This is a genomic window from Pseudotabrizicola sediminis (genome assembly GCF_004745575.1).
Taxonomy (GTDB): Bacteria; Pseudomonadota; Alphaproteobacteria; order Rhodobacterales; family Rhodobacteraceae; genus Pseudotabrizicola; species Pseudotabrizicola sediminis.
Genome location: NZ_RPEM01000006.1, coordinates 25,001 through 80,715 on the forward strand (window position 1 = coordinate 25,001; position 55,715 = coordinate 80,715).

A 55,715-nucleotide genomic window follows, 5' to 3' on the forward strand; every position below is an offset into this window, starting at 1 on the left:
CCCCTCCCTTAACGTCGGAGGTGGAGGCACCGGCCCCGTCACCGCCGCGCCAACAGAACCAACGCCCCCACCGCCAATACCAATGCGCTCCCGACCAACGCCAGCGGCCCGCCCACCCCCATGATCCATGTCCCCAGCAGCGGTGCCACGGCCGTTGACACCATCGCCGGCATCGAAATCGCCGCGGCTGATGCCGCATAATCGGCAGGCCCATTCACCTCGGAAATCAGCAGCGGCTTCAGGATGGTCAGAATCCCCATCGCGGCCCCCTGCACCGCCGCGAAGGCAAGGACCAAGGCCACCCCACCGCCCGAAAACAACAAAAACACCGGCCCCGCAACCATGGCCAGCACCGTGAACAGCGACGCCACCCGCGTCCGCAACCGCGCCCCCGCCGCCATCAGCGCGACCCGGCCCAACACCTGCGCGGGCCCGATGAGCGCCGCCGCCGTCACCGCGCGCCCGTCCGCCACGCCCATCTCGGCCAGCAAGGGCCGCATCAGACTGACCAGCATCCAGTGATCAAGGTTGAGCAGCGCAAACAACGCCATCAGCCCAAGCACACCGGGTCGACCAAGGATAACCCGCCACGACGCCCCGGCCACAGGCTTTGGTGCGCCCCGCGCCCGCCCGCCGCCAAGGCTGTGCGCCCCCCAAACCTGCAAGGGCAGCATCACGCAAGACACAACGGCCACCGCCGACCACACCGCAATCCGCCAGCCAAACGCCTCTGCCAAAGCCGCGCCCGCCGGAAAGGCCAGCGTCGACGCCAGCCCCGCCACCAGCGTCACCCGCGTGATCGGCCCGCGCGCGCGCTCGCCAAACCGCCGGATCAGCAGCGCAAAACACACCTCGTACAATGTGGCTGATGCCGCAGCCCCCAGCCCCACAAAGGCCGTCAGGTAAACCAGCGGATGCCAGGCCACCGCCAGCAGCGCCAAAGCCGCCGCCCCCAGCGCCGTGCCAAACCCCATCAGCCGCAACGCATGCCCCCGGTCCACCCAGCGTCCGACCTGCGGTGACACCAGCGCCGTTACACCGATCGCCAGAAACGGCCCCAGAGCCAGCACGCCGTTGCCCCAGGGCAGCTCGCGCTGCCACACCAGCACCAGCGCCGCAAAGATGTAAAAGAAACACGCATAGCCCAGAGTCTGCCCAAAGGCCAAAGCCCAGACCGCCGCTTGTTCCTTCCGCGCCGGTGTCACAGTCGGTAGATCGCCTTGAACTTCGCCTCAAGGTAATCCAGCAGCGGCCCTTCGCTGGGTTCAAACCCGCAGGCCAGCGCAACAACCTCACGCGGCTTGTACAAACCGCCATGACGCTGCAGATTTTCGCGCAGCCACGCGGTTGCCGGTCGCGCATCGCCGCGCGCCAGATGGTCATCCACATCCGGCACAGCCTTGCGCAGGGCGACATTCAGGCACCCCGCATAGACATTGCCCAGAGTATAGGTCGGGAAATAGCCGAACAGGCCAACGGACCAGTGCACATCCTGCAGCATGCCCTGACTTGGCCGGTCCACCGTCACCCCAAAATCAGCGGCAAAGCGGTCATTCCACGCCGCCTCAAGATCCCCCACCGCCAGATCGCCCCGGATCAGCGCACGTTCCAGATCGAAGCGCAGCATCACATGCAGATTATAGTGCACTTCATCCGCTTCGGTTCGGATGAACCCTGACTGCACCCGGTTGACCGCGCCGTAGAACGCATCCGCATCCGGAATGCCAAACCCGTCGAACCGCCCCTTCATCTGGTCAAACATCCAGCCCGTAAACGCCCGGCCCCTGCCCAGTTGATTTTCATAAATCCGGCTCTGGCTTTCATGCACGCCCATGCTCACCCCCGCCCCCAGCGGGGTCAGCCGGTAATCAGGATCAATCCCCAGCTCATAGCAGGCGTGGCCCACCTCATGGATGGTCGAGTAAAAACAGTTGAACGGATCACTCTCCACCACCCGCGTGGTGATCCGCGCGTCATCGCCGGAGCCGGAACTGAACGGATGCACCGCCAGATCCAGCCGCCCCCGCTCCCAGTCATACGCAAAGGCAGATGCCAGATCGCGCGCCATGCGCATCTGTGCCTCCTGCCCGAAATGCCCCTCCAGCTTTGCGGGCTGATGGCTCGCCCCCAACACCGCGGACCGCAACGCCACCAGCCGGGGCCGCATCGCATCAAACATCCGGCCCAGCGTCTCCGCCGTCGCCCCCGGCTCGTAATCGTCAATCAGCGCGTCATAGAGATCACCACCCTGCGCCAGACATTGCGCCTCTTCGCGCCGCAGCCTGATCACCTCGGCCAGCGTCGGCAGGAACGCCGCCACATCATCGCGGGCCCGCGCCTCCGCCCAGATCCCCTGCGCCCGGCTCGTTACCCGCGCCAGCGCCTGTGCCAAAGCTCCCGGCACCTTGGTTGCCCGCTGGTAAGACCGCGTAATGTGGCGCAGGTTCGCCGCCGCCACCGCATCCACCGCCTCGGCCTGCGCCAGCCAGTCCGCGATGCGCGGATCGGTGCGCCGCGTGTGCAGCACCCCTTCCATCGCCGACATTTCCTCTGACCGCTGCTCGGCGGCGCCGCGCGGCATCATCGTCTCCTGATCCCAGCCCAATCGCCCCGCCACCTGCCCCAAAGCCTCGGTTTCGCGTTGGAACGCCATCAGATCGGCGTAAGCCGTATTGTTCACAGTCATGCTGTGCCCCTCCGGATCGACCCGGCCAGCGGGTATTGTGACAGATATCGCGCGCGGATGATCAGCACCCACAGGAACACCGCGCCCAACTGATGGGTGATCGCCACATGAAGCTGCGCCGCCGTGAGCACCGCCCAGATGCCCAGCCCAACCTGCGCCAGCATCATCGCCAGCACCATATGGAACGCGAACCGCGTAACATGATGCGCCGACCTGCGCCCGCGCAGCCAGACCACCACGCCAAAGGCAAAGAGCAAATACCCCGCCATCCGGTGCATGAACTGCACCAGCCCGGGGTTCTCAAAGAACGCATGCCAGACCGGCAAGGCCCCTCCCTGCCCGTCCGCCACATAAAACGCATCCGCAGGAAAGAACGCGCCGTTCATATCCGGCCAGGTCGGAAACGCCCGCCCTGCATCAATCCCCGCAACCAGCGCCCCCAGCACGATCTGCAGAAACGCGAAATGCATCAGCCCGGTGGACAGGCCAAACAGCTTGCCCTCCCGCGCACGGCGCGCCTGCAACAACGCCGCCTCCGTCCGCCCCAGCAAAAACACATACCAGGCGATGAACCCCAGGATCACAAAGGCCAGCCCCAGATGCGTCGCCAGCCGGTAAGACGCCACCGACGTCATCGCCCCGGTCAGCCCCGACGCCACCATCCACCAGCCAATCGCCCCCTGCAGCCCGCCCAAAGCGCCCAGCAGCAGCAGCCGCCCGGTCCAGCCCGGCGGAATGCGGCTGGTCGCCCAGAAGAACAGGAACCCGACTGCCCAGACGAGGCCTACCGCCCGCCCCAGCTGCCGGTGCCCCCATTCCCACCAGTAGATCACCTTGAACGCCGACATCTCCATGCCCGCATTCATCAGCTGATATTGCGGGCTGGCGCGGTACTTCTCGAATTCCGACAGCCAGTCGGCCGCATTCATTGGTGGCAAAGCCCCGGTCACGGGGCGCCATTCGGTGATCGAGAGCCCTGAGTCGGTCAGCCGCGTCAGCCCCCCCACCACGATCATCGCCATGACCATCAGGAACAATACGATCAGCCAGATCCGCACCGCCCCCCGCGCGCCCTTGGGGCCCGCATCAATCAGGCTCCCCTGCGGCGCAAGCGCCGCCTTGGTGCCCCCGACCTCCTCGAAAATGCTGCGCTTGCCCGCCATACCCGCCTCATACCTTGCTGGCCCGGACACTAGGCCGCGCCCCCAAAGGCTTCAAGGGGGGTGCGGCGATGACGCGGGCCTTCACATGACGCCGCGACAGTGGGTCAACCCGCCCGCAAGTGGGCAGAACGACCCGCTCTTCCCCTACTCTCTCCACCCTTCTCTTCCCTTGGCCCGGAACAGCTGCAAAGCGGCCCGGGCCGCGCCCGGCCTCCCCCCGGGACGGCGCGTTGCAACCGTTCCGCCCAGAACTCCGGTCGAGGTAAGTTGAATCATAAAGCGCCCAGAACGAGCGTCGGCGCGCCATCCCGAGGTCGGGCGCGGCCCTGTGTTACGCAAATAAAGGAACGCAAAGAGCCCATCAGCGACACTCAGGCATCCCGCAGCATGGGGGATTGTTCGTAGGGGCAGCAAGGTTCCCGACCCATCTCCCTGCCTGCGCCGAACGTCCATGGTATGCCTCGGCGAAAACAACCTATCTTAGCACAGGCCGCAACGACGACGAGGACCCCATTTTTCGTCTACTCCTCCCGGGGCGAAGTCTGAAAAGCCCTGCCGTTATGGATAGACCTTTGAGTGGTACAATTGCTCTGATCTGTAGAAATGCGGCGTCAGACGATTCCTTCGCAGCTTGCCAGCAACTCGCGGCCATAATCGCTTGCCAGTGCCCGCCCGCGCAGGGTGGCGACCCCGGCGGTTTCCACCACCCGCCCGGCACGCAGGACCGCAAGTCGGTCGCACAGGAACGACACCACAGGCAGATCGTGTGTCACGAGCAGGAAGGTCAGCCTTTGCTCTGCGCGCAACCGCTTGAGCAAGTTGAGGATCTCAGCTTGAACCGATACGTCTAGCGCGCTGGTGGGTTCGTCGAGCAACAGCACCTTTGGTGACAGCATCAGCGCGCGGGCAATCGCCACCCTCTGCCGCTGACCGCCCGACAACTGGTGCGGCAGCCGGAACCGGAACCGGCGAGCCAGCCCCACAGCATCCAGCATGGCCAGCACACGGGCATCCCGTTCAGACAGGCCGTGGATGACAAGCGGTTCGGACAGCGCGTCATCCACCGTTCGGCGGGGGTGCAGGCTGCCATAGGGGTCTTGGAACACCATCTGGATCTGCGCGGCCTGAGCGCGGCTGCTAGAGCGGGTGACACGTTGTCCGCCGACCGCCATTTGCCCCGACCAGTCATCCACCTGTCCGGCCAGCGCCTTGAGGATGGTCGATTTGCCCGACCCGCTTTCGCCCACCAATGCAAAGCTTTCGCCTTGTGCCACGGCAAAGCTGACATTGTGAAGCACGGTTGTCGGGCCATAGCGCACCGTAAGATCATCCACCTGAATCATGCGCGCCCCTCCTGACCAAATCGGGCCAGAGCGGCACGGTCCAGCACCGGCAGTTCGGCGCGGTCTTCGTCCAGCCGGGGCAGGCTCGCGATCAGCCCACGCGTGTAGGGATGCGTCGCGGCATGCAGTGCACCGGGGCCAATTTCCTCCACCACCTCGCCATTGAACATCACCAGAATGCGGTCGCACCTTCCGCTCCAAAATCAGGCTACCTGTTCCAAATCACGCATCGATTTGGGGTAATCCCCCCATTTTTGACGGGGTGCATTTGTAGAATNCAAAATCGAGGCGCTAATCTCTTAGCGTTTCCCGAACCGCCGTATCTTCAGATTTTCCGACCTTCCACTCCGCTTCCGTTCTGCGTTTCCGCTTCGCTTCGTCTTCGCTTCCGTCCGTCACCGTCGCTGTTTCGCTTCGGTGAGGCAGTATTTACGGCGGGGTGCCGGAACCCGCAAGAGGAAAAAACGCAGGCAGTCGCATTTTTTTCACAAAAGCCGAAAATCGCGTAAAATCCGGGGGTTGGTGAAACTATCGCCACAAGAAGCGGCGGGTTGTGGCAACTTTCTTGCGCCTCAGTCGGAACATTTCCACGCCTGCGAGGGTTATCCACAGACTCAGGTGCGAACCTTGTGCGGCACTCGAAGCCGCAGCAGCAAAAGTGCCCCTACGGCACCCGCATACAGCAACGGTTCCAGCGGCCAGCCCTTCACAAGAATCACGAAATGAATCGCCCCGGCCGCTGCGGCCACATAAGCCAGCTGGTGCAAACGTCGCCAACGGGCCGCCCCCAACCGCCTGATCGCGGCATGTGTCGATGTCACGGCAAGCGGCAGCATCGCCAGCAGCCCGACCATCCCCAGAATGATATAGGGGCGCTTGTACAGGTCACGCAGGATCTCATCCCAGCGCAGGCCCATGTCCAGCACCACCCAGGCCAGGAAATGCATCGCTATATAGAAGAAGGCCATCACCCCCAGGGCCCGGCGGAACCGCAGCAGGTTCAGCCCGATCTTGCGCAAGGGCGTGATGCACAGCGACGCCAGCAGAAACTGCAGCCCCCACAACCCCAGCCGCAGCTCGATCGCCTTGACCGGATCGGCCCCCAGCCGGTTGGTCGCCGCCGCCCAGACCAGCCAGACAAACGGGATCATCGCCCCCACCCAGACCACCCCGGTCGGGATGCGCCGGGCAAGGCTGTTGATGCGGTCCAGTGCAAGCACCATCAGGGGCGCGGCCTCAGTAGTCTTTGCTCAGGTCCATCCCGGCATAGAGGCTGGCCACCTGTTCGCCATAGCCGTTGAACATCAGCGTATCCTCGCGCCCGGCAAAGATACCCGCCCCCACGCGGCGTTCGCTGGCCTGCGACCAGCGGGGATGGCTGACCTCGGGGTTCACATTGCTGTAAAAGCCGTACTCGCGGGCGTTCTGCATGTTCCATGTCGTCTGCGGCTGGGTGTCGGTCAGGCGGATGCTGACAATCGACTTGATCGACTTGAACCCATATTTCCACGGCACAACCAACCGGATCGGGGCGCCGTTCTGGTTCGGCATCGGATCGCCATACAGACCCGTCGCCAGAATCGTCAGCGGATGCATCGCCTCATCCAGCCGCAGCCCCTCACGGTAAGGCCAGTCCAGCGCGGCGGTCTTTTGCCCCGGCATCTCTTCCGGCCGCACCAAGGTCTCGAACGCCACATACTTTGCACCCGGCTGCACGCCCGCCTTGTTCAAAAGATGCGCCAGCTCGAACCCGACCCAAGGGATCACCATCGACCAGGCCTCGACGCAGCGGAAGCGGTAGATCCGTTCTTCCAGCGGGGCCCCTTGCAGGATATCGGCCAGATCATAGCTGCCGGGCCGGTCCACCATGCCGCCGATCTCAATCCCCCAGGGGTCGGTCGTCAGCAGGCGGGCGTTGCGGGCGGGGTCGCCCTTGTCCAGCCCGAACTCATAGAAGTTGTTGTAGGTGGTGATCTCGGACAGCGTGTTGGGTGCGGCATCGGTGGAAAACGCGCTCTTTGCCACGCCGGTCTGTGCCACCGCCGGTGCCGCCAGCAGCGCCCCCGCCCCCGCCATCAGCTGCCTGCGGTTCATCCATTGCGGCTTTGGCGTCACATCCGACCATTTCAACCCAAGCGTCATTCCCATCTCCCCCTGCTTTGCGCCATACAAGATGGCAGGCCTGCGCCGAAAATCAAATCCCTCCGGCGCGGGCAGTTTGCGGGCAAATCGGCCCCGCAATGGCTCACGTTACATCACCCGCCGTCACAGGTTGTTGACTGGAAAATCCCAGCACCCGCGGCTTAGCGCGCGCCGTGCCTGCGGCAAGCCCGGCTCACCGAAATGTCGCCCTGATCTGATCGCATGGCTGGACCATATACAGTAGGCCAATCCAGGCGATGATCAAACGGGAGTGACCTATGATCCGCAGAACCTTTCTTGCCATGACAACTGCTCTGGCCTTTGCCGCACCAGCCTTTGCTGGCGGCCACAGCAAAGACATTGTCGACACCGCCGTCGCGGCCGGCAGCTTCAACACCCTCGCCGCCGCGCTGACCGCCGCCGGTCTGGTAGACACGCTGAAGGGCGAAGGCCCGTTCACCGTCTTCGCACCAACGGATGAGGCGTTCGCCGCCCTGCCCGCAGGCACCGTCGACACCCTGCTCCTGCCGGAAAACAAGGATCAGCTGATCGCGATCCTGACCTATCACGTGGTCCCGGGTGCCGTCATGTCGACCGACCTGACCGAAGGCATGACCGCCGCCACCGTCAACGGCGCCGATGTCACCATCACGCTCGACGGCGGTGCCAAGGTCAACGGCGCCACCATCACCACCGCCGACATCGCAGCTTCGAACGGTGTGATCCACGTGATCGACACCGTCATCATGCCACCGATGTAATCGGCCCTCTGTAACCAATACTCCGGGGGGCGTGCATGCCGCGCGCCCCCCGAACCTTTAACAACCCTTTCCGCTGCGGTAGGGCGGGGTTAACCCCGCCATCCACCCCATCACGTCAGTGCACCACAACCTCCACCGGCCGCACCCGGCGGCTGGCAGAAACCCGATCACCGATGGTCAGCCCCTCCAGCCCGGCGCCGACCACCACGGTGGACCCGTCCAGCACATCGCCCGATAGGATCATCTCGGCCAGCGGGTCTTGCAGGTGCCGCTGGATCACCCGCTTCAAGGGGCGCGCCCCGAACACCGGGTCATAGCCTTCCTCCGCCAGCCAAGCCCGCGCGGCATCATCCAGCTCCAGCGTAATCTTGCGCCCTGCCAGCCGCCGCTCCAGCCGCTTCATCTGGATCAGCACGATCCCCGCCATATCGGCGCGGTTCAGCCGGTCAAAGATCACCTGCTCATCCAGCCGGTTCAGGAATTCCGGCCGGAAGTGCTGGCGCACCGCTTCCATCACTTCCGCCCGTGCCAGCCCCTGATCTGCCCCGTCCGGCAGCTCTGACAAAGCCCGCGCGCCAAGGTTGCTGGTCAGAATGATCAGCGTCTGCTTGAAATCCACCGTCCGGCCCTGACCATCAGTCAGCACCCCGTCATCCAGCACCTGCAACAGCACGTTGAACACGTCCGGATGCGCCTTTTCCACCTCGTCGAACAGCACCACCTGATAGGGGCGGCGCCGCACCGCTTCGGTCAGCACCCCGCCTTCATCATAGCCGACATAGCCGGGCGGCGCGCCGATCAGCCGACTGACCGCGTGTTTCTCCATGAACTCCGACATGTCGATACGGACCATGGCGGCATCATCGTCAAACAGATACTCCGCCACCGCCTTGGTCAGCTCGGTCTTGCCCACACCCGTGGGGCCAAGGAACAGGAACGACCCCAGCGGCCGGTTCTCATCGTTCAGCCCCGCCCGCGCCCGGCGCACCGCGTTGGCCACGGCGGTCAGCGCGGTTTGCTGGCCGATCACCCGCTTGCCCAGCTCTTCCTCCATCCGCAGCAGCTTTTCGCGCTCGCCTTCCAGCATCTTGGTGGTCGGAATGCCAGTCCAGCGCTCCACCACCTCGGCAATCTGCTCGGGCCGCACGGCTTCGGACACCAGCGCATCGCCTTCACGCGCCTCGGCCTCGGCCAGCGATTTCTCCAAGCCCGGAATGGTGCCGTATTGCAGCTCGCCCGCCTTGGCAAAATCACCCTCACGCTTGGCGTGTTCCAGCTCGGCGCGGGCCTTGTCGAGATGCTCTTTCAGATCGCGCGCCGCTTCCAGCGAATCCCGCTCTGCCTGCCATTTGGCAGTCATCGAGTCGGATTGCTCTTTGAGGTCGGCCAGTTCCTTTTCAAGCTTTTCTAGACGGTCGCGGCTGGCAGCATCGTCTTCTTTCTTCAACGCCTCGGATTCGATCTGCAATTGCAAGATCTGGCGGTCCAGCTGGTCCAGTTCCTCGGGCTTGCTGTCCACCTCCATCCGCAACCGGCTGGCGGCTTCGTCCATCAGGTCGATCGCCTTGTCGGGCAGGAAACGGTCGGTGATATAGCGGTGCGACAGGGTTGCCGCCGCCACCAGCGCGCTATCGGAAATCCGCACGCCGTGGTGCAGCTCGTACTTTTCCTTGATTCCGCGCAGGATGCTGATGGTGTCTTCCACCGTCGGCTCGCTTACCATCACAGGTTGGAACCGGCGGGCAAGGGCCGCGTCCTTTTCCACATATTTGCGGTATTCATCCAGCGTGGTGGCCCCCACGCAATGCAATTCGCCCCGCGCCAACGCCGGTTTGATCAGGTTGGCCGCATCCATCGCACCATCGGATTTTCCGGCACCGACCAGTGTGTGCATCTCGTCAATGAACAGGATGATCTCACCCTCGGCCGCCGTCACCTCGTTCAAAACCGCCTTCAGCCGTTCCTCGAACTCGCCACGATACTTCGCGCCGGCAATCAGCGCGCCCATGTCCAGCGCCATCAGCTTCTTGTTGCGCAAGGATTCCGGCACATCACCGTCGATGATGCGCAGTGCCAACCCTTCCGCAATCGCGGTTTTCCCCACGCCAGGCTCGCCGATCAGCACCGGGTTGTTCTTGGTGCGGCGCGACAGCACCTGCATCGTGCGGCGGATCTCTTCATCGCGCCCGATGATCGGGTCGATCTTGCCTTCCGCCGCCGCCTCGGTCAGGTCACGCGCGAATTTCTTCAGCGCGTCATAGCCCTGCTCGGCACTCGCCGTATCGGCGGTGCGGCCCTTGCGGATGTCATTGATCGCGGCGTTCAGCTTTTGCGGCGTCACCGCCCCGGCATCGAGGCAGGTCTTGGCAGCCCCCGGCACCATGGCAAACGCCATCAGAATGCGTTCAACCGGCACAAAGCTGTCACCAGCCTTTTTCGCCAGCTTTTCTGCCTCATCCAGCACCTTCACCAACGAAGAATCGGTAAAGGGCTGCGCATCGCCCGACACGCGCGGCAGCTTTTTCAGCGCGCCGTCCACGGCATCAATCACCCGCGAAGGTTCCCCACCCGCACGGCGGATCAGGTTGGCCGCCATGCCCTGATCGTCATCCATGATGGCTTTCAGCAGATGCTCCGCCGTCAGGCGCTGATGGCTTTCGCGCATGGCAATCGTCTGCGCGGCTTGCAGAAAACCACGCGACCGCTCCGTGAACTTTTCCAGGTTCATCGGTCATTCTCCTATGTTGGCACCGCTCGTCCGCGCCCAACAGTGGCACGCGGAACTCCGGCCTCAGACAAGACATGGGATGCCCCGACGCTTGATGCAAGATTGCCACAAGGGTGCGATGCAAATTCATCATCCGCCGCCGAATCGCCCCGCTGTCACCATCGTCAATGCCATTGCCCGGCCCCACCCTGCCCGGCAGAGCAATTCCGCCGACACAACCCGGTCTGATCGGCGGGAACCGGTCGTCGCCCGTCGGGAACAGCCGCAACGGGTTGCGGCCACCGGCAGGGGTGCGGACAACGGGGCAAAGAACAGGCGGGTGCCAGAGCAGCCACACCGCCCCTGCCGTGAAAGGCCCGCCATGAATGATCTGTTGCAACCGCTGATCCACAAGGCCGCCGTGCGTGACATCGCGGTCAATGTCGCCCGCACCGGCCTGTCCATCGGCAGCGAGGCCGAACTGCATCCGCTGCCCGATGGCCGTATCGGGGTGTTTGCCCGGCTGGACCGGCGGTTTCTGGGGCTCATCCCGCGCAAGGTTACCGTGCTGGTCGGTGTGCTTGGCCCGCAGGCCAGCGCCCTGATCGCCCCGGCGGTGGAACGCGGCGAGCTGTTGCGGGTGCGGATCGTGGGCCTGACGCCCGAACACCTGACCTCGCCCGGCATGGGGCCAGAGGTCCATGTGTCGGTCTGGGGCGATCCGCGCCATATCGCGGTCTGGTCAAATGACGGCTCGGTCTCGACCCCGCCAGCGCTGAAATCCGAAGGTCCGGTCACCTAACCCGGCAGCGCATAGCGCACATAGGCAAAGGCACTGCCATCGGGTGCCCAGTTCGGCACATTCATCGTGCCCTGCCCGCCGTTGATCCCGATCAGTCGCTGACGCTTGCCGCCATCAGGGTCCATCCGGCAGATCGCCACCGGCAGGTCGGCGGGGTGGCCCGTGGTTCCGGGCGGATAGGCCAGATAAATCACATGGCGGCCACAGGGCGACGGGTGCGGAAACCAGTTCACGCAATCATCGGCAAACAGCCTGCGCTGACCCGTCCCGTCCACCGCCATCACCCAGATCTGCGCGTGGCCATCCCGGTCGCAATTGTAATAGATCAGCGCCCCATCGGGGCTGTAATCCGGCCCGTCGCAATGGCCTTCACCTTGCGTCAGCCGCGTCTCAGCGCCGCCCAGCGCGGGCATGGTATAGACATCAATCACCGAAGCGTCACGCGCCGCCACATAGGTCAGCGTCGCCCCATCCGGCGACCAGCCATGCCACCAGCTTGGTGCGCCCGGCGACACCCGGCGCGGCACACCGCCCCCTGCCGCCACCAGATAAATCTCTGACCCGATGCCGCGATGATGGCTGGAAAACACCCATGTCCGGCCATCGGGCGAAATGCCATGGTCATTGTTCAGCCGCCCCACGCCATCCAGATCGATCCCCTGCAAGGCAGGCGCATCCAGCGGCACCCGGAACAACCCGCCCTCCCCGTTCACCAGCAGATAGCCGCCACAGGGCGACCAGTTCGGCGCCTCGATATGCCGGTCGGTCTGCAGCACGACGCGCGCCGCGCCCCGCGCCATATCCCAGATTTCCAGCGATGACCTCATTCCCGCGCCTTGGGGGTCAGCAACCTTGCCGGTCGCATCGCCTCAGCCGCTTTCAGCAGGCCAAAGGTCTGGTTGACGTAATTCACCACCCCACCGATCTTTTCCAGATAGGCGGCCAGCTCCGGCGTGCGCTCTGCCTCCACCATCTGCACGGCGCGGGATGGGTCTTCACCTTCAAACTGGCAATAAAACAACGGCTCGCCGCGTTTCAGGATGACGTCCTTTTCCGGCTCGTGCCATTCAAACGCCCACATCAGCGGGCGCGGCCAGACGTTCAGCGGAAATCGCCCGCCAAAGATCGTACCGGGCAGCGGGTCCTTGCGGTAATGCGCAAACGGGCCAAGCTGGGTGATGTAACACATCTCATCCGCGATGAAGCAATAGGGCAGCATCAGCTGCACCGTGGGCCGGTCCGGATACCGCCATTCCGCCTCGTTCACCAGCGTCAGCAGATCGGCCAGCTTGTTGCCCCGCACCGGGCTGGCGGTGCCAAGCCGGTTGATCAGAACCGCCTTGCCCTTGTCATCCCGCCTGAACCCAAGATGCAGATCGAACGGGCATTTCACCATGAAATACCGGCTTTCCATCTGAATCACCGCCGGGCAGCGGCTGGCACTTTTGGCATGGGCCTTGTTGGTCTGGCGAAACAGAATGCGTTCGGGCGGGTCATACATCACCGCGCCCTTGTCAGATGTCAGAAACCAGCCCACCGTCAGCGGACCGGATTTCGGCCCCTCTTCCGGCCGGTCGAATGTGATCGTGACGTCCATGCCTGCCCTGTCCTTCGTATCCCGCCGCCAAGGCTCTGCGTTTCGGCGCTTTGCGTCAAGCCGCGCTCTACCTCAGGCCCGGATCGGCCAGCGCCGCGCACAGATCGCGCAACCGGGCACCATCTGTCCGCCTGCCGATGCGCGCCGCAAACCCGAAATCCACCACCGGCCCCGAGGCCAGCACCGGGGCCGAGCATGAGGCATGCACCTCGCGCAGCGGCAGGCCCTTGAACGGAGCCAGCGTTTCGGCAGACACCCCGCCCCCCGGCATGATGATGATCCGGCGCCGGGCCTGCGCCATAAGGCTGGCCAGACGGTCGCTGCCTTCCGCCGCACGTTTCTCGCCGCCACTGGTCAGAACCCGGTGAAAGCCCAGCGCAATGGCCTGCTCCAGTGCATCCGAAAAATCCGGCACCAGATCAAAGCAGCGGTTCAGGGTCAGACCCATTTTGGCGGCCCGTGCGATCAGCAGGCCCAGCACATCGGTATCCAGCCGCCCATCGGGCCGGCTGGCCCCCAGCACAACGCCCTGCAACCCCGCGCTGTACGCGGCCTCGATATCCGTCTCCATCAGCGCAATCTCATCCGGGGACCAGACAAAATCTCCGGGCCGGGGCCGGATCATGGCATAGATCGGCACCCCTGCCCCCGCAGCCCGCTGCATCATCCCGACCGAAGGCGTCAACCCGCCCAGATCCAGCGCCGAACACAGCTCGATCCGCCCGGCCCCGCCGCGCACCGCTTCGGCCAGCCCTTCGGTGGTATCGACACAGACTTCCACCAGAACACTCATCCAAACACCTCCAGTCCCGCTTCGGCAGCCCCGATCAGCCCCGGATCAGGCCGACAGTGCGCCTGCACGATCAGCGCTGTCTCTGTCTGCCGCAAAATCACCGCGCGCACACGCCGGTCCAAGGCTGTCAGCAGGGCAGGCACATTCGCCAGACCTCCACCAACCGGCACCACCGACGCCCCCACCACATTGACCACCAGTGCCATGGGCGGGGTGATAAGGTCCAGCCAAAGCGCGATGGTCTGTGCCGCCGTCGCCGACCCCGTCTCCCAATCCGACAGGATCGTGGTCGATGGCTCTGCCACGCCATGCAATACAGCGTGCAGCTTTTCCAGACCCCGCGCCCCGCAGACCGCATCCACACAGCCCCGCAAGCCACAGCCACAGGGCAAATCCCACGGCGCCGCCACCACCGGGCCATGCCCCCATTCCCCGGCATAGCCGCCTGCGCCCTGCACCAGCTGCCCGCCCATCACCAGACCGCCGCCAACCCCCGTGCCCAGAATCACGCCAAACACGTTGCGATGCGCCCGCCCCGCGCCCTGCCGCGCCTCGGCCAGCGCAAAGCAATCGGCATCATTCAGCACCAGCACCGGCAGGCGCAGCGCAGTGGAGATTTCATCCGCCAGCAGCCGGCCATCGGCGCAAGGAATGTTCGCCACCTTGATCCGCCCGGTTTCAGGCGCCACCACCCCGGCTATCGAAACCGCCACACCGCGCAGCACATGCCCCTTGGCAAAACCGGCCAGCGCCGTGAGGAACCCGGCAAAATCCGCCCCCGGCGTCGGACAATCGCCCAGATAGGTCAGGCGGCCCGCCTCGGCCAGTGCCGCCTTGATCCGCGACCCACCGATGTCAAAGCACAGGATCATCGCGCCCCCTCTTGCACCCGGCTATGGCTTGACAGCAGTTGCCCGTCACCGCAAGACGCTTGGAACCCAAGATAAGGAGCCTGCCATGTCCGATGATCGCCTGATCGTGGCCCTTGACGTGCCCAATGTGGTGCAGGGGCTGGACCTTGCCGCCCGCATCGGCGACGCCGCCAGCTTTTACAAGATCGGCCTTGGCATGCTTACGGGGGGCGGCTTTGCGCTGGCCAATGAGCTGAAGCAGGAACACGGCAAGCGCATCTTTCTCGACATGAAGCTGTTCGACATCGGCGCCACGGTCGAAGCGGCGGTGCGCGGCATCGCGCAATACGACCTCGATTTCCTGACTGTGCACGGCGACCCGCAGGTGGTGCGCGCCGCACAGGAAGGCAAAGGCGGCAGCGGGCTGAAGATTTTGGCGGTCACCATCCTCACCTCGCTCGACCGCGCCGATCTGGATGACAACTGCATCAAGCCCGGTGACATCCACGCCATCACGCTGGAACGCGCCGCCCGCGCGCTTGCCGCCGGGGCCGATGGCGTCATCGCCAGCCCGCAAGAGGCCGCCGCGATCCGCGCCCTGCCCGAAGCGGCGGGCAAGCTGATCGTCACCCCCGGTGTCAGGCCCGCAGGCAGCGCCAGCGGCGACCAGAAGCGCATCGCCACCCCGGCGCAGGCCATTGCCGACGGGGTCGATCACATCGTCGTCGGCCGCCCGGTCTGGCAGGCCAAAGACCCGGCAGAGGCGGCGCGGCGCGTGCTGGCCGAACTGCCGGCGCGGTAACGGGCGCGGGGGCAAAACCCGCCCCCGAATGACCCGCACAGACGTCATGACGTTTGCCATACGTCGCCCATACGCAAACCATACGCCCGCCATACCCGGAAAACGCGCGGGCTTTCCCCGGTTCCCCGGCCTTCATCAAGCCTTCACTTGCACGACCCCCCGTCTATCGGCTTATATGCCGGATCATTTGACGAGAGATGTTATGCAAGACGGACCCGCCCCACAGACGCCAGACCTGCCCGCAGCGCAGGACTTTACCGACCCCGCCGCCGCCGTTGACCGGCTGGAAGAGCTGTACTCTGCCGCCACCGCCTATCTGGCCGATCACTTCAGCGCCACGGTGACAAAGGGCAAACCCCACGCCCGCATCCGTGCCTATTACCCCGAAATCCGCATCCGGGTCACCAGCCACACCAAGACCGACTCGCGTCTTGCCTTTGGCTATGTCGCCACCCCCGGGGTCTATTCCACCACTGTCACCCGCCCCGACCTGTTCCGCAACTACCTGATTCAGCAGCTGACTTTGCTGATGGAAAATCACGGCGTGCCGGTGCAGATCGGGCCATCGGAAACCCCGATCCCGGTGCATTTCGCCGTTGCGAACAACCCGACCGTGTCCGTCCCGCAAGAAGGCGTGCTGGATTTCAGCCTGCGCGACGTGTTCGACGTGCCGGATCTGGCGACCACGAATGATGACATCGTCAACGGCCAGCGCACCGAAAACCCCGATGGCTCGATGCCGCTGGCCCCCTTCACGGCGCAGCGGGTGGATTACTCTCTGGCGCGGCTGGCGCATTACACCGCGACCGATCCGCAGCATTTCCAGAACCACGTTCTGTTCACTAACTATCAGTTTTATGTGGACGAATTCGAAAGCCACGCCCGCAAGATGCTGGCCGATCCGTCGCAGGGCTACACCGCCTTTGTCGCCACCGGAAACCAGATCATCACCACGGCGGATGGCGAATTGCAGCCCGTCACCAAGCTGCCGCAGATGCCGACCTATCACCTCAAACGCGCCGACGGGCAGGGCATCACACTGGTCAACATCGGCGTCGGCCCGTCCAATGCCAAGACCGCCACCGACCACATCGCCGTGCTGCGCCCGCATGCCTGGCTGATGGTCGGCCACTGCGCAGGCCTGCGCAACAGCCAGTCGATGGGCGATTTCGTTCTGGCCCACGCCTATCTGCGCGAAGACCATGTGCTGGACGACGACCTGCCGGTCTGGGTGCCAATCCCGGCGCTGGCCGAGATCCAGATCGCCCTGCAGGAAGCGGTGGCCGAGGTGACCCAGCTGGAGGGGTATGAGCTCAAACGCATCATGCGCACCGGCACCGTGGCCACCATCGACAACCGCAACTGGGAGTTGCGCGACCAGTCCGGCCCGGTCAAGCGGCTGTCACAATCGCGCGCCATTGCGCTGGATATGGAAAGCGCGACCATTGCCGCCAACGGCTTTCGGTTCCGGGTGCCCTACGGCACCCTGCTGTGCGTCTCGGACAAGCCTTTGCACGGCGAATTGAAGCTGCCCGGCATGGCCAGCGACTTCTACAAGACGCAAGTGAACCGCCACCTGCAGATCGGCATCCGCGCGATGGAGCGGCTTCGGTTGATGCCGATCGAACGCATCCACAGCCGGAAGTTGCGCAGCTTTGAAGAGACCGCCTTCCTATAACCGCTCATTTTCAACCCCGCCGCGCGGTTTGGGCTTGATTTGCGCGGCAAAACCCTGTGTAGCGGAACCCGTCGCCGGTAACGGCCAACCACATATCCGGCCCGTCCAATGGCGACGGCCTGCAATAAGGAAAAGAACATGACGATGAAACCGATGACCAAAACCCAGCTCGTTGCCGCTATCGCCGAGACGATGGGCGCCGACAAGAAAACCGCTGGCTCGGCACTGGATGCCATCATCGACGTGGTGACCCGTGAAGTGGCCGCCGGTGGCGCGGTCACCCTGCCCGGTCTGGGCAAGGTCGCCTGCAAGGCACGGCCAGAGCGTCAGGTGCGCAACCCGGCAACCGGCGAAACCATGACCAAGCCCGCCGACAAGCAAGTGAAATTCGCCATCGCCAAGGCACTGAAAGACAGCGTCAACGCCTGATTTTTCAGAACCGAACCGTTTTGCAAGGGCGCCCAAAGGGGCGCCCTTTTGCGTACGCCTCTCCGGACAAGTCTGAAACAAATCTCACGCAGCATTTTCTGGCATGTGACCTGCAGACGCAGCATGATCCGACCCATCAACACATGGAGAATGGCAATGCGCCTGTCTGATCTGAAACGTCTGGTCGCCAAGGTTACCCTGCCCGCGCCGGTCAAACCCCCAGCAGCGGGGCTGGCGTCCTGACCTAGCCCAGCACGCCGCGCACACCGCCGGTCTGGCCACGGTCCAGCAGCAGGTGGTCCAGCAGCACGCAGGCCATCATCGCCTCGCCCACCGGCACGGCACGGATGCCGACGCAAGGATCGTGGCGGCCCTTGGTGATCAGGTCAATCTCCTGCCCGCGCTGATTTATCGTCTGGCGCGGGGTCAGGATGCTGGACGTGGGCTTGACCGCAAAGCGGCAGATCACCGGCTGGCCGGTGGAAATGCCGCCAAGGATGCCACCCGCATGGTTCGACAGGAACTCCGGCCCGTTGGCGCCCATCCGGATCTCATCCGCATTATCCACCCCGGTCAGCGTTGCGGCGGCCATGCCGTCACCGATTTCGACCGCCTTCACCGCATTGATGCTCATCATCGCAGCCGCCAGATCGCTGTCGAGCTTGCCATAGATCGGCGCACCCAGGCCCGGTGGCACACCTTCGGCGATCACCTCGATCACCGCGCCGACCGAGTTGTGCGACAGGCGTAGCTCATCCAGATAGGTCGCCCAGTCCACCGCCGCCACAGGGTCGGGGCACCAGAACGGGTTGCTGTCGACGGTGCTCAGGTCCACCCGGCTCCGGTCAATCGCGCGGGGGCCCATCTGGACCATGTAACCGGTGATCCGCAGGCCTGGCATCAGCGCGGCAAAGGCGGCGCGGGCGATGCCGCCAGCGGCCACTCGCGCCGCCGTCTCGCGGGCCGAAGACCGGCCACCGCCGCGATAGTCGCGGTGACCGTATTTCTGGTGATAGGTAATGTCGGCATGACCGGGGCGGAAGGCCTGGGCGATGTCGCCATAATCCTTCGACCGCTGGTCGGTGTTCTCGATCATCAGCTGGATCGCGGTGCCCGTCGTGCGCCCCTCGAACACGCCCGACAGGATGCGTACCTCGTCGGGTTCTTTCCGCTGGGTGGTGAACTTGTTCTGCCCCGGCTTGCGCTTGTCCAGCCAGGGCTGGATGTCACTTTCCGTCAGGAGCACGCCCGGCGGGCAGCCATCGACGGTGCAGCCGATGGCTGGGCCGTGGCTTTCGCCCCAGGTGGTCACGCGGAACAGGTGGCCGAAGGTGTTCAGGCTCATGGCGGTCTCCCCTTATGCTGCTGGTTTAGGGGAAAACCGACCGGGAATGAAGGGGGTGGCTTCCGCCTTTGCGACACCAGACTTTGGTCTGGTCCAGAAGGCGTGGCCCTTGGCCCCGCGCGGCGCTATGCTGGCGGCCATGACCGATGATCTGAAATCCCGCCTGCACAGCCGCGCCCTTGCAGAGGGGTTTTCGGCCATGCGGGTGACAACGCCGGACGCCATCCCGCTGGCGGCAGAGCGTTTGGCTGCCTTCGTGGCGCAGGGGCGGCACGGGCAGATGGGCTGGATGGCCGAACGAATGGCATGGCGCGGCGACCCCACGGCGCTTTGGCCGCAGGCGCGCTCGGTGATCATGCTGGCGGAAAGCTATGCGCCGGAGGAGAACCCGCTGCCGCTGCTGGAGCTGCGGGACCGGGGCGTGATCTCGGTCTACGCGCAGGGCAAGGATTACCATGATCTGGTCAAGCGCCGGCTGAAGCGGCTGGGGCGCTGGCTGATTGACCAGGCCGAGTGTGAGATCAAGGTGTTCGTCGACACCGCCCCAGTGATGGAAAAGCCGCTGGCGCAGGCGGCGGGGCTGGGGTGGCAGGGAAAGCATACCAATGTACTCAGCCGCGATCTGGGCAACTGGTTCTTCCTCGGCGCGATTTTCACCACGCTGGAGCTGCCCCCGGATACGCCAGAGGTCAGCCATTGCGGGTCCTGCACCGCCTGTCTGACGATCTGCCCGACAGGCGCGTTTCCCGCGCCTTACCAACTGGATGCGCGGCGGTGCATTTCCTATCTGACCATCGAGCATTCCGGCCCGGTGGATGAGGACCTGCGCGGGTTGATGGGCAACCGGATTTATGGCTGCGATGATTGTCTGGCGGTGTGCCCGTGGAACAAGTTTGCCAAGGCGGCGCGTGACATCGGCTATGCGCCGCGGCACGGTGCGCCGCCCTTGGCGGAACTTGCTGGACTGGATGATGCGACGTTCCGGGCGCGGTTTGCAGGCAGCCCGGTCAAGCGGATCGGGCGTGGGCGCTTTGTGCGCAATGTGCTGTATGCCATCGGCAACTCTGGCGATGCGGCGTTGCGCGAAGTGGCGCAGGGGCTGTGCGGCGATGCCGATTCCACAGTGGCCGATGCAGCGCGTTGGGCGGTCGCGCGGCTTTAGGCACCGCGCAGATGATCGCGCAGCGTGGTGATCTGATCGCGCAGGCGGGTCAGATCGTCGACCGACAGGCCCGTTTTTTCCAGAACGCAGGCCGGAATATGCGCGGCGCGGGCCTGCAGCGCCCGGCCCGGTTCGGTCAGCGTGATGTTGACCTGACGCTCATCGCGGTCGTCGCGGGTGCGGGTCACAAACCCGCGCTCTTCCAGCCGTTTCAGCAGGGGGGTCAGCGTGTTCGATTCCAGCTGCACCTGACGACCCAGTGCGCCGACGGTCTGCCTGTCCTGCTCCCACAGCGCGGTGAGTACGAGGTATTGCGGGTAGGTCAGCCCCAGATCGTCAAGCAGCGGCTTATAGACATGCTGCATCGCATGGGTGGCTGAATACAGCGCAAAGCAGATCATGTCAGGCAGGGTAAGTGTCATGCCGATAATATAGTCGTGTGCGATTAAATCGCAAGCGGGTTGAACCAGCTCGCCAAAGCGCCTATATGTATCGCATACGATAAAATCGCAAGCGAAAGGAAATCAGATGTCCGTTGATCCGAAATACTGGACCGAAGCTCAGGCCACCGGCGGTGGCCGCAACGGTGTGGCCAAACTGGCCGATGGCAAGCTGACCGTCACGATGACCAGCCCCAAGGAACTTGGCGGCTCGGGTGCCGGGCATAATCCAGAGGAGCTGTTCGCAATCGGCTATGCCGCCTGCTATCTGGGCGCGATGCGCTTTGCGGCCACCAGCGAAAAGCTGGGCACCGTGCCCGATGATGCGACCGTAGACGCCCATGTCGGCATCGGCCCGCGCAGCGATGGCGGCTTTGGCCTGAAGGTGAAACTGGTTGTGAACCTACCGGGGGTCGAGAAAGACGTGGCCCAGAAGATGGTGGAACGCGGCCACTTCATCTGCCCCTATTCTAACGCCACCAAAGGCAATATCGACGTGGAAACCGAACTGGCCTGAGCCGGTTTGTGCCGCCGCCCCGCCCGTGCATTTGCGCGGGCGGTTGGTCTTGGGGTGATTCTGAGGTAGACTGCAGCCCTGATCTCAAGGGAGGACAGTATGCACCGTGACCCTAAAGGCCGCCATCAGGCCGACACCCGCACCCCCAGCACCGGCAGCAAGACCGCCCACTTCCTGCGACTGGCGCGCGGCAAACGCGACGGCTTTCACACCAGCCACGCGCCCGCGAGCGCATCGCGGCTGGTGCAATTCCTGCGCATCGCGCGGGGGCGGACGGCTTAATGCAACAGGGTGCCCGAAGGCACCCTGCGTGTCAGTTCAAGCCCGCACCAGCTTTTCGTAATCCGTAGACACCTGTTTGCACAGCGCGCCGACCTCAAAGTTGTAGTCGCCGATCTGGCCCACTGGCGTCACTTCTGCTGCGGTGCCGGTCAGGAAGCATTGCTGGAACGACTCAAGCTCTGATGCCTCGATCCGGCGTTCGATCACCGGGATGCTCATGCCTTGCAGCATGCCAATCACGGTCTGCCGGGTGATGCCGTTCAGGATCGCATCGGGGATTGGCGTGTGCACCTCGCCATCCTTGACGAAGAAGATATTGGCCCCCGTCGCCTCGGCCACATAGCCGCGATAGTCGAACATCATCGCATCCGAACAACCCTTCGCCTCGGCCGCGTGCTTCGACATGGTGCAGATCATGTACAGGCCCGCCGCCTTGGCGGCATGCGGGATCGTGTCGGGCGACGGGCGCTTCCACTTGGCGATGTCGAGCTTGGCACCCTTGAATTTGGCGTCACCGTAGTAATTGCCCCAGGACCAGACCGCCACCGCCATGCGGATCGGGTTGCGCTTGGCGGCCACGCCCATATCTTCACCCGCGCCGCGCCAGCACAGCGCCCGCACATAGGCGTCGGTCAGATTGTTGGCTTTCAGCACCGCATCCTTGGCGGCTTCGATGTCGTCCACGGAATAGGGCAGTTCCATATCCAGCAGTTCGCCCGATTTGCGCAGGCGTTCAGAATGTTCGCGGCTCTTGAAGATCTTGCCGTTATAGCACCGCTCGCCTTCAAACACGGCAGAGGCATAATGCATGGCATGGGTCAGGACATGGACATTGGCATCGCGCCAGTCCACCAGCTTGCCATCCATCCAGATGAACCCGTCACGATCGTCATAGCCTGCCATGATGCCCTCTTTCTTCACAATGTTGCACAAAACTGGTCCGTTTCGGACACAATCTTGCGCAAAGCCGTAGGCGAGCTAACAGTTGGGCCTTGGAAAGTCAACATCGCTGACATAACTTCACCGTCAGGGTGCTGAAACAACCAGACCGTCAGCGCGAGGGAGGCGACCCATGGCAGATCAAACCCCCAGCGGTGAAAACCTGCTGTTTCTGACCGACGAGCAGTTGCGCAAAGGCATTGAGGCGATGTTCTTTGCCTATCGCGGCTTTACCGCCGACCCCGACCGTATTCTGGAAGGCATGGATTATGGCCGCGCCCATCACCGGGCGGTGCATTTCATTCACCGCAGTCCGGGCACCACGGTATCAAACCTGCTGACCATTCTGGGCGTGACCAAGCAATCGCTGAACCGGGTGTTGCGCACACTGATCGAGGAAGGTCTGGTCGAAGCGCGGGTGGGGCGGCGCGACAAGCGCGAACGCCATCTGCACCTGACGACCAAGGGGCAAGAGCTGGAGCGTGTGCTGTCAGACGCGCAGCGCGCGCGGATGCGGGCAGCGTATCGGGCCGCAGGTCCGCAGGCGGTGGCCGGATTCCGGCAGGTGCTGGAGGCGATGATGGACCCCGAATTGCGCCGGCAATATCAAGGATTGAAGGAGAGCGGCGCATGACCCAGGGTGACGCGCATCTGTTGGTTGTCGATGATGATGAACGTATCCGGGGGCTGTTGCAGAAGTTCCTGATCCGCAATGGCTTTCTGGTGTCGGTCGCGCGCGATGGCGCGCAGGCGCGGCGGCTGCTGGCCGGGCTGGAGTTCGACATGATCGTGCTGGACGTGATGATGCCGGGGATTGACGGCATCAGCCTGACCCGCGAATTGCGGCAAAAAATGCAGACGCCAATCCTGCTGCTGACAGCCAAAGGGGAAACCGCCAGCCGGATCGAAGGGTTCGAGGCCGGGGCGGATGACTACCTTGGCAAACCGTTCGAGCCCAAAGAGCTGCTTCTGCGGATCAACGCCATTCTGCGCCGGGTGCCGGTGATCCGCGCCGATGCGGCGCCAAAAGTGCTGCACCTTGGCCCCGTGCGCTATGACATGGACCGGGGCGAGTTGTGGCGCGGCCCCGATCCGGTACGGCTGACCGCGACCGAGGCGGCGCTGATGCGGCTGTTTTCGGCGCATCCCGGACATGCCATCAGCCGCGAAAAGCTGGTGGCCGATCTGGGCCGCGACGATGCCGCGCAAGAGCGGGCTGTGGATGTGCAGATCACCCGCCTGCGCCGCAAGATCGAGGATGACCCAAAACAGCCGCGCTACCTGCAGACGGTGCGGGGCGAGGGCTATATGCTGCAACCGGACTGACCTTGCAGGGTCAGCCCGCCACCCCGTCCCCGCCATGCCGCCAGATGGCAATCAGCCCGCGCTGCGCCGCATGGTCGGGGTCTTTCTCTGCCGCGGCCGGGCCGTAGATCTGCACCACCAGCAAGGTAACGCCAGGCCGCTGTGCCAAGGCCGCATCAAACCCCATGGCGCGGTAGACGCCTTCATTGACCGACAGCACGAACAGCGCACCGGGGGCGGCCTGCGTTTCCAGCTGCGCAATCGCCTCTGGGCCGACATGACCATGAGTGAAGGTGCCCGAAGACACGATCCCGCCATAGGGGCCATCAAACGACAGGGGGCGGGTGATATCAGCCTGCCGCAAAGTGCGGTAAAGCCCCTTGGCGCGGGCCGCGTCCAGCATCGCAGGCGACAGATCGACGGCATCAATCTCGCCCGCGAACCCCATATCGCGCAGATGCCCGGCCAGCAGGCCAGTGCCCGCGCCAACATCCAGTACCGGCCCGGTGCCGCCATGCGCAAGAAAGGCCGCCGCAACATGGGCAGGCAGGCGGTAATCAAGGCTGTCGGCAAAACCCGTGTCATAGCTGGCGGCCCATTCGGCATAAAGCCGGGCGCAGTCTTCGGGGCCGGTCAGTGCGAAGGCGGCGTTCAGATCGATCATATCCTCAGCATGGCGGGTGTGCCCGCGGCGATCAAGTGGGTTGCAGCCGCCGCCGGGCCCGCCATAGTGGCACCCATGAACACGCTGCTTTCCCTTGGGCACGGCTACAGCGCCGATGCGCTGGCCCGCCTGCTGATCCCGCAAGGGTGGACCGTTATCGGCACCACCCGGAACCCCGACAAGGCCGCACGGATGCTGGCGTGTGGCATCACACCGCTGCTGTGGCCCGGCGACCTTGCCCCGGCGCTGGCGCTGGCGACCCATATCCTCGCTTCCGCCGCCCCCGATGCGGCGGGCGACCCGTTCCTTCAGGCCTGGCCGTGCATCGCTGACGCAAGGCCGGGGTGGGTCGGCTATCTTTCGACCACCGGAGTCTATGGCGACCATCAAGGCGGCTGGGTGGACGAGGCCACACCGCTGACCCCGATCAGCCCACGCGGCACCCAGCGGGTTCTGGCCGAAGAGCAATGGCAGGGCACCGGCCTGCCGGTGCATATCTTCCGGCTGGCGGGCATCTACGGCCCCGGTCGCGGCCCGTTCGAAAAGGTACGCGATGGCTCTGCGCGGCGGATCATCAAGCCGGGGCAGTTCTTCAGCCGCACCCATGTGGACGATATCGCGCAGGTGCTGGCGGCCTCCATCGCCCGCCCGAATCCCGGGGCGGCCTATAACGTCTGCGACGATGAACCCGCCCCGCCCGAAGATGTGCTGGCCCACGCCGCCGCCCTGCTTGGCCTGCCCGAACCGCCTGCCGTGCCCTTTGATCAGGCCGACATGACCCCGATGGCGCGCAGCTTCTATTCCGAATCGAAACGCGTGCAAAACGGACGGATCAAGGACGAGCTTGGCGTGCAGCTGTTGTATCCCACCTACCGCGAGGGGCTGGCGGCGCTTCTGACCACCGACTGAAGCACCGCCGATTGTGCTTGCGCCCGGCGGGGTACGCCTTATCTTTAACAATACCTCGGGGTGCCGGGCGGGTTTTCCGTCGGGCTGAGATGCGCAAGCGGACCCGTTGAACCTGAACCGGATCATACCGGCGGAGGGAAGGTGCGAAGGATGACCTCCAAGCCCGACCTGTTCCGTCGCATTTGGAGGAAGACATGCGAACTTCGATCCTTGCGGCTGGCCTTTCCTGCATCGCCTTTGCGGCGCATGCACAAACGCCTGTCCTGACTGTTTATGCGGGCGATTACTTCACCTCGGAATGGGGGCCGGGACCGGCCATCGAATCGGGGTTTGAGGCGTTTTGCGGCTGCGACCTGCAGTTTTCCACCGGCGATCTGCTGCCCCGGCTGATGCTTGAAGGTGCGCGGACGCAGGCCGATGTGGTGATCGGGCTGAGCACCGATGTGCTGGCGCGCGCGCGTGAGGCCGGGTTGTTTGCCCCGCACGGGCAGGATCTGGCGGCGCTGACCCTGCCGGTGGACTGGCCGGATGACACCTTTGTGCCGTTCAACTGGGGCCATACGGCTTTTATCTACGACACCACCCGCATGGCCGAGCCGCCCGCGACGTTGGATGCGATGCGCAGCCTGCCGGACGATGTCACAGTGGTCATTCAAGACCCCCGCACCTCGATCTCCGGGCTGGCTTTGGTGCTTTGGGTCAAGGCGGTGTATGGCGATCAGGCGGGCGCGTTCTGGGCCGATCTGGCCCCGCATATCCTGACCGTGACCAAGGACTGGTCCGAAAGCTATGGCCTGTTCACCAGCGGCGAGGCGGACATGGTACTGAGCTACACCACATCCCCCGCCTATCACATCATGGCCGAGGAGGATCTGACCAAACAGGCGGCGATCTTCCCCGAGGGGCATTACTTCATGGCCGAAACCGTGGGCAAAATCGCGGCAACCGATCAGCCCGAGCTGGCTGACATGTTCATGGCATGGGTGCTGACGCCAGAGTTTCAGAAGGTGATTCCGGCGGCCAACTGGTCCTTGCCCGCAGCATTGCCGCAGGCTGACTGGCCCGCAGGCTGGTCTGACCTGCCGCTGCCGGAAAAGGTGCTGTTCCTGACGGAAACGCAAGCCGAAGCCCTGCGGGTGGAGGCGGTTGAGGAATGGCGCGCCGCGCTGTCGCAGTAATCGCCATCAGCGTCGCGGCTTTTGTCGCGGCGCTGGTGCTGCTGCCGCTGGCCGCGGTCCTGTGGCGCGCGGGCGTGTGGCCTGCGCTGGCCCCGGGCGACGGTCAGGCGCTGTGGTTCACGCTGTGGCAGGCGCTGGTGTCGGCGTCCTTGTCCTGCCTGCTGGCGGTGCCGGTGGCCCGCGCACTGGCGCGGCGGCGGTTCTTTGGCCGTGGCGCGCTGATCACGTTGATGGGCGCGCCGTTTCTGCTGCCGACCATTGTGGCGGTGATGGGGCTGATCGCGGTGTTTGGCCGGTCAGGTCTGGTCAATCAGGGGCTTGGGGCCATAGGTCTGGCCCCGCTGTCGGTCTACGGCGCGCAGGGGGTGATTCTGGCGCATGTGTTCCTGAACCTGCCGCTGGCGGTGCGGATGATTCTGCAGGGCTGGCAGACGATCCCGGCCGAGCGGTTCCGGCTTGCGGGATCGCTTGGCTTTGCCCCTGCACAGGTGGCGCGGCATCTGGAATGGCCGATGCTTCGGTCGGTCGTCCCGGGGGCCTTTGCGGTGATCTTCGTGATCTGCCTGACCAGCTTTGCCGTGGCGTTGACACTGGGCGGCGGTCCAAGGGCGACCACGGTAGAGCTTGCGATCTATCAGGCGGTGCGATTCGATTTTGATCTGGGCCGGGCAGCGATGCTGGCAGGTGTGCAGTTTGCGCTTTGTGCGCTGGTGGCAGTGCTGATCTGGCGCGCGGTGTCAACGCCGGGTTTCGGCGCGGGGCTGGGCCGCGCGCCAGTGCTGCAGGTGCGCGGCTTGTGGCATGGGCTGGCGGATGCGCTGGCGATTGGCGGTGCGGCGCTGTTTGTGCTGGTGCCCCTGGCGGCTATCGGGCTGCGCGGGGTGCCGGGCCTGGCAGAGCTGCCTGATGCGGTGTGGCAGGGTGCCGCGCGGTCGGTGGTGGTGGCGCTGGCGTCAACCGCGCTGACGGTTCCGGCGGCGCTGGTGCTGGCGCTGCGGGTAGCGCGTGGCGGGCGTGGTGCGGGCCTGATGGATGCGGTGGCACTGTTGCCGCTGGCCAGTTCGGGGCTGGTGTTGGGAACCGGGTTGTTCCTGATGGTGCAGCCCTTCGCCGCGCCGTCGACCCTTGCTCTGCCGGTCACTGTGGCGGTGAATGTCGCGCTGTCACTGCCCTTTGTCTACCGGCTGCTGCTGCCAGAGGCGCGGGTTCTGCTGTCTGATTACGGGCGGCTGTCGGCCAGTCTGGGCCTGCGGGGCCTTGCGTGGTTGCGGTTGGTGGCCCTGCCCCGGCTGGCGCGGCCGCTGGGGTTTGGCGCGGGGTTGTCGGCGGCCTTGTCGATGGGCGATCTGGGGGTCATTGCGCTGTTTGCGTCTGACCAGACCGCGACGCTGCCGCTGGTGGTGCAGCGGTTGATGTCGGCCTACCGCATTGAAACGGCGGCGGGGGCGGCGCTGATTCTGGTGGGGCTCAGCTTCGGGCTGTTCTGGGCATTTGATGCATGGGGGCGGCGCTATGCTGCAGTTTGACAGGGTGATGCTGGTGGTTGACGGCTTCCGGCTGCAGGCCGACTGGTCCGTGCCTGCAGGCGCGCGGGTGGCGGTGATCGGGCCGTCGGGCGCGGGCAAATCGACTCTGCTGTCGGCGGTGGCGGGGTTTCTTGCGCCGCACTCGGGGCGTGTGCTGTGGCAAGGCACCGATCTGGGGCCGCTGGACCCCGGCGCGCGCCCAGTGACGATCCTGTTTCAGGACCAGAACCTGTTTCCGCATCTGACCCTGACGCAGAACCTCGGGCTGGGTCTGCGCCCCGATCTGCGGCTGAGCGTGGATCAGACGGCACAGGTCGCGCAGGTGCTGGACCGGGTCGGGCTGTCGGGGATGGGCACGCGCAAGCCCGCGCAGCTGTCGGGCGGGCAGATCGGACGGGCCTCGCTCGCGCGGGCCCTCTTGCGCGCGCGGCCTGTGCTGCTGCTGGACGAACCCTTTGCTGCCCTTGGCCCGGCGCTGAAAGCCGAAATGCTGGCGCTGGTGGCAGAGGTGGCGGCCGAGACCGGGGCGCTGGTGATGATGGTCACGCATGACCCCAAGGATGCGCTGGCCTTTGCCGAGCTGACGGTTCTGGTCGCAGACGGGGTGGCACAGGCCCCGCGCGACACGGCGGCGCTGTTTGCCGACCCGCCCGAGGCGCTGCGCGACTATCTGGGCTGAGCGCATGAAAAAACCCCGCCGAAGCGGGGTTTCTTGCTTGGTCAGACCACCAGATCAGGCGATCTTCTTGCCTTTGACATTCGCCCAAAGCTTCTTGTTGGTCAGATACAGCAGTGTCGACAGCACAATCAGGAAGATCACGGCTTTGAAACCGGCTTCCTTGCGGGCCATCATCTTCGGCTCAGCCGCCCAGACGAGGAACGAGGTCACATCCGCCGACATGTTCGACACGGTGGCCGGTGTGCCATCGGCATAGGTCACCAGATCATCGCTGAGCGGGTTGGGCATTGCGATCCAGCTGCCGGGAACGGTCGAGACACCGTTTTCATCCTTGCAACTGTCCGGCACGCCACCATTCGGGAAGGCCGAATTGTAGTAGAACCCATCCACCCCATCTGGCGCACAGGCCGGTTCTTCTTCGGTGTAATGCGTCAGGATCGAGTAGGTATACTCGGCCCCACCAATGCCCTTGAAGAACTGGCTGATACCAGTGCCGTAGGGCCCGTTAAATCCGGCGCGGGCCTTGGTCATCAACGACAGGTCCGGCGCGCCTTCCATCCCCGACATCGGGAAATGGTCAGTCGGGACGCCGTCCCGGCTTTCGCCGGTTTCCGCGTCTGTCACCGAAAACTGGGTGGCATAGGCGCGGATCTGGTCTTCCGGCATTTCCGGCCCACCCGGATCGGACAGGCTGCGGATCGGTACGTATTGCAGACCGTGGCAGGCCGCGCAGACCTCGGTGTAAACCTGCAGGCCGCGCTGAAGCTGGTTCTGGTCGAACTTGCCGAACGGACCTTCGTGGGCGAAGGCGTAATCGGTGATTTCGGCTGCGCCACCGGCGGCCAGAGCGGCCCCTGCCGAAAGGGCAAGGGCTGCGGTGGCGGTGAGTGCGATGTTCCTGATCATGTCAGTCAGTTCCTTTCTCACTCAGCCGGTTGCATCGCTGCCGAAGCAGAGGGCGTGGCGTAGTGGGCATTGAAGTCTTCTTCGATGGTCGCAGGCTGTGGCAGCGGCTTTTCAATCACACCCAGCAGCGGCAGGATGATCAGGAAATAGGCGAACCAATAAGCCGAAGCGATCAGCGAAATCGTGGCATAGGGTTCTTCTGCGGGCATTGCACCAACCCACATCAGCACCATGAAATCCACGACAAGCAGCGCGAACCACCATTTGAACATCGGGCGATACCGGCCCGAGCGCACCGAGGACGTGTCCAGCCATGGGGCCAGCGCCATCACCGCGATGGCACCGAACATGGCCAGCACCCCGAAGAACTTGGCGTCGACGATGCCGAAGGTAACCCATTCGGCCGCAATCACCACCCAGACGTCACCGGTAAAGGCGCGCAGAATGGCGTAGAACGGCAGGAAGTACCATTCCGGCACGATGTGCGCAGGCGTCGACAGCGGGTTCGCTTCCAGATAATTGTCCGGGTGGCCCAGATAGTTCGGCATGAAGCCGACAATCGCGAAGAACACCGCAAGGATCACCGCCAGAGCGAACAGATCCTTCATCACGAAATACGGCCAGAACGGCAGCGTATCACGCTCGGCCTCTTCTTTCGACCCGCGGCGCACTTCGACCCCGGTCGGGTTGTTGTTGCCCGTGGTGTGGAAGGCCCAGATATGCACGGCAACCAATGCCGCAATCACGAAGGGCAGCAGGTAGTGCAGCGAGAAGAAACGGTTCAGCGTGGCATTGTCGACCGCAGGTCCGCCCAGCAACCAGGTCTGGATCGGCTCGCCGATGCCAGGAATCGCGCCGAACAGGCCGGTGATCACGGTGGCGCCCCAGAACGACATCTGACCCCATGGCAGAACATAGCCCATGAAGGCAGTGGCCATCATTGCAAGATAGATCAGCATGCCGATGATCCACGTCACCTCACGCGGGGCCTTGTAAGACCCGTAATACAGACCGCGGAAGATATGCAGGTACACGGCAATGAAGAACAGTGATGCGCCGTTCTGGTGCAGATAGCGCAGCATGTGCCCGCCATTCACGTTGCGCATGATGTGTTCCACGCTTGCAAAGGCATGGTCGACATGCGGCGTGTAATGCATGACCAGCACGATGCCGGTCACAATCTGCAGCGCAAGGCAGAACGTCAGGACGATGCCCCAGATCCACATCCAGTTCAGGTTCTTGGGTGTGGGCAGCATCAGTGTGTCGTACATAAGCCCGACGATGGGAAGGCGCTTGTGCAGCCACTTCTCTCCACCTGTCTTGGGCTCATAGTGGTCGTGCGGAATTCCGGCCATGTGTTTTTGTCCTTATCCGAGCTTGATCGTGGCGTCGTCCACGAAGGACGCGAGCGGGATGTCGAGATTGCGGGGCGCGGGGCCTTTGCGGATACGGCCCGCTTCGTCATAATGCGACCCGTGGCAGGGGCAGAACCAGCCGCCGAATTCACCGGCACCATCGCCGATCGGCACGCAGCCCAGATGGGTGCAGACGCCGATCATCACCAGCCACTCGCCGGCATCGTCGAGCGTGCGATTCGCGTCCGACGCATCGGTGCCGGCCTTGTTGGGGTTGCCCGAGGTCTGATCCGGCAGGTCGGACAGCGCGGTGGCGCGGGCAGCCTCGATCTCGGCTTCGGTGCGGCGGCGGATAAACACTGGTTTGCCCAGGAACTTCACCGTCAGCTGGGTGCCGGGGTCGACGCTGGTGATGTCGATGAAGATCGAGGACAGGGCCTGAACATCGGCCGAGGGGTTCATCTGGTTCACAAGCGGCCAGACGGCGGCCCCGGCGGCCACAGCCCCGGCCCCGGCGGTTGCGTAATACAGGAAATCCCTGCGGGTGCCTGCGTGGTCTTCTGCGTGGGACACGAGATATTCTCCCTTTCAAGGCCACAGGGTCTGTGGCCCATAAAGATTTCGGGGCGGTGGTCTCCCACAACCCTGCCAACCGGTTTATTAGCCAAGGCACGCCCCCGCGTCCAGCGGACAATAGAGCGCATGTGATACGGTTTGACCCGTTATTTCACTGCCTGTGGCTGATAAGGCGCGGCTGTCATGTGCTAAGGATGCCGTGTCGTGCACAGGATTCAACCCCCTGCGACAACACGAAGCGCCGAACGGGTGCGGGCGACCAAGGATCTGGCCTGCCAGCGCACCGGTTCCTGGCCCTGACCGCGGGTCAGCCCGGTGGCCGTGTGGCCTGCATCGACGGGCGGGCGGCGAAGCCGGCCTCCCAGGCGGCCAGCAGCGGGTGATTCATCCGCCAGTGCCGGTCGGCATGGCGGAAATCCAGATACCCCAGCGCGCAGGCGGTGGCGATCTGGCCCATGTCCAGCTTGCCGTTCAGATGGCCGGTCCAGCGGCTTTCCAGCGCATCAAGCGCACGGCTGATCTTGCCCCATTGCCCCTCGACCCAGGGGTCAAAGCGTTTGTCTTCCGGGCGGATGCGCTGTTCATAGACCATCAGCAGGGCGGCATCTAGAATGCCATCTGCGGTGGCTTCCATGGTCAGGGTATCCCACAAAAGCGGTGCCGCAGGGTACAGGTCTGCCCCGGCCTCTGCGTTCAGAAACTGGCAGATCACCCGGCTGTCATAAAGCGTGGGGCCGTTGTCCCGCTGCAGCGCGGGGATCTTGCCCAGCGGGTTTTGCTCCACCACCCCGGCATCGGGGGCGACGGGCGTGCCGGATGCCGTCACCATCTCTATGTCGGTCAGGCCGGTTTCGGCCATCAGCACCAGAATCTTGCGGACATAAGGCGAGGTGGGGGAGTGATACAGCTTCATTCGATTTCCCGCAGGCGCAGGCGGGCAATGGCCCCCGCGTCGATTTCATAGGTCTTGCCGCCCATCTGAAAGGTGCGGCGCAGGCGGAACGTGGTGTTGCGCTGGCCTGCCGCACCGCGCGGGCGGTGCGAGGCCAGGCCCTCGTCCAGATCATCCAGCGCCTCTTCGGCCCGCTGGTCGGTGCGCCCGACCTGCCCATGCCGCCGGATCAGGCGTTGGGCGACATAGCCAAGGGCCGCAACCGCGCCAAGGCGCAGGGCAAGGGGCAACAGCGGGGCAAGCGGCAGCGGCATCATGACCTCCGGTCGGTTTGGGCGAGTCTAGGCGGCGGGCGCACGACTGTCCATCCACGCCATGCCGCACGGTGCGGTTCACCGGCGCTATGCAGGGGGGTTGGACCGGCGGATCAACGTCAGGCCAAGCGCCGCGCCGACACCATAAACCAGCGCGGCACCCGGCGACTGAAGCGGCAGCGACAGCGTGACCAACGGCCCCAGAATCGTGCCCGCCCCCGGCATCACCAGCGTGCCCGCAATCAGCCCCGCAAAGCCCATCAGCGCCAGCCAAAGCGCCACATCCAGGCCCAGCCCCACCGCGCCCTCACGGCGGGCAAACAGCGGGAACAACAGCCATTGCGCCAGACCCGCACCAACGATCATCGGCAGCAGCGCGCGGACACCCGCAGCCGTCTCGGGCGGGATGCCATTGGCCAGCACCATCGCCAGCCCCAGGGTGGCAGCGGCGATAAGGGTGGCAAAAAGCCTTGATCGGGAAAACCGGAACATGGGCGGACTTTTAGCCGCCGGGCCGCTGGTTGCAACCCACTGCCGGCATGACCCCGGCCAAAGAAAAAGGCCGCCCGGTTGCCCGTGGCGGCCTTTTTATGCGTGTCGCTGCAAGCGAAATCAGCCCTGACGGGCCTTGTAGCGCTTTTGCGTCTTGTTGATCACATAGACGCGGCCCTTGCGGCGCACGACCTGGCAATCACGGTGACGCGTCTTCAGCGAACGGAGCGAGTTGGCGACTTTCATGGTCGTCTCTTTCCTTGGTCGCGGCGCATCACGCGCCAGTTGAAAACAATGACCCCCAAGTATGGGGGCGGTGAATGGTGGGCGGTACTGGGATCGAACCAGTGGCCACTACGATGTCAACGTAGTGCTCTACCGCTGAGCTAACCGCCCACGCTACAGCCGCAATTCCCCCAAAGCCCCAAAGAAAAGGACGCGGGAGGAACCGCGTCGGTGTGCGGGGGTCTATAGCCAGTTGCGCCCATGGCCGCAAGAGCCTTTCCACCTGCCGCCCCCCGGCAATCTTGGCTTTTGGCATTTCGGCAAAGCCCGCTATAACGTCAGAGACCGGGAGACAGCAGTGCACAGCGAAGCCTTTACCCTTTATCACCCCGCCCGGCGCGAAACGCCGGTGGTTTTCTCGTCCCCCCACAGTGGCCGGGCCTATCCGCCTGCCTTTCTGGCCGGTTCGGTGCTGGATGCCCATGTGATCCGGTCGTCCGAGGATGCCTTTGTCGATGATCTGTTCCGGTCAGCCACCGATCATGGTGCGCCCTTGATCGCAGCCAATGCGCCAAGGGCCTATATCGACCTAAACCGCGCGGCAGATGAACTGGATGCCGCAGTCGTCGAAGATGTCGTGCGCAGCCCGCACAACCCGCGCGTGGCCTCGGGCCTGGGGGTGATTCCCCGGGTGGTGTCGGGCGCGCGCGCGATCTATCGCGGCAAGATGCCCCTGGCCGAGGCCGAATCCCGGATTCGCGACCATTGGCACCCCTATCACGCAGCCCTGCGCAGCCTGACCGAAGACAGCCACGCCCAATTCGGCCAGTCGGTGCTGATTGATTGCCACTCAATGCCGCATGAGGCAATCGAGGCGCATTCCCGCCCCGGTCTTCTGCGCCCCGACGTGGTGCTGGGCGACCGATTCGGCGCAGCCGCCGCGCGCGACGTGATGGATCATGTCGAAGCCGCCTTCCGCCGCGCCGGGTTGCGGGTGTCGCGCAACGCGCCCTTTGCCGGGGCCTATATCGCCCAGACCTATGGCCGCCCCTCGCGCGGGTTTCACGTGGTGCAGGTGGAAATCGACCGGGCGCTTTACATGGATGAGGCGCGAATCGAGCCTCTGCCCGGTTTTGAAGCCTTCCGCGCCCTGATCGCCGGTGTCGTGGCCGAGATTGCCGCAATTGGCCGGCTGCAGGTGCCGCTGGCGGCAGAATAGGCCGGCTTCTGGCACACCGCGCCGCAAAAGGCGGGGACGATACCCCGCCTTCGGGCATGTGATGTCAGTACACGACGGCCACTTCGGGCGGCCGCTGCGATGGCAGCACCCGCACCGTCACGCCGTGACGCACCCGCTGACGCAGATCGATCACGTCATGATCCAGCAGGCGGATGCAGCCGGATGACACGCGCTTGCCAAGATACTCCGGCTCGCAAGCTCCGTGAATCCGGTAAAGCGTGTCTATGCCGTTCTGGAACAGATACAGCGCACGCGCGCCAAGCGGATTGCCCGGGCCCGGGTCCATACCGCCATTCGCCACGGAATACGGCTCCAGATCAGGCTGCCGCGCAATCATGCTTTCCGGCACCTTCCAGCGGGGCCAGCTTCGGCAGAACTGCAGCCGGGCATCCCCTTGCCAGGCGAACGCCGCAGCCCCCGTGCCCGCGCCGTATCGCATAGCCCGTCCTTCGACGCCCACCAGATGCAGGAAACCCGCGTTGGGATCGACAACAATGGTTCCGGGCGCCTCCAGCGGAAACGGGTTGGCCACATCCTGACGCCAGAGTTCGGGCGGCACCACGCCTTCCGGCACCGCAGGAATGGGGTAGGGTTCGGTCGTGATCGCGCCATAATGCGCGGGCAGCGGCGGGAAGCGTTCGGCTTCTGGCGCGACCAGCGGCTGGGGGGAGGGCTGCGGCTGCATAACGCAGGCCGAAAGCAGCGCGGAGGAGCCTCCGGCCACAAAGAGTCGACGGGTCATCATGTGTGTGGTCCATATGTGCTGGTGATCGTTGGTGACCGCCTGTTCTGCGCGGTCGCGACACTCAGCAGGCCCGGGGCGGGTCCAGTGACCCCGCGGGCTTCACCCCGGCAAGCCTGCTTCCATCCGCTGGCAGGACAGCATTGGCGACATCCGTCAAATCCGGAGAAAGCGCAGAACCGGGCAGCGCAAGATCCGGCCCGCAAGGCGTGCCGAGCAAAACCGCTGTCCGACACCGCTTCGGATTTGGCGCGAAAGCCATCCCGTCGCGCAGGTCACCGCCAGTCACGGCAACACCGGCGGAAACCGGCCCTGCATCGGCAAATCCGGCATCCTGTGGGGGCGCGGATTGCGCAGCCATCGCTCCGGAATAGGCCCCCCATGGCAGGACCGCCAGAACGAGCAGAAGGCGTGCGAAGGATCGAAGCCAGATCATCAACCCTCGCTGAGGGATCGGGCATCGAAGGTCAATGAACCAATTGATCCCGCGACATCAATTCACTGCGACCGCTTTATCGCAGCGCGCGACCCTTGATGATCGCATCCTTGCCAAACCGGGCGCGAATCGCATCTGCCGCCCGCTCGGCATTCGCACGCTTCCCGGCGTCCGGGTCCAGCAGATCGGCGGAGCGGTCGGCCTGATCTTCGGGCGCAAGGTCCGAGATGCCCACCCCGATCAGGCGGAACGGGCCACGCGTGCCCGCGTGATCGAACAGACCCCGCGCCGTGCGGTAGATGCGGTCGGCGATCTGGGTCGGGTCGGGCAAGGCATGACGGCGGGTCAGGATGCGAAACTCCCCCGTTTTCAGCTTCAGCGTCACCGTGCGCCCGGCCAGCGCCTTGGCCTTGGCCCGGTCCGACACCTGTTCCGACAGCCGCCACAGATGGCCGTCCAGCAGATCGGCGTCCGAGGTATCCTCAAAAAATGTGGTCTCCTTGGAAATCGACTTCAGCTTTTCGTCCCGCGTCACGCGGCGGTTGTCCTGCCCCCGCGCCAGATGCCACAACCTGTCGCCCATCTGGCCGAACCGCGCCGTCAGATCGGCGCGGTCCCAACGCAGCAGGTCTGCAATGGTGCGGATGCCCGCCTGTTCCAGCGACGCCTGCATCGCCGTGCCCACCCCCCAGATGATCCGCACCGGTTTCGGGCGCAGAAAGCCTTCGGTCTCTGCCGGACCGATCAGGGAAAACCCGCGCGGCTTATCAAGGTCGGATGCGATCTTTGCCAGAAACTTGTTATGCGCCAGACCAATGGACCCGGTAATGCCCAGTTCCTCCTCCATCCGCTGGGTCAGACGCGCCAGCAACACCGCGGGCGGCGCGCCATGCAGGCGGGCGGTGCCGGTCAGATCCAGAAACGCCTCGTCCAGCGACAACGGCTCGATGGCAGGCGTCAGATCCTCCATCATGGCGCGGATCTGGCGGCTGACCTCGACATAGCGGGCCATGCGCGGCTTGACGACCACCGCCTCGGGGCACAGCTTCAGCGCCTGAAACATCGGCATCGCCGAGCGCACGCCATGAATGCGCGCGATATAGCAGCAGGTAGATACCACCCCCCGCGTGCCGCCCCCCACAATCAGCGGCTTGTCGGCAAGGCCGGGGTCATCACGCTTTTCCACCGATGCATAAAACGCATCGCAATCCATATGCGCGATGGACAGGGTGAAAAGATCAGGGTGCGCCAGCAGCCGCGGGCTGCGGCAGGCAGGACAGCGGCCCCGCATTGGGGGCGTGTCAAAGATGGTCAGACAATCGCGGCACAGGGCAGGCATGATGCGCGATCATAGCCGGTTGCAGGCGTGCCGCACAGGGGCAAAGCGGGAACGCCGGGGGCACTTGTGGGTGCCCGCCGCGCAGGAGCCTTTCAGAAAGGTGCAATCGCCATGGACGTCAGCGCGCCGGGGCGGCCTGCAGAGCGGGCTGTGCGGGTTTTACGCGCTTCTGGTAGCGGTCGAACCCAAGGTCGCGGCTTTCAATCTCGGTCGCGTGGCCCGTGACGATATCGGCCAGCAACCGGCCCGACCCGGCAGCCATGGTCCAGCCCAGCGTGCCGTGGCCGGTGTTAAGGAACAGGTTGGCCATCGGTGACCGCCCGACGATAGGGGTGCCATCGGGGGTCATCGGGCGCAGACCTGCCCAGAACGTCGCCTGCGACTGATCGCCCGCGCCGCCGAACAGATCCTCCACCGAATGCACCAGCGTGCGCTTGCGCTTGTCCGACAGCGACAGATCAAACCCCGCAATCTCGGCCATACCCCCCACCCTGATGCGGTCGCCCAGACGCGTGATGGCAATCTTGTGGGTTTCGTCCATCACGGTCGACACCGGGGCACGGCTGGCATCGGTTACCGGAACGGTAATCGAATAGCCCTTCACCGGATAGACCGGCAGGGTGATGCCCAGATCCGCCACCAGTTTCGGCGAATACGACCCAAGCGCCAGCACGAAGGCATCGGCGGTCACCTCCCCCTCCGACGTGGTCACACTGGTGATCTTGTCGCCTGTACGGTTCAGGCTGGTGATGCTGACGCCCTGGCGGAACGTGACACCAATGGCAGCAGCCTTCGCCGCCAGCCCTTGAGTGAACTTGAAGCAATCGCCGGTTTCGTCATTGGGCAGGCGCAACCCGCCCATGATCTTGCCCGCCGCATCCGCAAGCCCCGGTTCCACCGCCAGACAGCCCGCCACATCCAGCACCTCGAACGGCACACCGCCTTCGCGCAGCACGTCAATATCCTTGTAGGCCGAATCGACCTGCTTTTGCGTGCGGAACAGCTGCAACGTGCCCTGCTGGCGTTCGTCAAAGGAAATGCCGGTGCTGGCGCGCAGATCGGTTAGGCAATCGCGCGAATATTCCGCCAGCCGCACCATGCGGCCCTTGTTCACCGCATAGGCGGCACTGGTGCAATTGCCCAGCATCTGCAGCATCCAGCGGATCTTGGCCATGTCCGGCTTCGGGTTCACGATCAGCGGCGCATGCTCCATGAACAGCCATTTCAGCGCCTTCATCGGCACACCGGGGGCCGCCCAGGGCGCGGAATAGCCGGGGCTGATCTCGCCCGCATTGGCAAAGCTGGTCTCCAGCGCGGCCTCGGGCTGACGGTCGATCACCGTCACCTCATGCCCGGCCTGCGCCAGATACCAAGCCGAAGTCACGCCGATGACGCCAGAGCCGAGGATGACGATTTTCATAGAGCGACCTCTTTCGACAAAAATGTTAAGCTGAACTTGCACCCGCAGCCGGGGGATTTTCTGGCAAAGTTGCCTTCAGATTTCATATTTTTTCGAAGAAATGCCGCCTTTGCAGCCAATAGACGGGATAATTCCTCGCCTGACCAATAAATGGGCGAAGAATGAACGGCCATTCAAGGCAATGGCGCAAGATTATCCCTGCGCTTGCCTCTGGCCGGTGAACCCGCCATCCTTACGGCGAAAAAAGATTTGAACAAGGCGTTCTGCAATGGATTTCAACCAGTTTCTGGGCGGCAATGCGGTGCTGCTGGCGATTGCCATCTTCATCATCCTGTCCATCTTTCTGGGGGTACGGATCGTGCCGCAGTCAGAAAAGCATGTGGTCGAACGCTTTGGCCGCCTGCGGTCGGTTCTGGGGCCCGGCATCAACTTTGTGGTCCCGTTTCTGGACCGCGTGGCGCACAAGATTTCCATTCTGGAACGCCAGCTGCCCACCGCCAGCCAGGATGCCATCACCGCCGACAACGTGCTGGTGAAGGTGGAAACCAGCGTTTTCTACCGCATCACCGAACCGGAAAAGACCGTCTACCGCATCCGCGATGTCGACGGCGCGATTGCCACCACGGTCGCCGGGATCGTCCGGTCAGAGATCGGCAAGATCGAACTGGATCAGGTGCAATCCAACCGCGCGCAGCTGATCGAACGGGTGCGCGAACAGGTCACCGCCATGGTCGACGACTGGGGGGTAGAGGTGACGCGCGCCGAGATTCTCGATGTGAACCTTGATGAACAAACCCGCGCCGCCATGCTGCAACAGCTCAACGCCGAACGCGCCCGCCGCGCGCAGGTGATGGAGGCCGAGGGCAAGAAACGCTCGGTCGAGCTGGCCGCCGACGCCGACCTTTATGCCGCCGAACAGCAGGCCAAGGCCAAGCGGGTGACGGCGGATGCCGAGGCCTATGCCACATCGGCCATCGCCATCGCAATCAAGGAATCCGGGCTGGAGGCGGCGCAGTATCAGCTTGCGCTGGCGCAGGTCGATGCGCTGGCCAAGGTGGCCCAAGGGCCGGGCAAGCAGACCATTCTGGTCCCCGCACAGGCGCTGGATGCCTTTGCCGATGCGTTCAAGATGCTGAAAGGCCGCGGCTGATGTGGGCGGTCTGGTGGGTCTGGATCGTCGCAGGCTTCGCCCTTGGCGTGCTCGAAGTGCTGGCCCCGGGCTATATCTTCGTGGGCTTTGCCATCGGCGCGGTGGTGGTCGGTGCGGGGCTTGGCCTTGGCCTGTTGGGCGGCAGTCTGCCGCTTCTGCTGCTGGTGTTTGCCGTCGCCTCGCTGGTGGCATGGCTGGTGCTGCGCCGGGTGCTGGGGGTGCGCAAGGGGCAGGTCCGGCTCTGGGACCGCGATATCAATGACTAAACAGGTTCTGGTCCTGACGCATGACGATTGCCTGTCGCACGTCACCCCGCCCGGCCACCCCGAGCAGGTGGCACGGCTGGCGGCGGTGGAACGGGGGCTGACCGGCCTGACCGTGGACCGGCACCCGGCAACAATGGGCGACGTGGCCGATGTTCTGCGCTGCCATCCGCAGCGCCACATCGACCGCATCAGAAACGCCGTGCCCACGTCGGGCTGGGCGCAGCTGGATGGCGACACCATCCTGTCGCCGGGATCTTTCAAGGCCGCGATGCGCGGCGTGGGCGGCATCTGTCAGGCGGTCGATCATGTGCTGACAACCGGCAGCCGCGCCTTTGTCGCCACCCGCCCGCCGGGCCATCATGCGGAACGCGAAACCGCCATGGGCTTTTGCCTGTTCGGCACCGTCGCCATTGGGGCCATGCGCGCGCTCGACCACCATGGCCTGAACCGCGTGGCGGTGCTTGATTTCGACGTGCACCACGGCAATGGCACGCAAGACCTTTTGCGGGACGAGGCGCGGGTGCGCTTTGTCTCCAGCCATCAGATGCCGCTTTATCCGGGCACCGGCCATACCGATGAACGCGGCGCGCACGGCCAGATCTCCAATCTGCCGCTGGCACCCGGGTCGGGCGGCGCGCAGATGTGGGCGGCGTGGCAGCCGTTGCTGGACGATCTGCGCCACTGGCAGCCCGAACTCATCCTCATCAGCGCGGGCTTCGATGCCCACCGCGATGATCCCCTCGCCGGCCTGAACTGGACCACGCAGGACTTTGCCCGCCTCACCCGCGCGATCTGCGATCTGGCGGATGAATGCTGCGCGGGCCGGGTGGTATCGGCGCTGGAGGGCGGTTATGATCTGAACGCATTGGCCGACAGCGTGGCCGCACATGTGACAGAACTGGGAAGGCAGACCGCATGACCGACAAGCCAGCCGAAAAACCCGTATCCGCCATGACCTTCGAAGAAGCCATGGCCGCATTGGAACAGGTCGTGGGCCAGCTGGAACGCGGCGATGTGGCGCTTGATGCCTCCATCGCGCTTTACGAACGCGGCGCGGCGCTCAAGGCGCATTGCGAGGCCCGGCTGAAAGACGCCGAAGAAAAGGTAGACCTGATCCGCGCCGCCGAAGGCCGCGCCATCGGCACCACCCCGGTGGAGGGGATGTGAGCTTTCCCGACGCTCTGGCGCGCGCGGGCGGGCTGATCCAGTCCCGGCTGAACCACGCCCTGACCGACAAGGCCGATGAACCGGTGCTCCACGCCATGCGCTATGCGGTGGGTGGTGGCAAACGGCTGCGCGGCTTTCTGGTGCTGGAAACCGCCGCCCTGTTTGGCCTGCCACCCGAACGCGCGATCAGTGCTGCGGCGGCGGTGGAATGTCTGCACGCCTACAGCCTTGTGCATGACGACCTGCCCTGCATGGATGACGACGACCTGCGCCGGGGCCAGCCCACCGTGCATGTGAAATGGGACGACGCCACTGCCGTTCTGGCGGGTGACGCGCTGCAAACCCTCGCGTTTGAATTGCTGTGCGACCCCGCGCTGGGCACCGGCGATACCCGCATCGCACTGGTTCGGGGCCTGGCGCAGGCGTCTGGCGCAGAGGGCATGGTGCTGGGTCAGGCGCTGGACATCGCGGCTGAAACCGCAAGCGCGCCGCTGACCCTACCGCAGATCACCCGGCTGCAGGCCGGCAAGACCGGCGCGCTGATCCGCTGGTCTGCCGAGGCGGGGGCCGTGATTGCAGGCCAAGACCCCGCCCCCTTGCGGGCCTATGCCACCGCCCTTGGCCTTGCCTTCCAGATCGCCGATGACATTCTGGATGAAACCGGCGACGAGGCGCAGACCGGCAAGCGCCTCCACAAGGATGCAACCGCCGGCAAGGCCACCTTCGTCTCGCTGCTGGGGCTGGACGGCGCGCGCAAAACGGCGCGTGATCTGGTCGCAGAGGCGGAAGGCCACCTTGCCCCCTATGGCGACCGCGCCAGAACCCTGATAGACGCCGCGCGGTTCGTGATCGCGCGCGAAAGCTGAAGGCAGGACATGACCGACCGACCCAAAACCCCGCTGCTCGACCGTGTGACCCTGCCTTCCGACATGAAGGCCCTGTCCGACCGCGAGCTGCGGCAACTGGCCGATGAGCTGCGCGCAGAGACCATCTCGGCAGTCTCGGTCACCGGCGGCCATCTTGGCGCGGGTCTGGGCGTGGTCGAACTGACCGTCGCCCTGCATGCCGTGTTCGATGCCCCGCGTGACAAGATCATCTGGGATGTCGGCCACCAATGCTATCCGCACAAGATCCTGACCGGGCGGCGCGACCGCATCCGCACCCTACGCGCCGAAGGCGGGCTGTCGGGCTATACCAGACGCTCCGAATCCCCGTACGACCCGTTTGGTGCTGCCCATTCCTCCACCTCTATCTCGGCGGCCCTCGGCTTTGTCATGGCCGCCGATCTGGGCGGCGACCCGGGCGATGCGGTGGCCGTCATCGGTGATGGCTCCATGAGTGCAGGCATGGCGTTCGAGGCCATGAACAACGCGGGCCACCTGAAAAAGCGGCTGTTCGTGGTGCTGAACGACAATGAAATGTCGATCGCCCCCCCGGTCGGCGCCCTGTCCAGCTACCTCAGCCGCCTTTATGCCGAAGCCCCGCTGCAAGACCTCAAGGCCGCCGCAAAGGGCGCGCTGGGTCTGCTGCCGCCGCCGTTTCAGGAAGGCGCGCGCCGGGCCAAGGAAATGCTCAAGGGCATGGCCATGGGCGGCACCCTGTTCGAGGAACTGGGGTTTTCCTACATCGGCCCGATAGACGGCCATGATCTTGACCAGCTGCTGCCGATCCTGCGCACCGCAAAGGCCCGCGCCACCGGCCCGATCCTGCTGCATGTGCTGACCAAGAAAGGCAAAGGCTACGCCCCGGCCGAAGCCGCGCGTGACCGGGGCCACGCCACCGCCAAGTTCGACGTCCTTACCGGGGTGCAGGCCAAAGCCGCCAGCAACGCGCCCAGCTATACCAAGGTCTTCGCACAGTCGCTGATCAAGGAAGCCGAGCGTGACGACAAGATCGTCGCCGTCACCGCCGCCATGCCCGATGGCACCGGCCTGAACCTGTTCGCCGACCGCTTCCCCCGCCGCTGTTTTGATGTCGGCATCGCCGAACAACACGCCGTCACCTTCTCGGCGGGCTTGGCTGCAGGCGGCATGAAACCGTTCTGCGCCATCTATTCCACCTTCCTGCAACGCGGCTACGATCAGGTGGTGCATGATGTCGCCATCCAGCGCCTGCCCGTCCGTTTCGCCATCGACCGCGCGGGCCTTGTGGGCGCCGACGGTGCCACCCACGCGGGCACCTTCGACGTGGCCTTCCTCGCCAATCTCCCCGGCATGGTGGTGATGGCGGCCGCCGACGAGGCAGACCTGGTCCACATGGTCGCCACCGCCGTCGCGCACAACGATGGCCCCATCGCCTTCCGCTTTCCGCGCGGCGATGGCGTGGGCGTGGAACTGCCTGCGCGCGGCACCCCGCTCGAAATCGGCAAGGCCCGCCTCATCACCTCTGGCAACCGCGTCGCGCTGCTCTCGTTCGGCACCCGCTTGCAGGAAACCCTGAAAGCCGCCGAAAGCCTTGCGCAAAAGGGCCTCGCCCCCACCGTGGTCGATGCCCGCTTCGCCAAACCGCTGGACCGCGACATGATCCTCAACCTCGCCCGCAACCACGAGGCCCTGATCACCATCGAAGAAGGCGCCATCGGCGGCTTCGGCAGCCATGTGGCACAGCTTCTGGCCGAAGAAGCCATCTTCGACACCGGCCTGAAATACCGCTCCATGGTCCTGCCCGACACCTTCATCGACCACGCATCCCCCGAGGCGATGTACCGCTCCGCCGGCATGGACGCCGCGAAAATCGAAGAAAAGGTCTTGCACACCCTCAACATAGCGTCTCTCACGAAACGCGCTTGACCCTCATCTGTTCATAAATATCCCGGGGGGTCGTCGGATGTTCGCCACTGGTTCAAGAACCAGCCGGCGACGGGCAGCGCCCCCGGGGGTGCCGTCAGAAATCCAGATCGGCGTAATGCGCCGGTGGCGGGAATCCCGGCACCTGATCGGCCAGCAGGGTGCGGAAACTGGGGCGCGACTTGATCTTGGCATACCAGTCCTTCACCGTGGCCGACCGGTTCCAGTCCACATCGCTGATGTAATCCAGGCACGACAGATGCGCGGCGGCAGTGAAATCCGCCAGCGTCATGATATCCCCCGCCAGCCAGCGGCGCTGGTCCAGAATCCATGCCATATAGTCCAGATGAAACTTGATCCGCCCGGCCCCGAACTTCACGTTCTTCGAATCCGGATAGCCCAGCTTCATCACCTTCTTGTTCACCCGCTCATACAGCAGCTTTGACGTGACCTCGGCATGGAATTTGTCGTCAAACCAGGAACAGATCCGCCGCACCTCATAGCGCACCTCCGGATCGCGCGGCATCAGCGCGGGCGTCGGAAAGGTCTCGTCCAGATATTCGCAGATCGCCTGACTTTCGCTCAGCGTCTTTTGCTCCATCTTCAGGATCGGCACCTTGCCCGCCGGGTTGCGGCGCAGGAAATCGGGGCTGGGCTCCCAATACCGCTCTTCAACCAGCTCCACCTCCAGCTTCTTTTCCGCCAGCGTCAGACGCACCTTGCGGCAGAACGGAGAGAGGGGGAAATGGTAAAGGCGGATCATGCAGCACCCGTGTAAAATTTGTGCAACTGATACAGGCCATGCACCCGGGGTTCAATGCGCAACCGCCCCCGGGGTGGCGAGGCCGGTCAGTCTGCGCCGGTTCCGCGCAGCAGGGCGGCCAGTGCCTCGGGCAGGCTGGCAAAGTCCGAAAACGCCAGCGCATGCGGCAGATCGGCCACCGGGGTCTTGCGATAGCCTTCGGTGAACAGGGCAAAGGGCACCACCGCCGCCAGCGCCGTTGCCGCATCCACCTCACTGTCACCGACATAAACGGTAGACCCCCCGCCCAAGCCCGCGATACAGGCATGCAGCGGTGCCGGATCGGGCTTGGCCACCGGCAAAGAGTCGCCGCCGATCACCACGCTGAAAAACCCCTCCAGCCCCAGATCGCGCAGCCCGGCGCGCGCCGGGGCCACAGGCTTGTTGGTACAGACCGCCATTTGATGCCCGGCCTGCTGAAACGCCGTCAGCGCCGCCACCACCCCCGGATAAGTCCGGGTCAGTGCCGAGGACGCGGCATTGTAATGGCCCAGCGTAATCCCGACCAACCGGGGATGCGCGCTTGGGTCCATCCCGCAATGCCGGATCACCCGTTCCACCAGATTGGGCAGACCAAGCCCGATAAACGAGGTCACCGTCGCCAGATCAAGCGGTGCCTTCCCCTCCCCCGCCAGCATCCGCGCGACAGCGGCATGGATGTCAGGCGCGGAATCGACCAGCGTGCCGTCCAGATCGAACACCAGATGCGTGCGGCTCACCGTGCCGCCTCTGCCGCAGCGCGGATGGCGCGGATGTTGTCGCCATAGGGCGCCGGGTTGCCCACCGATCCGCCCTTGAACACCGCCGACCCCGCCACCAGCACATCGGCCCCCGCCGCCGCCACCAAAGGCGCAGTCTCCACCGTCACCCCGCCGTCAATCTCGATATGCACCGGACGGTCGCCGATCATGGCGCGCAAGCGGCGCACCTTCTCCACCTGGCTGTGAATGAACTTCTGCCCGCCAAAACCGGGGTTCACCGTCATCACACAGACCAGATCCACCATATCCAGCAGATAGGCCACATCCTCGATTCCGGTGCCGGGGTTGATTGCCAGCCCCGCCTTGGCCCCGGCCCCGCGAATGGCCTGCAGCGTGCGGTGAATATGCGGCCCGGCTTCCAGATGCGCAGTGATCACATCCGCCCCGGCCTGCGCAAAGGCCTCGATATACGGATCGACCGGCGCAATCATCAGGTGCACATCCATCACCCCCTTGATGTGCGGGCGGATCGCGGCACAGGTCGCGGGCCCAAAGGTGATGTTGGGCACGAAATGCCCGTCCATCACATCCACATGCACCCAGTCACAACCCTGCGCCTCGATCGCCGCGCACTCCGCCCCAAAATTCGCGAAATCGGCGGCCAGAATCGACGGCGCGATCTTGATGTTGCGGTCAAATGTCATCTGCATTCTCCTATCAGCCCGTTCAAACTCGCAACCGCTGCCCCCGTCAATGGGGTGATCGACGCGCCCCGGCCTTTGCCCGCAGGCGCTCACCTGAAACACCCGTCCCGCCCATCCGCCGCAATCGTCTCGGCCCCCGCCATGATCGACCGCGTCCGGTTGCGCACGAAATTCGACGGGTTCGACGCCGACCGCGCCTTTGGGTCCGGCAGGATCGCCGCCAGCCGCGCCGCCTGCAGCGCGCTCAAGGACCGCGCATCGACACCGAAATAATGCTCCGCCGCCGCCTGCACCCCGAACACACCCTCGTCGAACTCTGCAACGTTCAGGTAAACCTCCAAAATCCGTTCCTTCGACCAGATCAGCTCCACCGCCGGGGTCAGAACCCCCTCCATCGCCTTGCGCAGCCACGACCGGCCGTGCCACAGGAACACGTTCTTCACCACCTGCTGGCTGATGGTCGATGCCCCCCGACTGCCACCTTCCGCCACTGCCGCGCGGATGGCGTTCATGTCGAACCCCCAGTGCAGGCAGAAGTTCGCATCCTCCGCCGCCACCGCCGACCGGCCCATCACCGGTGCGATATTGTCAAACGCCACCCAGTCCCGCTGCAATCCACCCACCCGGGCCGATTCCTGCAACTGGTAGATATTGACCGGCGGGTTGAGGAAGGAAAACAGCAGCACCAGCACCGCAAAAAACCCGGCCACCCCCAGCACGCCCCGCACCGCCCAGCGCAGCACGCGCCTGCGCAGCGCGCGGGCGGGCACCAGCAGCGGCGCGGCATCAGTGCCCTTGCGGGATTTTCGGGGTGAACTGGCCATACCCCGTTAGGCCTCAAGCGGCGCGCGGGGTCAAGACGCGACGCGCCAAAGAAAAGGGCCCCGCGCGGGACCCTTTGTTATCTTGCGCCGGACCTTACTCTGCCGGAACCTTCACCGCCTCGTCGCTCAGCGGGTGGGGCAGATGCACCAGCATTTCTGTCGGGCAGACCTGCAGGAAATTGGCCCGCTCCGCCTCCCAGTCCGACAGGATCGCGGCTGCCTTGCGGCTGCCGGTTTCGCGCGCATGCGCCTCGATCAGACTGCGCAACTGCCGGTCCCAATGCGGATGGCTGACAGCACAGGTGACCAGCGATTCCATGTTGATGAAATCTTCCGCCACGTCGTCCGGGTCATACAGATAGGCCATGCCCCCGGTCATCCCGGCACCAAAGTTCGCGCCGATCCGGCCCAGAATCACCGCGATGCCGCCGGTCATGTATTCACACCCGTTCGACCCACAGCCTTCGACCACCACATTCGCACCCGAATTGCGCACGGCAAACCGCTCTCCGGCCCGACCGCTGGCAAACAGATAGCCATCGGTTGCGCCATACAGCACCGTGTTGCCGATGATGGTGTTTTCCGACGCCTCCAGCGGCGACGACATCACCGGCCGCACCACGATGGTGCCCCCCGACAACCCCTTGCCAACATAGTCATTGGCGTCGCCCATCACCTCCAGCTTCAACCCGCGCGCGGCAAAGGCGCCCAGCGACTGCCCCGCATTGCCGGTCAGCTTCACCGTCAGGTGGTCGGGCTGCAAGCTGTTGCGCATGCCGAACTTGCGCACGATATGGCTGCTGGCCCGCGTGCCTATGGTGCGGTGGGTGTTCCTCACCGCATAAGACAGCTGCATCTTCTCGCCCTCTTCAAAGAAGCGGGCACCGTCGCGGATGATCTCGGCGTCCAGCGTATCGGGCACCGCATTGCGTGGCTTGGACCGGTCATAGGTGATCCGGTTCGCCCCATCGACGGTAATCAGCAGGGGGTTCAGGTCCAGATCATCCAGATGCGCCGCACCCCGGCTGACCTGCGTCAGCAGATCCGCCCGCCCGATGATCTCGTCCAAAGACCGCGCGCCGATCCCGGCCAGCAGTTCGCGCACTTCCTGCGCGTAGAAGGTGATCAGGTTCACCACCTTGTCCGCCGTGCCGGTGAACTTGCGGCGCAACTCCTCGTTCTGGGTGCAGACCCCCACCGGGCAGGTGTTGGACTGGCACTGCCGCACCATGATGCAGCCCATCGCGATCAACGCGGCGGTGCCGATGCCGTACTCCTCGGCCCCCATCATCGCCGCCATCACCACATCACGCCCCGTGCGCAACCCACCATCGGTGCGCAGCGTCACCCGGTCGCGCAGGTTGTTCATCGACAGCACCTGATGCGCTTCCGTCAGCCCCATCTCCCACGGCAGGCCGGCATATTTGATCGACGTGCCGGGACTGGCCCCGGTGCCGCCATTGTGGCCCGAGATCAGGATGATATCGGCCTTGGCCTTCGCCACGCCCGCCGCAATCGTGCCCACGCCCGACGACGACACCAGCTTCACCGTCACCTTGGCGCGCGGGTTGATCTGCTTCAGGTCATAGATCAGCTGCGCAAGGTCTTCGATGGAATAGATATCGTGGTGCGGCGGGGGCGAAATCAGTGTCACCCCCTTGGTGCTGTGCCGCAGCCGCGCAATCAGCTCGGTCACCTTCATCCCCGGCAGCTGGCCGCCCTCACCGGGCTTGGCCCCCTGCGCCACCTTGATTTCCAACTCCTCGCAGGCGTTCAGATACTCCGCCGTCACACCAAAGCGCCCCGACGCCACCTGCTTGATCTTGGCGCTTGGGTTGTCGCCATTCGCCTCGGGCAGGAAATGGGCCGGGTCTTCGCCGCCTTCGCCAGAGTCAGACTTCGCCCCGATCCGGTTCATCGCCACGTTCAGCGTCTTGTGCGCCTCCGGGCCCAATGCCCCAAGGCTCATGCCCGGCGTGACAAACCGCTTGCGGATCGAAGTGATAGATTCCACCTCCTCAATCGGCACCGGCTTGCCCAAAGGCTTGATGTCCAACAGGTCACGAATATGGATCGGCGGGTTGGCCCGCATCGCCGCCGTGTACTGCTTCCAGATGTCAAAGCTGGCCCGGTCGCAGGCCGCTTGCAGCATATGCATGGTCTGCGCTTCCCAAGCGTGCTTTTCACCCGATCGCCGCGCCTTGTAGAACCCGCCAATCGGCAGCACATCCGCCCCGCCCAGCCAGCCCTTGGCGTGTACCTCTTCCAGCTTCTGCTCGATGCCGGTCAGGCCGATGCCCGAAATCCGGCTGTGCATGCCGGGGAAATACTCGGCCACCATGGCGCGGCTCAGCCCCACCGCCTCAAAGTTCAACCCGCCGCGATAGCTGGAGATCACCGAAATCCCCATCTTCGACATGATCTTCAAGAGGCCACCGTTGATCGCGTCACGATACCGCCGCATGGCATCGGTCAGACTGCCATCCAGCAGCCCCCGGCTGATCCGGTCGGCAATGCTGTCCTGCGCAAGGTAGGCGTTCACCGTGGTCGCCCCGCAACCAATCAACACCGCAAAGTAATGCGGGTCGATACATTCGGCAGACCGCACGTTGACCGAACAGAAGGTCCGCAGCCCCTTGCGCGTCAGCCAGCTGTGCACCGCTGATGTGGCCAGAATCATCGGCATCGGCACCTTGTCTGCGCCCTGATGCTCATCGCTCAGCACCAGATGGCTGGCCCCCGAGCGCACGGCATCTTCTGCCTCGGCCCGGATGCGTTCCAGCCCCTGCCGCAGATCGTCAAGCCCCGCCGTCACCGGGAAGGTACAGTCGATATAGGCCACTTGTTCGCCGAAATGCCGGCACATCACGTCGAATTCCGAATTGGCGATGAACGGGCTTTCCAGAACCAGAATCTCGGTCTGGCTGGAGTTTTCGTCCAGCACGTTCTTCAGGTTGCCAAACCGCGTCTTCAAACTCATCACCCGGCTTTCACGAAGTGAGTCAATCGGCGGGTTTGTCACCTGAGAAAAGTTCTGCCGGAAGAAATGCGACAGCGGGCGGTAGATGCTCGACAGCACCGCCGCAGGCGTATCATCGCCCATGGATGCGATCATTTCCTTGCCGTCTTCGGCCATCGGAGCCAGAACCTGCTCCAGCTCTTCCACCGTGAAACCGGCGGCAATCTGGCGGCGGCGTAGATCGGCACCTTCGAACTGCGCGCGTTCGGGCACATCATGCAGCAGGCTGTTCAGGTCGATGACCTTTTCGATCCACTCGCCATAAGGGTTTGACGCCGCGAGTTTGTCCTTCATCTGCGCGTCGTGATAGAGCTTGCCCTCGGCCATATCGACCGCAATCATCTGTCCCGGTCCCAGCGCGCCCTTTTCGCGGATGGTGGATTCGTCCACCGGCACCATCCCCGCCTCGGACCCGGCGATCAGCAAGCCGTCACCCGTGACCACATAGCGCATGGGGCGCAAGCCGTTGCGGTCAAGCCCGCCACAAACCCAGCGGCCATCGGTCATCGCCAGCGCCGCAGGCCCGTCCCAAGGCTCCATCACCGCATTGCAATAGGCATACATATCGGCCCAGGCTTTCGGCATGTCGGTCGTGGTCTTGCTCCACGCCTCGGGCACCAGCATGGTCTTCGCCATCGGGGCCGACCGGCCCGACCGCACCATCACCTCGAACACCGCATCCAGCGCGCCGGAATCCGACGTGCCCGACGGGATGATCGGCTTGATATCCTCCGCCGCGTCGCCAAAGTTGTTCGACGCCATGCGGATTTCATGGCTTTTCATCCAGTTGACGTTGCCCTTCAGCGTGTTGATCTCGCCGTTATGGGCCAACATGCGGAACGGCTGCGCCAGCCACCACTGCGGGAAGGTATTGGTGGAATACCGCTGGTGATAAATCGCAAACGCAGACTCGAACCGGTCATCCATCAGGTCGGGGTAGAACACCGCAACCTGCTCGGCCAGCATCATGCCCTTGTAGATGATGCTGCGGCACGACAGGCTGCACAGGTACAGCCCTTGAATCTGCGCCGCCACCGCCGCCTTCTCGATCCGACGGCGGATGATATACAGCTCGCGCTCGAACTGTTCCTGATCGATGTCCTTTTCACAGCGGATCAGAATCTGCTCAATCTCGGGGCGCGTCGCATTGGCCTTGTCGCCCAGCACAGACGTGTCCACCGGCACATGCCGCCAGCCATAGATATAGTGCCCCATCCGCAGCACTTCGGCCTCAACAATGGTGCGGCAACGCTCCTGCGCGCCAAAGTCGGTGCGCGGCAAAAACACCTGCCCCACGGCGACCAGCTTGTTGATGTCCGGCTCGTGCCCGGTGCGGCGGATCACGTCGTAGAAAAACTTGACCGGGATCTGCACATGAATGCCCGCGCCGTCGCCGGTCTTGCCATCGGCATCCACAGCACCCCGGTGCCAGATGGCCTTCAGCGCATCAATCCCCGACTGCACCACCTTGCGGCTGGGCTTGCCAGAAATCGCCACCACCAGACCGACACCGCAGGACGAATGCTCGTCATCGGCCTTGTACAGCCCGTTGGCGTCCATCCAGGCGCGCTTTTCCTCTTCGGCCTTTACCCAGGCGTCGTCATAGATGGTCATGGCTGGAATCCTTCTGGCTGGGGACGGCACGTGTCATCAAGGGGTCGCAATCGAACAAAGGCTCTGTCGCTTCAAATCCGGGTTCGCCGGGGAACATGAACTCCACCGGGCTGCCGTCCGTCGGCAGGAAGTCCCCGTCCGGGCCGCGCCATTCCGACGGGCCGGAAAAGAACATCCGCATCTCGGGGTGAATGTATTCGCGGCCGCGCGATTGGCGCAGGACCACACCGGTCTGGTCGGTTTCGGTAAATTCGAACTGGGTTTCCTTCAGCGTCACGCCGTCAATCGTCACGCTCCGTCCGGTCAGCGTGTCAAAGCCGTTGACCCGCGTGCGCTCGCCATTGTCGCGGCTCAGATTGAACTGGAACGTATCGGTGCCGCTGGACAACAACTCGCTGAACGATGCCGGGTCCACCGGGTCGGCATCGAGGGTCTGGCGCACCACACCGTCTCCCAGATCATAGCTTTCGATCCATTCGGCCTCATGGTTGATCCGGCTAAGGAAGAACGGCCCCTGCTGGTCAAAATCGGCACGCCATTTGTCACCGGCGGGATCGGCGCTGCACGTGTAGTGGTTCGACACCCGGCACTGCCGCGACTGCACGGTCAAATAGGTGGTGCAGCCCTCGGGCGGGCTGAATGCCCCGGCAACGGCAGGGGCGGGCAGCAGGGCTGCAACGATCAGCATCTGTTTCAACATCAACCCTGTCCTCCGATCAGGTCAGCCTTGCTGACCTGCGCCCGATATCCCGCCTGCACACCTTACCCTACGTCCGCCATACGTTTGCCATACGCACATCAGACGCCGGCCATACCCGTTATTCCGCAGCCACAGCGCCGGTCTGCGCCAGATATCCGATGATCGCATCCGCCGCCTCGCGCCCGTCACGAATGGCCCAGACCACCAAGGACGCCCCGCGGACAATGTCGCCCGCCGCATAAACGCCGGGCAGGCTGGTCGCATGGGTGCGGAAATCGGCCTTGATCGTGCCCCAGCGGGTCACCGCCAGATCGGGCACGCCCCACAGTGTGGGGATCTCTTCGGGTTCAAAGCCCAGCGCCTGAACCACCAGATCGGCGCCCTCCACATAGTCGGCACCCTCAATCAGTTCCGGCATCTGGCGACCCGTCGAATCCGGCTGCCCAAGGCGCATTTTCTGCACCATCACGCCGTCGACCGCATCCCCGGCGGTAAAGCCCTTCGGCGCAGAAAGCCAAACAAACTCAACGCCTTCTTCCTCGGCATTCTGCACTTCGCGCTGGCTGCCCGGCATGTTCGCCCGGTCGCGGCGGTACAGGCATTTGACCGAAGTCGCGCCCTGACGAATGGCCGTGCGCACACAATCCATCGCCGTGTCGCCACCACCGATCACCACCACCCGCTTGCCTTCCGCATTCAGCTCGCCCGAGTCGAACTCTGGCACATCGTCGCCAAAGCTCTTGCGGTTGCTGGCGGTCAGGTAATCCAGCGCCCGCACCACACCGCGCGCGCCCACGCCGGGCGCCTCGATGTCGCGCGATTTGTAAACGCCGGTGGCGATCAGCACCGCATCATGCTGGCCGCGGATCGCGTCAAAGCTGATATCGACGCCCACCGAACAGTTCAGCACGAACTGCACGCCCCCCAGCTCAAGCTGTTCAATCCGTTGCATCACAACGGGTTTTTCCAGCTTGAACCCCGGAATCCCATAGGTCATCAACCCGCCCGCGCGGTCATAGCGGTCATAGACCGTCACCTGATAGCCCTGGCGGCGCAGCACATCGGCGGCGGCAAGCCCCCCCGGCCCGGCCCCGATGATGGCAACGCTTTCGCCGCGTTCAACTGCGGGCTTGATCGGCTTCACCCAGCCGTTTTCCCAAGCCATATCGGTGATGTATTTCTCAACCGACCCGATGGTCACCGTCCCATGGCCCGACTGTTCGATCACGCAATTGCCTTCGCACAGCCGGTCCTGCGGGCAGATGCGGCCGCAGATCTCGGGAAAGGTATTGGTGGCCTGGCTCAGCTCATAGGCTTCCTGCAACCGGCCTTCGGCCGTCAGCCGCAGCCAGTCGGGGATATTGTTGTGCAGCGGGCAATGCGACTGGCAATAGGGCACGCCACACTGGCTGCACCGCGCGGCCTGTTCGGCGGCCTTCTCGGTCGCGAACTCGCGGTAAATCTCATGGAAGTCCTGATTGCGTAACGTAGCCGGGCGCTTTTCGGGCGTCTCTTTGGCGACGGTCACGAATCTTAGCATTTTCTGCGTGGCCAAGGCTGCGTCTCCCATGCGGATATCGGGTTCGCTTTCATAGCCAACCCCCAAAGGGAATAAAAGTCAGCAGTGCTGACCTTATTTGCGCTTTTTTAGACCTTTGGTCAGCTGTGTTGATATTTTCTTGGCAAAATAGGTCAGCACACAGTACCTATGTCCCTATGCACCCGCCGAAAGCGCAATCACAGCAATGGTTCCGACAATGATTCGCCACCAGCCGAACACCGCATAACCATGCCGCCCAACAAACCCGAGCACCGCCCGCACCACAAGCACGGCAGAGACAAAGGCCACGGCAAAACCCACGGCGATATCGGCCATTGCCGAAAAATCCAGCAAATCACGGGATTTGAACAGGTCATAAGCAACCGCAGCCCCCATGGTCGGCAGGCTGAGCAGAAACGAAAACTCTGCCGCCGCCCGTTTTTCAACGCCCAGCATCAAGGCCCCTACAATCGTGGCCCCAGACCGCGACACCCCTGGAATCATTGCGACACATTGGCAGATCCCGATCACAAGCGCCTTGCGCAAAGGCAGCCCAGTCGCATCAAAATGCACCGGCGGCGGGGCAATCCGGTCAATCATCAGCAGGATAACCCCGCCAACAATCAGCATCACCGCGATCAGCATCGGCGTGTCAAACAGCACCGTCTTGATGAAATCATGCGCCAGCAACCCAATGAACACCGCCGGCAGAAATGCGATCAGCAAGGACAGCAGGGACCGCATCGCCGCCGGATCGGTCCGCGCCCGCAAGGCAAGCCCGGTCAGCTTGGCCGCATAAAGCGAGATCAGCGCCAGAACGGCCCCCAGCTGGATCACAACTTCAAACGTGTTTCCGGGGCTGTCAAAGCCAAGGAAATGGCCCGCCAGCAACAGATGCCCGGTCGATGACACCGGGATGAATTCGGTCAGGCCTTCAAGAAGACCAAGAACTGCCGCAAGAAAGATATTGTCCACAAAATCAGGCCTTTTTCAGGTTCTTCGCCGAATTCTTGATCGCGGCATACTGGCCCGAGGGGCGGTAGCGCCACAAATATTCAGGCAGGACCGAGTCGATAGAGGTGGGGGTAATGCCAAGCTGGGCAAAACCCATGGCACCATCCGCCACCACATTGTCGCGCGCAAGGTTGCGGACCTGATCACGGGTCAGCGTCTTGTTCTCAAACAGGCCCACTGTCAGCGTTTGCAGCAGATCGAACGCGCCACCCATCAGGCGCGCCACAAAAAACGGCACATTCACAATCAGACGGCGGCGCTGGACCACGGCCAGCATCTTCTGCATCAGCTCGCGGAAGCTGGCCACATCGGGCCCGCCAAGCTCATACACGCCGGGTGCTGCCTGCCCATTTGCAGCCAGCACAGCGGCCTGCGCCACATCATCCACATAAACCGGCTGAAAGCGCGTGTCCGCCCCCACAACCGGCAGCACCGGCGACAGTGTGGACATACCGGCAAAGCGGTTGAAGAACTGATCCTCGGTGCCAAAAATCACCGACGGGCGCAGAATGACGGCCGTCGGATAGGCGGCCAGAACCGCCGCCTCGCCTTCGGCCTTGCTGCGGGCGTATTCACTGTCGCTGGCGGGGTCGGCCCCGATCGCCGACATCTGCACCAGATGCGGCACAGCAAGTTCGGTGGCAATCCGGGCCACCCGCGCAGCCCCCTGTGCCTGCACCGAGTCGAAGGTATTCTTGCCCGACCGGTTCAAAATTCCCACACAGTTGATCACCGCATCTGCGCCGGTCATCACCGCGCGCACGCTGGCATCATCCCGGATATTGCACAGC

At 64.2% G+C, this 55,715-nt stretch carries 56 protein-coding genes, 1 tRNA gene and 1 riboswitch (1 of these 58 cut by a window edge); of the genes, 21 read left to right on the forward strand and 36 right to left on the reverse strand.

Annotated features, from left to right (window positions below):
* Positions 1-38: 38 nt before the first annotated feature.
* From EEB11_RS09805 to msrP, 7 genes are all read right to left on the reverse strand, one after another.
* The gene (locus EEB11_RS09805) at positions 39-1,205 is read right to left on the reverse strand and encodes an MFS transporter (protein WP_135430833.1); all 1,167 of its coding nucleotides are present in this window, start codon (positions 1,203-1,205) and stop codon (positions 39-41) included.
* Positions 1,202-2,686, reverse strand: coding sequence for a carboxypeptidase M32 (locus tag EEB11_RS09810; RefSeq protein WP_135430835.1), 1,485 nt, complete (start codon positions 2,684-2,686; stop codon positions 1,202-1,204). The genes EEB11_RS09805 and EEB11_RS09810 overlap by 4 nt, the downstream gene beginning before the upstream one ends.
* Positions 2,683-3,849, reverse strand: coding sequence for a heme A synthase (gene ctaA / locus EEB11_RS09815; protein WP_135430837.1), 1,167 nt, complete (start codon positions 3,847-3,849; stop codon positions 2,683-2,685). Before ctaA ends, EEB11_RS09810 begins: the two co-directional genes overlap by 4 nt.
* A gap of 611 nt (positions 3,850-4,460) precedes the next feature.
* On the reverse strand, positions 4,461-5,192 hold the full coding sequence (locus EEB11_RS09820) for an ABC transporter ATP-binding protein (RefSeq protein WP_135430839.1): 732 nt from the start codon (positions 5,190-5,192) through the stop codon (positions 4,461-4,463).
* On the reverse strand, positions 5,189-5,362 hold the full coding sequence (locus EEB11_RS09825) for a hypothetical protein (RefSeq protein ID WP_210134408.1): 174 nt from the start codon (positions 5,360-5,362) through the stop codon (positions 5,189-5,191). The genes EEB11_RS09820 and EEB11_RS09825 overlap by 4 nt, the downstream gene beginning before the upstream one ends.
* A 444-nt stretch (positions 5,363-5,806) precedes the next feature.
* On the reverse strand, positions 5,807-6,415 hold the full coding sequence (gene msrQ / locus EEB11_RS09830) for a protein-methionine-sulfoxide reductase heme-binding subunit MsrQ (protein ID WP_135430841.1): 609 nt from the start codon (positions 6,413-6,415) through the stop codon (positions 5,807-5,809).
* A 13-nt stretch (positions 6,416-6,428) separates the two neighbouring features.
* A complete protein-coding gene (msrP, locus tag EEB11_RS09835; protein ID WP_245298853.1) occupies positions 6,429-7,340 on the reverse strand; it encodes a protein-methionine-sulfoxide reductase catalytic subunit MsrP in 912 nt (303 codons plus the stop codon).
* 272 nt (positions 7,341-7,612) lie between these two features.
* Here msrP and EEB11_RS09840 point away from each other — a divergent pair, with 272 nt between their 5' ends.
* On the forward strand, positions 7,613-8,095 hold the full coding sequence (locus tag EEB11_RS09840; protein WP_135430843.1) for a fasciclin domain-containing protein: 483 nt from the start codon (positions 7,613-7,615) through the stop codon (positions 8,093-8,095).
* 115 nt (positions 8,096-8,210) lie between these two features.
* Here EEB11_RS09840 and clpB read toward each other — a convergent pair whose 3' ends face one another.
* On the reverse strand, positions 8,211-10,823 hold the full coding sequence (gene clpB, locus EEB11_RS09845) for an ATP-dependent chaperone ClpB (protein ID WP_135430845.1): 2,613 nt from the start codon (positions 10,821-10,823) through the stop codon (positions 8,211-8,213).
* Positions 10,824-11,184: 361 nt separating this feature from the next.
* On the opposite strand from clpB, the gene EEB11_RS09850 reads away from it, so the two are divergent.
* Positions 11,185-11,604 (forward strand): hypothetical protein, encoded by a 420-nt coding sequence (locus tag EEB11_RS09850; RefSeq protein ID WP_135430847.1) that lies wholly within the window; start codon positions 11,185-11,187, stop codon positions 11,602-11,604.
* Here EEB11_RS09850 and EEB11_RS09855 read toward each other — a convergent pair.
* From EEB11_RS09855 to EEB11_RS09870, 4 genes are all read right to left on the reverse strand, one after another.
* Positions 11,601-12,431 carry a TolB family protein gene (locus EEB11_RS09855; protein WP_135430849.1) on the reverse strand — a complete coding sequence of 277 codons (831 nt, stop codon included), beginning with the start codon at positions 12,429-12,431 and terminating at the stop codon, positions 11,601-11,603. The genes EEB11_RS09850 and EEB11_RS09855 overlap by 4 nt on opposite strands.
* Positions 12,428-13,201, reverse strand: a complete 774-nt coding sequence (locus EEB11_RS09860) for a hypothetical protein (protein WP_135430851.1) — start codon at positions 13,199-13,201, stop codon at positions 12,428-12,430. The genes EEB11_RS09855 and EEB11_RS09860 overlap by 4 nt, the downstream gene beginning before the upstream one ends.
* A gap of 67 nt (positions 13,202-13,268) precedes the next feature.
* Positions 13,269-13,994 carry a copper homeostasis protein CutC gene (locus EEB11_RS09865; protein WP_135430853.1) on the reverse strand — a complete coding sequence of 242 codons (726 nt, stop codon included), beginning with the start codon at positions 13,992-13,994 and terminating at the stop codon, positions 13,269-13,271.
* The gene (locus tag EEB11_RS09870) at positions 13,991-14,866 is read right to left on the reverse strand and encodes an ROK family protein (RefSeq protein WP_135430855.1); all 876 of its coding nucleotides are present in this window, start codon (positions 14,864-14,866) and stop codon (positions 13,991-13,993) included. The genes EEB11_RS09865 and EEB11_RS09870 overlap by 4 nt, the downstream gene beginning before the upstream one ends.
* 85 nt (positions 14,867-14,951) lie before the next feature.
* Between EEB11_RS09870 and pyrF the strand changes: the two genes are divergently transcribed.
* From pyrF to EEB11_RS09885, 3 genes are all read left to right on the forward strand, one after another.
* Positions 14,952-15,647 (forward strand): orotidine-5'-phosphate decarboxylase, encoded by a 696-nt coding sequence (pyrF, locus tag EEB11_RS09875; RefSeq protein WP_135430857.1) that lies wholly within the window; start codon positions 14,952-14,954, stop codon positions 15,645-15,647.
* 202 nt (positions 15,648-15,849) lie between these two features.
* Positions 15,850-17,325, forward strand: coding sequence for an AMP nucleosidase (locus tag EEB11_RS09880; RefSeq protein WP_135430859.1), 1,476 nt, complete (start codon positions 15,850-15,852; stop codon positions 17,323-17,325).
* A 138-nt stretch (positions 17,326-17,463) separates the two neighbouring features.
* Positions 17,464-17,754: an HU family DNA-binding protein gene (locus EEB11_RS09885; RefSeq protein WP_245298854.1), complete on the forward strand. Its 291-nt coding sequence runs from the start codon at positions 17,464-17,466 to the stop codon at positions 17,752-17,754.
* Between the two features lie 244 nt (positions 17,755-17,998).
* Here the strand turns inward: EEB11_RS09885 and aroC are convergent, their stop codons facing one another.
* Positions 17,999-19,099 (reverse strand): chorismate synthase, encoded by a 1,101-nt coding sequence (gene aroC / locus EEB11_RS09890; RefSeq protein ID WP_135430861.1) that lies wholly within the window; start codon positions 19,097-19,099, stop codon positions 17,999-18,001.
* A gap of 139 nt (positions 19,100-19,238) precedes the next feature.
* Between aroC and queG the strand changes: the two genes are divergently transcribed.
* Positions 19,239-20,261 (forward strand): tRNA epoxyqueuosine(34) reductase QueG, encoded by a 1,023-nt coding sequence (gene queG / locus EEB11_RS09895; RefSeq protein ID WP_135431320.1) that lies wholly within the window; start codon positions 19,239-19,241, stop codon positions 20,259-20,261.
* On the opposite strand, the gene EEB11_RS09900 is transcribed toward queG, so the two are convergent.
* Positions 20,258-20,683, reverse strand: coding sequence for a MarR family winged helix-turn-helix transcriptional regulator (locus EEB11_RS09900; protein ID WP_135430863.1), 426 nt, complete (start codon positions 20,681-20,683; stop codon positions 20,258-20,260). The two genes, queG and EEB11_RS09900, sit on opposite strands and share 4 nt — an antisense overlap.
* Positions 20,684-20,789: 106 nt before the next feature.
* Between EEB11_RS09900 and EEB11_RS09905 the strand changes: the two genes are divergently transcribed.
* On the forward strand, positions 20,790-21,218 hold the full coding sequence (locus EEB11_RS09905) for an organic hydroperoxide resistance protein (RefSeq protein ID WP_135430865.1): 429 nt from the start codon (positions 20,790-20,792) through the stop codon (positions 21,216-21,218).
* A gap of 99 nt (positions 21,219-21,317) precedes the next feature.
* Positions 21,318-21,500, forward strand: a complete 183-nt coding sequence (locus tag EEB11_RS09910) for a hypothetical protein (RefSeq protein WP_135430867.1) — start codon at positions 21,318-21,320, stop codon at positions 21,498-21,500.
* A 36-nt stretch (positions 21,501-21,536) separates the two neighbouring features.
* Here the strand turns inward: EEB11_RS09910 and EEB11_RS09915 are convergent, their stop codons facing one another.
* Positions 21,537-22,403 (reverse strand): branched-chain amino acid aminotransferase, encoded by an 867-nt coding sequence (locus EEB11_RS09915; protein ID WP_135430869.1) that lies wholly within the window; start codon positions 22,401-22,403, stop codon positions 21,537-21,539.
* A gap of 169 nt (positions 22,404-22,572) precedes the next feature.
* Between EEB11_RS09915 and EEB11_RS09920 the strand changes: the two genes are divergently transcribed.
* Complete coding sequence (locus EEB11_RS09920) at positions 22,573-23,073, forward strand: MarR family winged helix-turn-helix transcriptional regulator (RefSeq protein ID WP_135430871.1); 501 nt, start codon at positions 22,573-22,575, stop codon at positions 23,071-23,073.
* The gene (locus EEB11_RS09925) at positions 23,070-23,765 is read left to right on the forward strand and encodes a response regulator (RefSeq protein ID WP_135430873.1); all 696 of its coding nucleotides are present in this window, start codon (positions 23,070-23,072) and stop codon (positions 23,763-23,765) included. The genes EEB11_RS09920 and EEB11_RS09925 overlap by 4 nt, the downstream gene beginning before the upstream one ends.
* 10 nt (positions 23,766-23,775) lie before the next feature.
* Here EEB11_RS09925 and EEB11_RS09930 read toward each other — a convergent pair whose 3' ends face one another.
* Positions 23,776-24,408 carry a class I SAM-dependent DNA methyltransferase gene (locus EEB11_RS09930; RefSeq protein WP_135430875.1) on the reverse strand — a complete coding sequence of 211 codons (633 nt, stop codon included), beginning with the start codon at positions 24,406-24,408 and terminating at the stop codon, positions 23,776-23,778.
* A gap of 75 nt (positions 24,409-24,483) precedes the next feature.
* On the opposite strand from EEB11_RS09930, the gene EEB11_RS09935 reads away from it, so the two are divergent.
* The 4 genes from EEB11_RS09935 to EEB11_RS09950 all read left to right on the forward strand — a co-directional run bounded on the left by EEB11_RS09935 (position 24,484) and on the right by EEB11_RS09950 (position 28,700).
* Positions 24,484-25,317: an SDR family oxidoreductase gene (locus tag EEB11_RS09935; protein ID WP_135430877.1), complete on the forward strand. Its 834-nt coding sequence runs from the start codon at positions 24,484-24,486 to the stop codon at positions 25,315-25,317.
* 46 nt (positions 25,318-25,363) lie between these two features.
* Positions 25,364-25,473, forward strand: a riboswitch (TPP riboswitch).
* 38 nt (positions 25,474-25,511) lie between these two features.
* Positions 25,512-26,495 (forward strand): thiamine ABC transporter substrate-binding protein, encoded by a 984-nt coding sequence (locus EEB11_RS09940; RefSeq protein ID WP_135430879.1) that lies wholly within the window; start codon positions 25,512-25,514, stop codon positions 26,493-26,495.
* The gene (locus tag EEB11_RS09945; protein WP_135430881.1) at positions 26,471-28,021 is read left to right on the forward strand and encodes a thiamine/thiamine pyrophosphate ABC transporter permease ThiP; all 1,551 of its coding nucleotides are present in this window, start codon (positions 26,471-26,473) and stop codon (positions 28,019-28,021) included. Before EEB11_RS09940 ends, EEB11_RS09945 begins: the two co-directional genes overlap by 25 nt.
* Positions 28,008-28,700: a thiamine ABC transporter ATP-binding protein gene (locus EEB11_RS09950; protein ID WP_135430883.1), complete on the forward strand. Its 693-nt coding sequence runs from the start codon at positions 28,008-28,010 to the stop codon at positions 28,698-28,700. Before EEB11_RS09945 ends, EEB11_RS09950 begins: the two co-directional genes overlap by 14 nt.
* 54 nt (positions 28,701-28,754) lie before the next feature.
* On the opposite strand, the gene EEB11_RS09955 is transcribed toward EEB11_RS09950, so the two are convergent.
* The 8 genes from EEB11_RS09955 to EEB11_RS09990 form a co-directional block, all read right to left on the reverse strand.
* Entirely contained in the window at positions 28,755-29,606 is an 852-nt protein-coding gene (locus EEB11_RS09955; RefSeq protein WP_135430885.1) for a cytochrome c1, read from the reverse strand.
* A gap of 17 nt (positions 29,607-29,623) precedes the next feature.
* Positions 29,624-30,961, reverse strand: a complete 1,338-nt coding sequence (petB, locus tag EEB11_RS09960; RefSeq protein ID WP_135430887.1) for a cytochrome b — start codon at positions 30,959-30,961, stop codon at positions 29,624-29,626.
* 12 nt (positions 30,962-30,973) lie between these two features.
* The gene (gene petA / locus EEB11_RS09965; RefSeq protein WP_135430889.1) at positions 30,974-31,534 is read right to left on the reverse strand and encodes a ubiquinol-cytochrome c reductase iron-sulfur subunit; all 561 of its coding nucleotides are present in this window, start codon (positions 31,532-31,534) and stop codon (positions 30,974-30,976) included.
* Positions 31,535-31,844: 310 nt separating this feature from the next.
* Positions 31,845-32,450, reverse strand: coding sequence for a glutathione S-transferase (locus EEB11_RS09970; protein WP_135430891.1), 606 nt, complete (start codon positions 32,448-32,450; stop codon positions 31,845-31,847).
* Positions 32,447-32,743, reverse strand: a complete 297-nt coding sequence (locus EEB11_RS09975; protein ID WP_135431322.1) for a hypothetical protein — start codon at positions 32,741-32,743, stop codon at positions 32,447-32,449. The genes EEB11_RS09970 and EEB11_RS09975 overlap by 4 nt, the downstream gene beginning before the upstream one ends.
* An 87-nt stretch (positions 32,744-32,830) precedes the next feature.
* Positions 32,831-33,235, reverse strand: coding sequence for a hypothetical protein (locus tag EEB11_RS09980; RefSeq protein ID WP_135430893.1), 405 nt, complete (start codon positions 33,233-33,235; stop codon positions 32,831-32,833).
* A gap of 120 nt (positions 33,236-33,355) precedes the next feature.
* Positions 33,356-33,481: a type B 50S ribosomal protein L36 gene (ykgO, locus tag EEB11_RS09985; protein ID WP_023666132.1), complete on the reverse strand. Its 126-nt coding sequence runs from the start codon at positions 33,479-33,481 to the stop codon at positions 33,356-33,358.
* 75 nt (positions 33,482-33,556) lie between these two features.
* Positions 33,557-33,631 (reverse strand) — tRNA-Val (locus tag EEB11_RS09990).
* A 187-nt stretch (positions 33,632-33,818) separates the two neighbouring features.
* Here EEB11_RS09990 and EEB11_RS09995 point away from each other — a divergent pair.
* Positions 33,819-34,679 (forward strand): N-formylglutamate amidohydrolase, encoded by an 861-nt coding sequence (locus tag EEB11_RS09995; protein ID WP_135430895.1) that lies wholly within the window; start codon positions 33,819-33,821, stop codon positions 34,677-34,679.
* Positions 34,680-34,743: 64 nt separating this feature from the next.
* Here EEB11_RS09995 and EEB11_RS10000 read toward each other — a convergent pair whose 3' ends face one another.
* From EEB11_RS10000 to EEB11_RS10010, 3 genes are all read right to left on the reverse strand, one after another.
* Positions 34,744-35,445: a L,D-transpeptidase gene (locus EEB11_RS10000; protein ID WP_135430898.1), complete on the reverse strand. Its 702-nt coding sequence runs from the start codon at positions 35,443-35,445 to the stop codon at positions 34,744-34,746.
* A 509-nt stretch (positions 35,446-35,954) separates the two neighbouring features.
* Positions 35,955-37,217 (reverse strand): DNA polymerase IV, encoded by a 1,263-nt coding sequence (locus EEB11_RS10005; RefSeq protein WP_135430901.1) that lies wholly within the window; start codon positions 37,215-37,217, stop codon positions 35,955-35,957.
* Between the two features lie 118 nt (positions 37,218-37,335).
* The gene (locus EEB11_RS10010; protein WP_135430903.1) at positions 37,336-38,637 is read right to left on the reverse strand and encodes a D-amino acid dehydrogenase; all 1,302 of its coding nucleotides are present in this window, start codon (positions 38,635-38,637) and stop codon (positions 37,336-37,338) included.
* 268 nt (positions 38,638-38,905) lie between these two features.
* Between EEB11_RS10010 and EEB11_RS10015 the strand changes: the two genes are divergently transcribed.
* The 6 genes from EEB11_RS10015 to dxs are packed head-to-tail and all read left to right on the forward strand — an operon-like array spanning position 38,906 to position 44,009.
* On the forward strand, positions 38,906-39,787 hold the full coding sequence (locus EEB11_RS10015) for an SPFH domain-containing protein (RefSeq protein WP_135430906.1): 882 nt from the start codon (positions 38,906-38,908) through the stop codon (positions 39,785-39,787).
* Positions 39,784-40,053 carry a hypothetical protein gene (locus tag EEB11_RS10020; RefSeq protein WP_167852719.1) on the forward strand — a complete coding sequence of 90 codons (270 nt, stop codon included), beginning with the start codon at positions 39,784-39,786 and terminating at the stop codon, positions 40,051-40,053. Before EEB11_RS10015 ends, EEB11_RS10020 begins: the two co-directional genes overlap by 4 nt.
* Complete coding sequence (locus EEB11_RS10025; protein WP_135430911.1) at positions 40,046-40,972, forward strand: histone deacetylase family protein; 927 nt, start codon at positions 40,046-40,048, stop codon at positions 40,970-40,972. The genes EEB11_RS10020 and EEB11_RS10025 overlap by 8 nt, the downstream gene beginning before the upstream one ends.
* Positions 40,969-41,220: an exodeoxyribonuclease VII small subunit gene (locus EEB11_RS10030; RefSeq protein ID WP_135430913.1), complete on the forward strand. Its 252-nt coding sequence runs from the start codon at positions 40,969-40,971 to the stop codon at positions 41,218-41,220. The genes EEB11_RS10025 and EEB11_RS10030 overlap by 4 nt, the downstream gene beginning before the upstream one ends.
* Positions 41,217-42,086, forward strand: a complete 870-nt coding sequence (locus tag EEB11_RS10035; RefSeq protein WP_435531104.1) for a polyprenyl synthetase family protein — start codon at positions 41,217-41,219, stop codon at positions 42,084-42,086. The genes EEB11_RS10030 and EEB11_RS10035 overlap by 4 nt, the downstream gene beginning before the upstream one ends.
* A 9-nt stretch (positions 42,087-42,095) precedes the next feature.
* Positions 42,096-44,009 carry a 1-deoxy-D-xylulose-5-phosphate synthase gene (dxs, locus tag EEB11_RS10040; protein ID WP_135430915.1) on the forward strand — a complete coding sequence of 638 codons (1,914 nt, stop codon included), beginning with the start codon at positions 42,096-42,098 and terminating at the stop codon, positions 44,007-44,009.
* Between the two features lie 94 nt (positions 44,010-44,103).
* On the opposite strand, the gene fzlA is transcribed toward dxs, so the two are convergent.
* From fzlA to EEB11_RS10085, 9 genes are all read right to left on the reverse strand, one after another.
* Entirely contained in the window at positions 44,104-44,769 is a 666-nt protein-coding gene (gene fzlA, locus EEB11_RS10045) for an FtsZ-binding protein FzlA (RefSeq protein WP_135430917.1), read from the reverse strand.
* A gap of 86 nt (positions 44,770-44,855) precedes the next feature.
* Complete coding sequence (gph, locus tag EEB11_RS10050) at positions 44,856-45,527, reverse strand: phosphoglycolate phosphatase (protein ID WP_135430919.1); 672 nt, start codon at positions 45,525-45,527, stop codon at positions 44,856-44,858.
* Positions 45,524-46,213 (reverse strand): ribulose-phosphate 3-epimerase, encoded by a 690-nt coding sequence (gene rpe / locus EEB11_RS10055; protein WP_135430921.1) that lies wholly within the window; start codon positions 46,211-46,213, stop codon positions 45,524-45,526. The genes gph and rpe overlap by 4 nt, the downstream gene beginning before the upstream one ends.
* A gap of 89 nt (positions 46,214-46,302) precedes the next feature.
* Complete coding sequence (gene mtgA, locus EEB11_RS10060) at positions 46,303-47,037, reverse strand: monofunctional biosynthetic peptidoglycan transglycosylase (RefSeq protein WP_135430924.1); 735 nt, start codon at positions 47,035-47,037, stop codon at positions 46,303-46,305.
* Positions 47,038-47,131: 94 nt separating this feature from the next.
* On the reverse strand, positions 47,132-51,670 hold the full coding sequence (gene gltB, locus EEB11_RS10065) for a glutamate synthase large subunit (protein ID WP_135430927.1): 4,539 nt from the start codon (positions 51,668-51,670) through the stop codon (positions 47,132-47,134).
* The gene (locus EEB11_RS10070) at positions 51,657-52,370 is read right to left on the reverse strand and encodes a hypothetical protein (RefSeq protein ID WP_135430930.1); all 714 of its coding nucleotides are present in this window, start codon (positions 52,368-52,370) and stop codon (positions 51,657-51,659) included. The genes gltB and EEB11_RS10070 overlap by 14 nt, the downstream gene beginning before the upstream one ends.
* Positions 52,371-52,488: 118 nt before the next feature.
* Positions 52,489-53,925: an NAD(P)-dependent oxidoreductase gene (locus EEB11_RS10075; RefSeq protein ID WP_135430933.1), complete on the reverse strand. Its 1,437-nt coding sequence runs from the start codon at positions 53,923-53,925 to the stop codon at positions 52,489-52,491.
* Between the two features lie 159 nt (positions 53,926-54,084).
* Positions 54,085-54,885, reverse strand: a complete 801-nt coding sequence (locus EEB11_RS10080; RefSeq protein WP_135430935.1) for an undecaprenyl-diphosphate phosphatase — start codon at positions 54,883-54,885, stop codon at positions 54,085-54,087.
* A gap of 4 nt (positions 54,886-54,889) precedes the next feature.
* Positions 54,890-55,715: the 3' portion of a complex I NDUFA9 subunit family protein gene (locus EEB11_RS10085; protein ID WP_135430937.1), read on the reverse strand. 161 nt of this gene lie beyond the right edge of the window; the window shows 826 of its 987 coding nt (coding positions 162-987); its start codon lies off the right edge, out of view; the stop codon is at positions 54,890-54,892.

What these genes read in the sequence shown, in the direction of transcription:
- EEB11_RS09810 (WP_135430835.1), bottom strand. Translation starts at nt 2,686, where the DNA reads ATGACTGTGAACAATACGGCTTACGCCGATCTGATGGCGTTCCAACGC.
- ctaA (WP_135430837.1), bottom strand. Translation starts at nt 3,849, where the DNA reads ATGGCGGGCAAGCGCAGCATTTTCGAGGAGGTCGGGGGCACCAAGGCG.
- EEB11_RS09820 (WP_135430839.1), bottom strand. Translation starts at nt 5,192, where the DNA reads ATGATTCAGGTGGATGATCTTACGGTGCGCTATGGCCCGACAACCGTG.
- EEB11_RS09825 (WP_210134408.1), bottom strand. Translation starts at nt 5,362, where the DNA reads ATGTTCAATGGCGAGGTGGTGGAGGAAATTGGCCCCGGTGCACTGCAT.
- msrQ (WP_135430841.1), bottom strand. Translation starts at nt 6,415, where the DNA reads ATGGTGCTTGCACTGGACCGCATCAACAGCCTTGCCCGGCGCATCCCG.
- msrP (WP_245298853.1), bottom strand. Translation starts at nt 7,340, where the DNA reads ATGGGAATGACGCTTGGGTTGAAATGGTCGGATGTGACGCCAAAGCCG.
- EEB11_RS09840 (WP_135430843.1), top strand. Translation starts at nt 7,613, where the DNA reads ATGATCCGCAGAACCTTTCTTGCCATGACAACTGCTCTGGCCTTTGCC.
- clpB (WP_135430845.1), bottom strand. Translation starts at nt 10,823, where the DNA reads ATGAACCTGGAAAAGTTCACGGAGCGGTCGCGTGGTTTTCTGCAAGCC.
- EEB11_RS09850 (WP_135430847.1), top strand. Translation starts at nt 11,185, where the DNA reads ATGAATGATCTGTTGCAACCGCTGATCCACAAGGCCGCCGTGCGTGAC.
- EEB11_RS09855 (WP_135430849.1), bottom strand. Translation starts at nt 12,431, where the DNA reads ATGAGGTCATCGCTGGAAATCTGGGATATGGCGCGGGGCGCGGCGCGC.
- EEB11_RS09860 (WP_135430851.1), bottom strand. Translation starts at nt 13,201, where the DNA reads ATGGACGTCACGATCACATTCGACCGGCCGGAAGAGGGGCCGAAATCC.
- EEB11_RS09865 (WP_135430853.1), bottom strand. Translation starts at nt 13,994, where the DNA reads ATGAGTGTTCTGGTGGAAGTCTGTGTCGATACCACCGAAGGGCTGGCC.
- EEB11_RS09870 (WP_135430855.1), bottom strand. Translation starts at nt 14,866, where the DNA reads ATGATCCTGTGCTTTGACATCGGTGGGTCGCGGATCAAGGCGGCACTG.
- pyrF (WP_135430857.1), top strand. Translation starts at nt 14,952, where the DNA reads ATGTCCGATGATCGCCTGATCGTGGCCCTTGACGTGCCCAATGTGGTG.
- EEB11_RS09880 (WP_135430859.1), top strand. Translation starts at nt 15,850, where the DNA reads ATGCAAGACGGACCCGCCCCACAGACGCCAGACCTGCCCGCAGCGCAG.
- EEB11_RS09885 (WP_245298854.1), top strand. Translation starts at nt 17,464, where the DNA reads ATGACGATGAAACCGATGACCAAAACCCAGCTCGTTGCCGCTATCGCC.
- aroC (WP_135430861.1), bottom strand. Translation starts at nt 19,099, where the DNA reads ATGAGCCTGAACACCTTCGGCCACCTGTTCCGCGTGACCACCTGGGGC.
- queG (WP_135431320.1), top strand. Translation starts at nt 19,239, where the DNA reads ATGACCGATGATCTGAAATCCCGCCTGCACAGCCGCGCCCTTGCAGAG.
- EEB11_RS09900 (WP_135430863.1), bottom strand. Translation starts at nt 20,683, where the DNA reads ATGACACTTACCCTGCCTGACATGATCTGCTTTGCGCTGTATTCAGCC.
- EEB11_RS09905 (WP_135430865.1), top strand. Translation starts at nt 20,790, where the DNA reads ATGTCCGTTGATCCGAAATACTGGACCGAAGCTCAGGCCACCGGCGGT.
- EEB11_RS09910 (WP_135430867.1), top strand. Translation starts at nt 21,318, where the DNA reads ATGCACCGTGACCCTAAAGGCCGCCATCAGGCCGACACCCGCACCCCC.
- EEB11_RS09915 (WP_135430869.1), bottom strand. Translation starts at nt 22,403, where the DNA reads ATGGCAGGCTATGACGATCGTGACGGGTTCATCTGGATGGATGGCAAG.
- EEB11_RS09920 (WP_135430871.1), top strand. Translation starts at nt 22,573, where the DNA reads ATGGCAGATCAAACCCCCAGCGGTGAAAACCTGCTGTTTCTGACCGAC.
- EEB11_RS09925 (WP_135430873.1), top strand. Translation starts at nt 23,070, where the DNA reads ATGACCCAGGGTGACGCGCATCTGTTGGTTGTCGATGATGATGAACGT.
- EEB11_RS09930 (WP_135430875.1), bottom strand. Translation starts at nt 24,408, where the DNA reads ATGATCGATCTGAACGCCGCCTTCGCACTGACCGGCCCCGAAGACTGC.
- EEB11_RS09935 (WP_135430877.1), top strand. Translation starts at nt 24,484, where the DNA reads ATGAACACGCTGCTTTCCCTTGGGCACGGCTACAGCGCCGATGCGCTG.
- EEB11_RS09940 (WP_135430879.1), top strand. Translation starts at nt 25,512, where the DNA reads ATGCGAACTTCGATCCTTGCGGCTGGCCTTTCCTGCATCGCCTTTGCG.
- EEB11_RS09945 (WP_135430881.1), top strand. Translation starts at nt 26,471, where the DNA reads ATGGCGCGCCGCGCTGTCGCAGTAATCGCCATCAGCGTCGCGGCTTTT.
- EEB11_RS09950 (WP_135430883.1), top strand. Translation starts at nt 28,008, where the DNA reads ATGCTGCAGTTTGACAGGGTGATGCTGGTGGTTGACGGCTTCCGGCTG.
- EEB11_RS09955 (WP_135430885.1), bottom strand. Translation starts at nt 29,606, where the DNA reads ATGATCAGGAACATCGCACTCACCGCCACCGCAGCCCTTGCCCTTTCG.
- petB (WP_135430887.1), bottom strand. Translation starts at nt 30,961, where the DNA reads ATGGCCGGAATTCCGCACGACCACTATGAGCCCAAGACAGGTGGAGAG.
- EEB11_RS09970 (WP_135430891.1), bottom strand. Translation starts at nt 32,450, where the DNA reads ATGAAGCTGTATCACTCCCCCACCTCGCCTTATGTCCGCAAGATTCTG.
- EEB11_RS09975 (WP_135431322.1), bottom strand. Translation starts at nt 32,743, where the DNA reads ATGCCGCTGCCGCTTGCCCCGCTGTTGCCCCTTGCCCTGCGCCTTGGC.
- EEB11_RS09980 (WP_135430893.1), bottom strand. Translation starts at nt 33,235, where the DNA reads ATGTTCCGGTTTTCCCGATCAAGGCTTTTTGCCACCCTTATCGCCGCT.
- ykgO (WP_023666132.1), bottom strand. Translation starts at nt 33,481, where the DNA reads ATGAAAGTCGCCAACTCGCTCCGTTCGCTGAAGACGCGTCACCGTGAT.
- EEB11_RS10000 (WP_135430898.1), bottom strand. Translation starts at nt 35,445, where the DNA reads ATGATGACCCGTCGACTCTTTGTGGCCGGAGGCTCCTCCGCGCTGCTT.
- EEB11_RS10005 (WP_135430901.1), bottom strand. Translation starts at nt 37,217, where the DNA reads ATGCCTGCCCTGTGCCGCGATTGTCTGACCATCTTTGACACGCCCCCA.
- EEB11_RS10010 (WP_135430903.1), bottom strand. Translation starts at nt 38,637, where the DNA reads ATGAAAATCGTCATCCTCGGCTCTGGCGTCATCGGCGTGACTTCGGCT.
- EEB11_RS10015 (WP_135430906.1), top strand. Translation starts at nt 38,906, where the DNA reads ATGGATTTCAACCAGTTTCTGGGCGGCAATGCGGTGCTGCTGGCGATT.
- EEB11_RS10025 (WP_135430911.1), top strand. Translation starts at nt 40,046, where the DNA reads ATGACTAAACAGGTTCTGGTCCTGACGCATGACGATTGCCTGTCGCAC.
- EEB11_RS10030 (WP_135430913.1), top strand. Translation starts at nt 40,969, where the DNA reads ATGACCGACAAGCCAGCCGAAAAACCCGTATCCGCCATGACCTTCGAA.
- dxs (WP_135430915.1), top strand. Translation starts at nt 42,096, where the DNA reads ATGACCGACCGACCCAAAACCCCGCTGCTCGACCGTGTGACCCTGCCT.
- fzlA (WP_135430917.1), bottom strand. Translation starts at nt 44,769, where the DNA reads ATGATCCGCCTTTACCATTTCCCCCTCTCTCCGTTCTGCCGCAAGGTG.
- rpe (WP_135430921.1), bottom strand. Translation starts at nt 46,213, where the DNA reads ATGACATTTGACCGCAACATCAAGATCGCGCCGTCGATTCTGGCCGCC.
- mtgA (WP_135430924.1), bottom strand. Translation starts at nt 47,037, where the DNA reads ATGGCCAGTTCACCCCGAAAATCCCGCAAGGGCACTGATGCCGCGCCG.
- gltB (WP_135430927.1), bottom strand. Translation starts at nt 51,670, where the DNA reads ATGACCATCTATGACGACGCCTGGGTAAAGGCCGAAGAGGAAAAGCGC.
- EEB11_RS10070 (WP_135430930.1), bottom strand. Translation starts at nt 52,370, where the DNA reads ATGTTGAAACAGATGCTGATCGTTGCAGCCCTGCTGCCCGCCCCTGCC.